General features: G+C 59.9%; 55 protein-coding genes and 4 pseudogenes (1 of these 59 cut by a window edge). 34 read left to right on the forward strand and 25 right to left on the reverse strand.

Annotated features, from left to right (window positions below):
- The 3 genes and pseudogenes from FAA86_RS21030 to FAA86_RS25020 form a co-directional block, all read left to right on the forward strand.
- Positions 1–1175, forward strand: a 1175-nt coding sequence (locus FAA86_RS21030) for an ABC transporter substrate-binding protein (RefSeq protein ID WP_205910050.1), incomplete at its 5' end; no start/stop codon positions are given.
- A 137-nt stretch (positions 1176–1312) separates the two neighbouring features.
- Positions 1313–2238 (forward strand): annotated as a pseudogene (locus tag FAA86_RS25015) (FecCD family ABC transporter permease).
- A pseudogene (locus FAA86_RS25020) lies at positions 2235–3023 on the forward strand (ABC transporter ATP-binding protein). Before FAA86_RS25015 ends, FAA86_RS25020 begins: the two co-directional pseudogenes overlap by 4 nt.
- Here FAA86_RS25020 and FAA86_RS21045 read toward each other — a convergent pair.
- Complete coding sequence (locus FAA86_RS21045; protein WP_136542966.1) at positions 3013–3936, reverse strand: DMT family transporter; 924 nt, start codon at positions 3934–3936, stop codon at positions 3013–3015. The pseudogene FAA86_RS25020 and the gene FAA86_RS21045 sit on opposite strands and share 11 nt — an antisense overlap.
- Positions 3937–4201: 265 nt before the next feature.
- Between FAA86_RS21045 and FAA86_RS21050 the strand changes: the two genes are divergently transcribed.
- From FAA86_RS21050 to FAA86_RS21080, 7 genes are read left to right on the forward strand one after another with little or no spacing between them, the layout of a single operon-like run.
- Positions 4202–6358: a NosR/NirI family protein gene (locus tag FAA86_RS21050; protein ID WP_136542967.1), complete on the forward strand. Its 2157-nt coding sequence runs from the start codon at positions 4202–4204 to the stop codon at positions 6356–6358.
- Between the two features lie 19 nt (positions 6359–6377).
- Positions 6378–8306, forward strand: coding sequence for a TAT-dependent nitrous-oxide reductase (gene nosZ / locus FAA86_RS21055; protein WP_136542968.1), 1929 nt, complete (start codon positions 6378–6380; stop codon positions 8304–8306).
- 3 nt (positions 8307–8309) lie between these two features.
- The gene (locus tag FAA86_RS21060) at positions 8310–9638 is read left to right on the forward strand and encodes a nitrous oxide reductase family maturation protein NosD (protein ID WP_097143045.1); all 1329 of its coding nucleotides are present in this window, start codon (positions 8310–8312) and stop codon (positions 9636–9638) included.
- Positions 9604–10503 (forward strand): ABC transporter ATP-binding protein, encoded by a 900-nt coding sequence (locus tag FAA86_RS21065; protein WP_136542969.1) that lies wholly within the window; start codon positions 9604–9606, stop codon positions 10501–10503. Before FAA86_RS21060 ends, FAA86_RS21065 begins: the two co-directional genes overlap by 35 nt.
- Positions 10500–11321, forward strand: coding sequence for an ABC transporter permease (locus tag FAA86_RS21070; protein ID WP_054149282.1), 822 nt, complete (start codon positions 10500–10502; stop codon positions 11319–11321). Before FAA86_RS21065 ends, FAA86_RS21070 begins: the two co-directional genes overlap by 4 nt.
- Positions 11318–11917 carry a nitrous oxide reductase accessory protein NosL gene (locus tag FAA86_RS21075; protein WP_205910055.1) on the forward strand — a complete coding sequence of 200 codons (600 nt, stop codon included), beginning with the start codon at positions 11318–11320 and terminating at the stop codon, positions 11915–11917. The genes FAA86_RS21070 and FAA86_RS21075 overlap by 4 nt, the downstream gene beginning before the upstream one ends.
- Before the next feature lie 3 nt (positions 11918–11920).
- Positions 11921–12832 carry an FAD:protein FMN transferase gene (locus tag FAA86_RS21080; protein ID WP_136542970.1) on the forward strand — a complete coding sequence of 304 codons (912 nt, stop codon included), beginning with the start codon at positions 11921–11923 and terminating at the stop codon, positions 12830–12832.
- A gap of 143 nt (positions 12833–12975) precedes the next feature.
- Here the strand turns inward: FAA86_RS21080 and FAA86_RS24695 are convergent, their stop codons facing one another.
- A complete protein-coding gene (locus tag FAA86_RS24695; RefSeq protein WP_153763728.1) occupies positions 12976–13365 on the reverse strand; it encodes a hypothetical protein in 390 nt (129 codons plus the stop codon).
- Between the two features lie 146 nt (positions 13366–13511).
- Here FAA86_RS24695 and FAA86_RS24700 point away from each other — a divergent pair, with 146 nt between their 5' ends.
- From FAA86_RS24700 to FAA86_RS21105, 4 genes are all read left to right on the forward strand, one after another.
- Complete coding sequence (locus FAA86_RS24700) at positions 13512–13688, forward strand: hypothetical protein (protein ID WP_167495054.1); 177 nt, start codon at positions 13512–13514, stop codon at positions 13686–13688.
- 197 nt (positions 13689–13885) lie between these two features.
- A complete protein-coding gene (locus FAA86_RS21095; RefSeq protein ID WP_246035155.1) occupies positions 13886–14899 on the forward strand; it encodes a DUF3991 and toprim domain-containing protein in 1014 nt (337 codons plus the stop codon).
- Positions 14900–14972: 73 nt separating this feature from the next.
- Positions 14973–15578, forward strand: a complete 606-nt coding sequence (locus FAA86_RS21100; RefSeq protein ID WP_136543009.1) for a DUF1419 domain-containing protein — start codon at positions 14973–14975, stop codon at positions 15576–15578.
- Positions 15579–15668: 90 nt separating this feature from the next.
- Positions 15669–20759, forward strand: coding sequence for a DEAD/DEAH box helicase family protein (locus FAA86_RS21105; RefSeq protein WP_136542973.1), 5091 nt, complete (start codon positions 15669–15671; stop codon positions 20757–20759).
- Between the two features lie 165 nt (positions 20760–20924).
- Here FAA86_RS21105 and FAA86_RS21110 read toward each other — a convergent pair whose 3' ends face one another.
- The gene (locus tag FAA86_RS21110; RefSeq protein WP_136542974.1) at positions 20925–21185 is read right to left on the reverse strand and encodes a hypothetical protein; all 261 of its coding nucleotides are present in this window, start codon (positions 21183–21185) and stop codon (positions 20925–20927) included.
- A gap of 292 nt (positions 21186–21477) precedes the next feature.
- Between FAA86_RS21110 and FAA86_RS21115 the strand changes: the two genes are divergently transcribed.
- From FAA86_RS21115 to FAA86_RS21140, 6 genes are all read left to right on the forward strand, one after another.
- Complete coding sequence (locus tag FAA86_RS21115) at positions 21478–21795, forward strand: hypothetical protein (protein ID WP_136542975.1); 318 nt, start codon at positions 21478–21480, stop codon at positions 21793–21795.
- A 330-nt stretch (positions 21796–22125) separates the two neighbouring features.
- Complete coding sequence (locus tag FAA86_RS21120) at positions 22126–23877, forward strand: ParB N-terminal domain-containing protein (RefSeq protein WP_136542976.1); 1752 nt, start codon at positions 22126–22128, stop codon at positions 23875–23877.
- A complete protein-coding gene (locus tag FAA86_RS21125) occupies positions 23874–24782 on the forward strand; it encodes a DUF7007 domain-containing protein (RefSeq protein ID WP_136542977.1) in 909 nt (302 codons plus the stop codon). Before FAA86_RS21120 ends, FAA86_RS21125 begins: the two co-directional genes overlap by 4 nt.
- Positions 24779–25090, forward strand: coding sequence for a hypothetical protein (locus FAA86_RS21130; RefSeq protein ID WP_136542978.1), 312 nt, complete (start codon positions 24779–24781; stop codon positions 25088–25090). Before FAA86_RS21125 ends, FAA86_RS21130 begins: the two co-directional genes overlap by 4 nt.
- Before the next feature lie 393 nt (positions 25091–25483).
- On the forward strand, positions 25484–26071 hold the full coding sequence (locus tag FAA86_RS21135) for a hypothetical protein (protein ID WP_136542979.1): 588 nt from the start codon (positions 25484–25486) through the stop codon (positions 26069–26071).
- 275 nt (positions 26072–26346) lie between these two features.
- Complete coding sequence (locus tag FAA86_RS21140; protein ID WP_136542980.1) at positions 26347–27270, forward strand: ArdC family protein; 924 nt, start codon at positions 26347–26349, stop codon at positions 27268–27270.
- 3 nt (positions 27271–27273) lie between these two features.
- Here FAA86_RS21140 and FAA86_RS24705 read toward each other — a convergent pair whose 3' ends face one another.
- Complete coding sequence (locus tag FAA86_RS24705) at positions 27274–27447, reverse strand: hypothetical protein (RefSeq protein WP_167495055.1); 174 nt, start codon at positions 27445–27447, stop codon at positions 27274–27276.
- Between the two features lie 454 nt (positions 27448–27901).
- On the opposite strand from FAA86_RS24705, the gene FAA86_RS21145 reads away from it, so the two are divergent.
- From FAA86_RS21145 to FAA86_RS21155, 4 genes are all read left to right on the forward strand, one after another.
- The gene (locus FAA86_RS21145) at positions 27902–28210 is read left to right on the forward strand and encodes a DUF736 domain-containing protein (RefSeq protein ID WP_136542981.1); all 309 of its coding nucleotides are present in this window, start codon (positions 27902–27904) and stop codon (positions 28208–28210) included.
- Between the two features lie 322 nt (positions 28211–28532).
- Positions 28533–28703: a hypothetical protein gene (locus FAA86_RS24710; RefSeq protein ID WP_167495056.1), complete on the forward strand. Its 171-nt coding sequence runs from the start codon at positions 28533–28535 to the stop codon at positions 28701–28703.
- Between the two features lie 123 nt (positions 28704–28826).
- A complete protein-coding gene (locus FAA86_RS21150; RefSeq protein WP_136542982.1) occupies positions 28827–29093 on the forward strand; it encodes a type II toxin-antitoxin system prevent-host-death family antitoxin in 267 nt (88 codons plus the stop codon).
- On the forward strand, positions 29090–29506 hold the full coding sequence (locus tag FAA86_RS21155; RefSeq protein ID WP_027488996.1) for a hypothetical protein: 417 nt from the start codon (positions 29090–29092) through the stop codon (positions 29504–29506). Before FAA86_RS21150 ends, FAA86_RS21155 begins: the two co-directional genes overlap by 4 nt.
- Positions 29507–29592: 86 nt before the next feature.
- On the opposite strand, the gene FAA86_RS21160 is transcribed toward FAA86_RS21155, so the two are convergent.
- The 3 genes from FAA86_RS21160 to FAA86_RS21170 form a co-directional block, all read right to left on the reverse strand.
- Complete coding sequence (locus FAA86_RS21160) at positions 29593–29925, reverse strand: WGR domain-containing protein (RefSeq protein WP_167495057.1); 333 nt, start codon at positions 29923–29925, stop codon at positions 29593–29595.
- Positions 29926–30144: 219 nt separating this feature from the next.
- Positions 30145–31548 carry a chromate efflux transporter gene (gene chrA / locus FAA86_RS21165; protein ID WP_136542983.1) on the reverse strand — a complete coding sequence of 468 codons (1404 nt, stop codon included), beginning with the start codon at positions 31546–31548 and terminating at the stop codon, positions 30145–30147.
- 1 nt (position 31549) lies between these two features.
- A complete protein-coding gene (locus FAA86_RS21170) occupies positions 31550–32368 on the reverse strand; it encodes a chromate resistance protein ChrB domain-containing protein (protein WP_136542984.1) in 819 nt (272 codons plus the stop codon).
- 438 nt (positions 32369–32806) lie between these two features.
- Here FAA86_RS21170 and FAA86_RS25025 point away from each other — a divergent pair.
- A pseudogene (locus tag FAA86_RS25025) lies at positions 32807–33091 on the forward strand (hypothetical protein).
- A 15-nt stretch (positions 33092–33106) separates the two neighbouring features.
- On the opposite strand, the gene traG reads toward FAA86_RS25025, so the two are convergent.
- Genes traG through traC form a run of 3 tightly spaced genes read right to left on the reverse strand, consistent with a single transcriptional unit; the run spans position 33107 to position 35547 of the window.
- Positions 33107–35041 carry a Ti-type conjugative transfer system protein TraG gene (gene traG / locus FAA86_RS21180; protein WP_136542985.1) on the reverse strand — a complete coding sequence of 645 codons (1935 nt, stop codon included), beginning with the start codon at positions 35039–35041 and terminating at the stop codon, positions 33107–33109.
- Positions 35028–35243 carry a type IV conjugative transfer system coupling protein TraD gene (gene traD, locus FAA86_RS21185; protein ID WP_136542986.1) on the reverse strand — a complete coding sequence of 72 codons (216 nt, stop codon included), beginning with the start codon at positions 35241–35243 and terminating at the stop codon, positions 35028–35030. The genes traG and traD overlap by 14 nt, the downstream gene beginning before the upstream one ends.
- Before the next feature lie 4 nt (positions 35244–35247).
- Positions 35248–35547: a conjugal transfer protein TraC gene (traC, locus tag FAA86_RS21190; protein WP_136542987.1), complete on the reverse strand. Its 300-nt coding sequence runs from the start codon at positions 35545–35547 to the stop codon at positions 35248–35250.
- A gap of 255 nt (positions 35548–35802) precedes the next feature.
- Here traC and traA point away from each other — a divergent pair, with 255 nt between their 5' ends.
- The 6 genes from traA (at position 35803) to FAA86_RS21215 (ending at position 42788) form a co-directional block, all read left to right on the forward strand.
- The gene (gene traA / locus FAA86_RS21195; RefSeq protein ID WP_136542988.1) at positions 35803–39111 is read left to right on the forward strand and encodes a Ti-type conjugative transfer relaxase TraA; all 3309 of its coding nucleotides are present in this window, start codon (positions 35803–35805) and stop codon (positions 39109–39111) included.
- Between the two features lie 32 nt (positions 39112–39143).
- Positions 39144–39401 carry a S24/S26 family peptidase gene (locus FAA86_RS25215; RefSeq protein WP_377344667.1) on the forward strand — a complete coding sequence of 86 codons (258 nt, stop codon included), beginning with the start codon at positions 39144–39146 and terminating at the stop codon, positions 39399–39401.
- A gap of 38 nt (positions 39402–39439) precedes the next feature.
- Entirely contained in the window at positions 39440–39676 is a 237-nt protein-coding gene (locus FAA86_RS25220) for a S26 family signal peptidase (RefSeq protein ID WP_377344665.1), read from the forward strand.
- Complete coding sequence (locus FAA86_RS21205; protein ID WP_136542989.1) at positions 39666–40826, forward strand: conjugal transfer protein TraB; 1161 nt, start codon at positions 39666–39668, stop codon at positions 40824–40826. The genes FAA86_RS25220 and FAA86_RS21205 overlap by 11 nt, the downstream gene beginning before the upstream one ends.
- Positions 40827–40840: 14 nt before the next feature.
- The gene (locus FAA86_RS21210; protein ID WP_136542990.1) at positions 40841–41449 is read left to right on the forward strand and encodes a TraH family protein; all 609 of its coding nucleotides are present in this window, start codon (positions 40841–40843) and stop codon (positions 41447–41449) included.
- A gap of 85 nt (positions 41450–41534) precedes the next feature.
- Positions 41535–42788: an ATP-binding protein gene (locus FAA86_RS21215; protein ID WP_136542991.1), complete on the forward strand. Its 1254-nt coding sequence runs from the start codon at positions 41535–41537 to the stop codon at positions 42786–42788.
- Positions 42789–42803: 15 nt separating this feature from the next.
- On the opposite strand, the pseudogene FAA86_RS21220 reads toward FAA86_RS21215, so the two are convergent.
- Both FAA86_RS21220 and FAA86_RS21225 read right to left on the reverse strand, forming a co-directional pair.
- Positions 42804–43103, reverse strand: a pseudogene (locus tag FAA86_RS21220) (DUF433 domain-containing protein); the annotation flags it as partial.
- Positions 43093–43332: a helix-turn-helix domain-containing protein gene (locus tag FAA86_RS21225; RefSeq protein ID WP_136542993.1), complete on the reverse strand. Its 240-nt coding sequence runs from the start codon at positions 43330–43332 to the stop codon at positions 43093–43095. The gene FAA86_RS21225 and the pseudogene FAA86_RS21220, both read right to left, overlap by 11 nt.
- A gap of 139 nt (positions 43333–43471) precedes the next feature.
- Between FAA86_RS21225 and FAA86_RS21230 the strand changes: the two genes are divergently transcribed.
- A complete protein-coding gene (locus tag FAA86_RS21230; RefSeq protein ID WP_136542994.1) occupies positions 43472–43792 on the forward strand; it encodes a transcriptional repressor TraM in 321 nt (106 codons plus the stop codon).
- Position 43793: 1 nt separating this feature from the next.
- Here the strand turns inward: FAA86_RS21230 and FAA86_RS21235 are convergent, their stop codons facing one another.
- The 13 genes from FAA86_RS21235 to traI all read right to left on the reverse strand — a co-directional run bounded on the left by FAA86_RS21235 (position 43794) and on the right by traI (position 54836).
- Entirely contained in the window at positions 43794–44495 is a 702-nt protein-coding gene (locus FAA86_RS21235) for an autoinducer binding domain-containing protein (RefSeq protein ID WP_246035156.1), read from the reverse strand.
- 216 nt (positions 44496–44711) lie between these two features.
- Positions 44712–46010: an IncP-type conjugal transfer protein TrbI gene (gene trbI / locus FAA86_RS21240; RefSeq protein ID WP_136542995.1), complete on the reverse strand. Its 1299-nt coding sequence runs from the start codon at positions 46008–46010 to the stop codon at positions 44712–44714.
- Positions 46011–46024: 14 nt separating this feature from the next.
- Positions 46025–46462 (reverse strand): conjugal transfer protein TrbH, encoded by a 438-nt coding sequence (gene trbH, locus FAA86_RS21245; protein WP_136542996.1) that lies wholly within the window; start codon positions 46460–46462, stop codon positions 46025–46027.
- Positions 46463–46465: 3 nt separating this feature from the next.
- A complete protein-coding gene (gene trbG / locus FAA86_RS21250; RefSeq protein ID WP_136542997.1) occupies positions 46466–47278 on the reverse strand; it encodes a P-type conjugative transfer protein TrbG in 813 nt (270 codons plus the stop codon).
- 16 nt (positions 47279–47294) lie between these two features.
- Entirely contained in the window at positions 47295–47957 is a 663-nt protein-coding gene (locus FAA86_RS21255) for a conjugal transfer protein TrbF (protein WP_097143207.1), read from the reverse strand.
- 20 nt (positions 47958–47977) lie between these two features.
- Positions 47978–49156 carry a P-type conjugative transfer protein TrbL gene (gene trbL, locus FAA86_RS21260; protein ID WP_136542998.1) on the reverse strand — a complete coding sequence of 393 codons (1179 nt, stop codon included), beginning with the start codon at positions 49154–49156 and terminating at the stop codon, positions 47978–47980.
- Entirely contained in the window at positions 49150–49329 is a 180-nt protein-coding gene (trbK, locus tag FAA86_RS21265; protein WP_210309990.1) for an entry exclusion protein TrbK, read from the reverse strand. Before trbK ends, trbL begins: the two co-directional genes overlap by 7 nt.
- Before the next feature lie 17 nt (positions 49330–49346).
- The gene (trbJ, locus tag FAA86_RS21270; RefSeq protein ID WP_136542999.1) at positions 49347–50150 is read right to left on the reverse strand and encodes a P-type conjugative transfer protein TrbJ; all 804 of its coding nucleotides are present in this window, start codon (positions 50148–50150) and stop codon (positions 49347–49349) included.
- The gene (locus FAA86_RS21275) at positions 50122–52578 is read right to left on the reverse strand and encodes a conjugal transfer protein TrbE (RefSeq protein ID WP_136543000.1); all 2457 of its coding nucleotides are present in this window, start codon (positions 52576–52578) and stop codon (positions 50122–50124) included. Before FAA86_RS21275 ends, trbJ begins: the two co-directional genes overlap by 29 nt.
- Positions 52579–52587: 9 nt before the next feature.
- Entirely contained in the window at positions 52588–52872 is a 285-nt protein-coding gene (locus tag FAA86_RS21280) for a conjugal transfer protein TrbD (RefSeq protein WP_113426515.1), read from the reverse strand.
- The gene (locus FAA86_RS21285) at positions 52869–53246 is read right to left on the reverse strand and encodes a TrbC/VirB2 family protein (RefSeq protein WP_097143212.1); all 378 of its coding nucleotides are present in this window, start codon (positions 53244–53246) and stop codon (positions 52869–52871) included. Before FAA86_RS21285 ends, FAA86_RS21280 begins: the two co-directional genes overlap by 4 nt.
- The gene (gene trbB, locus FAA86_RS21290; RefSeq protein ID WP_136543001.1) at positions 53236–54207 is read right to left on the reverse strand and encodes a P-type conjugative transfer ATPase TrbB; all 972 of its coding nucleotides are present in this window, start codon (positions 54205–54207) and stop codon (positions 53236–53238) included. Before trbB ends, FAA86_RS21285 begins: the two co-directional genes overlap by 11 nt.
- A 2-nt stretch (positions 54208–54209) precedes the next feature.
- Positions 54210–54836 (reverse strand): acyl-homoserine-lactone synthase, encoded by a 627-nt coding sequence (gene traI, locus FAA86_RS21295; protein ID WP_136543002.1) that lies wholly within the window; start codon positions 54834–54836, stop codon positions 54210–54212.
- 372 nt (positions 54837–55208) lie between these two features.
- Between traI and repA the strand changes: the two genes are divergently transcribed.
- Positions 55209–56417 (forward strand): plasmid partitioning protein RepA, encoded by a 1209-nt coding sequence (repA, locus tag FAA86_RS21300; RefSeq protein ID WP_064334277.1) that lies wholly within the window; start codon positions 55209–55211, stop codon positions 56415–56417.
- A 93-nt stretch (positions 56418–56510) separates the two neighbouring features.
- A protein-coding gene (gene repB, locus FAA86_RS21305; protein WP_136543003.1) for a plasmid partitioning protein RepB crosses the window boundary here: on the forward strand, positions 56511–56731 show its 5' portion. Its footprint extends 802 nt past the window's final position; the window shows 221 of its 1023 coding nt (coding positions 1–221); it begins with the start codon at positions 56511–56513; its stop codon lies beyond the right edge, outside the window.

Genomic DNA, 56731 nt, shown 5'->3' on the forward strand with positions numbered 1-56731 from the left:
ATGTCATCGCTCCAATCTTTTCATTCCCCACGGGTCAAAAGTGTCAACCCGTTACAAATCTAAAGGAAAGTCTCATGAAAAATCTATTGCTTTGCACATGCGCCCTGATCGCTCTTGCGGGGCAGGCTATGGCCGATATCACCGTGACCGACGTGAAGGGGCGAACCGTCACTATTCCAAAGACACCTGAACGGGTCGTTCTCGGCTTCTATTACGAAGACTATCTTGCAATCGTCGGTCCTAACGCCATCGACAAGGTGGTCGCCCTGTCGCTGTCGACCTGGAAGGATTGGAGGCCGAGCCAGTTTGCGGCCTATGAAAAGGCACTTCCGAAGCTCTCTTCCATTCCGGATGTTGGAAACACGGAAGACAACACCTTCTCGATTGAAAGGGTGATCGCGGCGAAGCCTGATCTCGTCATCCTTGCAGCTTGGTCTTATGACGCGCTCGGCGAAAGCGTCAAACAGTTCGATGACGCGGGAATCCCGGTTGTAACCCTCGACTACAATGCGCAGTCCGTGGAGAAGCACGTTGCCTCGACGCTGGCACTCGGCACGCTGATGGGCACACAAGACACGGCGCAGGAGCTAGCGGACAACTACCAAGATGCCATGGCCGATATCGCGGCCCGGGTCGAGGCTGCAGGTCCTTCAAACAAGAAGGTCTATGTGGAACTCGCCCAAAAGGGACCCTCGGAGGTTGGAAACTCCTACGGTGACACCATGTGGGGAGCGCTGGTCGACAGGCTTGGTGGCGCCAACATCGCCAAGGGGCAGGTTGGCAATTGGGGCCCACTGAGCCCGGAATATGTTATCGCGCAGAAGCCGGATCTGATCTTTCTGGCCGGTTCGGAGTGGTTGAACAAGCCACAGTCGGTGTCAGTCGGATTTGGTGCCTCCAACGAACTCGCCCGCGAACGGATGAAAGCCTATCTGGGACGCCCCGGCTGGTCAGAGCTTCCCGCGGTGAAGAATGGTCACGTTCATGCCATCTATCATGGTGGCGCGCGCACCTTGTCCGACTATGTCTTTGCGCAATACATTGCCAAGCAGTTGCACCCCGACGCCTTCAAGGATGTCAATCCGGAGCAGAACCTCAAGGACTACTACAAGGCCTGGCTGCCTATCGAAGCTGATGGCACCTTCGTATTGCCGTATCAGGCCGTAGGCCAATGACCATTGCTCTCAGCAAGGTTGACTTCGTGCGCGGCGACTATCGCCGCGCCTCCCGGTATCGTCAGTTGGGCCTGGCCCTGTCCGTCTTGGCTTTGACAGGTCTGATGCTGCTGGATCTAACGACGGGTCCATCCGGGATGCCTCTCAACGATGTGCTGAAGGGCCTCATTGCGGGGCCAGCCGGTGAGGATAGGATGACGGCAACCATTCTATGGCAGCTGAGAATGCCGCAGACGGTGATGGGGCTCGTGGTTGGAGCGTGTCTGGGGCTTGCTGGCCTTCAGATGCAGACAATCCTCGACAATCCGTTGGCTAGCCCGTTCACGCTCGGCTTTTCGGCCGCAGCAGGGTTTGGTGCCGCGCTTGCCATCATGTTCGGCGGGGCTCTCGCCATCCCGGACTATTTCGTCGTTCCAATCTCAGCCTTTGCCATGACGCTTGTGGCCTGCGGCTTGGTTTACCTCATTGCTACCTTGCGCGGCGCATCGCCTGAAATCCTTGTGCTGGGCGGGATTGCCGTTTCCTTTTTTTTCAATCGATCCAGTCGCTGTTGCAGTTTCTCTCCTCGGCTGAGGTGCTGCAGCAGATCGTCTTTTGGCTCTTTGGCAGTCTGTTGAAGGCGACATGGACGAGCGTATCGGTCAGTGGTGCAATCCTGCTGTTCTGCCTGCCGTTTGTCGCCCGCAACTGCTGGGCACTGACCGTGCTGAAACTTGGCGACGGCAATGCTCGCAGTCTTGGCCTATCTGTCGAAAAAGTGAGGCGGGAAACTTTTCTCCTCGTGGCGCTGCTCACAGCAGCGGCTGTTTCCTTTGTTGGCACCATCGGATTCGTCGGTCTGATTGCGCCGCATGTCTGCCGACTCATCGCCGGTGAAGATCATCGTTTTGCCCTGCCATTGTCTGCAGTTATCGGTGCAGTGATCCTCGTGGGTGCATCCGTGTTTGGAAAATTCATTTCACCGGCCGCGGTCATCCCGGTCGGTATCGTCACTGCGATCGCAGGCATTCCTATGCTGTTTGCCGTGATCCTGTCTCGCGGCGCTGAGGGAGGTGTCAAGTGAGTGAAGGTCTTATCTTTGATCGGGTCGGTGTCCAGTTCGGAAGCCGCATCGTCTTGAGCGATGTTGAAGCCCAGTTTGCTCCCGGTCAGATCATCGGTCTTGTTGGACCCAATGGCTGTGGCAAATCCAGCCTGCTCGGTGCGGTCGCGGGACTATTGTCTCATCGCGGCGAGATTACTTTCAACGGCCGTGGTGTCGATGCTCAAAATCTTGGTTACATGCCGCAACACAGCCAGATCCGCGCCAGCCTTTCGGTGCTTGAGGTTGTGTTGCTCGGGCGACATGAGTAGCTCGGATGGAGAGTGAGCGCCGATGTGCTGGAGGCGGCTTATGGTATTCTCGGCTCCTTTGGTATCGAGGATCTGGCATCGCGTCCTATCCACGCGCTTTCGGGTGGACAGCAGCAACTGGTGCTACTGGCGCAACGACTGCTGCGTGCGCCGAGATTGCTGTTGCTAGACGAAGCGACGAGTGCGCTTGATCTGGCGCATCAATTGCGGGTCTTCGAAATACTCAGAGCCTATGTCGAGCGCACGGGTGCTCTGGTGATGATTGCAATTCATGATCTCAACCTGGCTGCCCGTCACGCCGATGGCATCATGTTGCTGCGCAATGGCGGACTGGCTGGCTCAGGCCGATTTGATGACGTGGTAACGCCCCAAGTGCTTCGTTCAGTCTACGGTGTCGAAGCGGAGGTGCTAACCTCCTGCAGGACCGGCTCGGTCATCGTCCCGCTGGCGCGGGTGCGCGAAGGGTCAGTGGCTCCAATTCGGCTTAGTCCTTGAGGCTCGAGGCGCGCCGACTTGCCTCGAGCGCCGCAACGACGGCACCTGCCAGAACCAGTGGCAGGGCAAGGAGAAAGGGATGTGTCAGTGGCTCACCAAACAGGATGAGATCGGCCAGAATCGGCCACAGGATTGCCAGATACTCGAAAGGGGCAAGACGCGAGGCTTCAGTATAGCGAAAGGCTAGCGTCATGCAGATATGTGCAAAGCCCCCGAAAATGCCGGCACCTACCAGGTAGAGAAATTGAGATAGGCTCGGCGCCGCCCAGCCGAATGGCAGCGTCGCGATGCCGCCGATCATGGAGGCCACGACAAAATAGAATGCGATGGCGCCTGGACTTTCTGTCCGACTTAGGCTGCGAACCATGATCAAAGCGAATGCGGTGAGCAGACCCATTAGCAGACCAAAGCCGAAACCGATCAGGCGGGTTTCGTCCGCCGTTGATTGACCAAGTTCGGGCCATACAAGTGCCACCACGCCAAGAGTTCCCAGTATCACCCCTGCTGCCCGCCAGGCCGTGGCCCGTTCTGAAAGGATGACTACGCCCGCAATCGCTGTGAAAATCGGAGAGAGGTACCCAAGCAAGGTTGCCTCCGCGAGTGGCAGGCGGGCAATCGAGGCGAAGGATGCAAACATGGCCGCTGCGCCGAGTGCCGATCGCAGCAGGTGATCGAGCGGCCGCCTTGTCGCTAGCCCGCCAGGAAACTCACCTCTCATCCAGAGGAAAACGACGAGCGGAATGAGCGCAAACGCTGACCGAAAGAACACGATCTGTCCTACCGGGACATCGGCAGACACCGCTTTGACAAATATAGCCATAGCCGCAAACAGCGCACCTGAGAGAATGCGCAGAATGATGCCGATGGCAGGGCGGTCTAACTGCTCCTGGTTCACGCTGCTCTCATCCTTCATGTGCCACCGCCACTGACTGTCTAAACCTTAGATGAGACCCGGCTCTGGTCGTCGCCAAAGCGTGCAATGTCACTGTTCGCCGGGGAAGTCGAGAGGTTGAGCGGCGGTCCGGCAGTAGCAGTCTGCCGCGGTCTCGTTGCGCACTTGACCGACGTTTGTCAGTCGCATGCAATCATTCGCGAATTGCCTGGATGCTTGATCTAGCGCAAGGATCCTGCGCCCGGAAGACGCCAATGCTCCTGCAACGATTTGCGGGAAATCTGGAATGAAACTCTTCCGTCTGGTCATGCTGCTCTGCGCCTCCCTATGCCTGGCTTACTCAGCCAGCGCGGCATCGGTGCTGCAACAGTATCTGCCTGCGGCCAAGGTCTCTGATCTCGTGCCGGACGCAGACGGTTTCGGTCCCATCCGCGCGGACCTGGCGGCCGCGCCCGTGTTGAAGGGCGGCGAGACTGTGGGCTGGGTGTTTGCCACCTCTGATTTCGTCGGCACCACGGGCTATTCAGGCAAGCCGATCCACACACTGGTGGCAGTAGGTCTGGACGCGAAGATCATCGGTGTGCAGCTAGTCAAGCACTCCGAGCCGATCGTCCTGATCGGGATACCGGAAGCCAAGGTTAAGGCGCTGGTCTCAGGCTATACCGGGCTTGACCTTGTTGCTGAAGCGAAATCCGGTGGTACCGCACATGAGGTGGATATCATCTCCGGAGCCACTGTCACCGTCATGGTTATCGACGACTCAATTGTCCGCTCCGGCTTAAAGGTGGCGCGGGCGCTTGGGCTTGGCGGACTGACCCCCGAAAGCGAACAGGCGGGCACGCGTTTTACGCTGGATGCGCAGGCCATCGCGCCGGCCGATTGGATGGAAGCAGAAGGGGACGGCACAATCCGGCGACTGTCGCTCGATGTCGCTCAAGTCAATGCGGCCTTTGCCGAACATGCCGATGCGCGTGCCCGCGAGCGTGCGCTGACCGAGCCGCCGGAAACGACCTTCATCGACATGCATGCGGCGCTGGTCTCGGTGCCGGCCATTGGCAAGGCCCTGCTGGGGCCGGCCGAGGAGGCCAATCTGACGGCTTGGCTGAAGGACGGCGAAAGCGCCATCGCCATCGTCGGCAGGGGGCTCTATTCGTTCAAGGGTTCCGGCTATGTGCGCGGCGGCATTTTCGACCGCATCGTGCTGATCCAGGACGACGTGTCGGTACGTTTCCGCGACCGCGATCATCGCCGACTTGGGGACATCGCGCTCTCCGGCGCGCCCGATTTCACCGAGATGGACCTTTTTCGCATACCCGCCAATGTCGGCTTCGATCCGGCCAAGCCGTTCCGCATCCAGCTTCTGGCGCATCGCGAGGTCGGGCCGATCGAGAAGGTGTTCCATACCTTCGACCTCGGCTACCAACTGCCGCAGAAATACCTGAAGCCCGTCGCCGCTCCTCCCGTCGAGGTCGCCGCCGTCGCCGATCGCGACGAGGGTTCCGCCCAGGCGGATCTATGGAAGCGCATCTGGCGCGAAAAGACGCTGGAGATCGCGGTTCTTGGCACCATGCTGTTCGTGCTGACGGCGGCATTCTTCTTCCAGACCTATGTGGTCCGAAACGCCCGGAACTTCTACATCTTCCGCATCGTCTTCCTCACAGTGACCCTGGTTTTCCTCGGCTGGTATGCCAATGCCCAGCTCTCCGTGGTCAACCTGATGGCCTTGTTCGGCAGCCTGGTCACCGGCTTTTCCTGGCAGGCCTTCCTGCTCGACCCGCTGACCTTCATCCTCTGGTTCTCGGTGGCTGCGGCGCTGTTGTTCTGGGGGCGGGGCGCCTATTGCGGCTGGCTCTGCCCATTCGGGGCGCTGCAGGAACTGACCAACCAGATCGCCCGCAAGTTGCATATCCCGCAGTGGACCCTGCCTTGGGGGCTGCATGAGCGCCTCTGGCCGCTCAAGTACATGATCTTCCTCGGCCTATTCGGGGTCTCCCTGATGAGCGTCGAGCAGGCCGAGCATCTGGCCGAGATCGAGCCGTTCAAGACGGCGATCATCCTCAAGTTCATCCGCGCCTGGCCGTTCGTCGCCTATGCCGTCGCCCTTCTTGTCGCCGGGCTGTTCGTCGAGCGCTTCTATTGCCGCTATCTCTGCCCGCTTGGTGCGGCACTCGCGATCCCGGCCCGCATGCGCATGTTCGACTGGCTGAAGCGCTATCATGAGTGCGGAAACCCCTGCCAGACCTGCTCGAACCAATGCCCGGTGCAGGCCATCCACAAGACCGGCGAGATCAATCCGAACGAGTGCATCAACTGCCTGCACTGTCAGGTGCTCTACCAGTCCGAAACCGTCTGTCCGGTCGTGATCAAGAAGATGAAGTCGCGGGCCAAGCTTGCGGCAAGCCCGGGCGGAGCGCCGATCCACCAATCCGCAGCCAAAGTCTAACCGAAGAAGGACATCGACGATGGAAACCAAAGAAAAGAAGGGCCTGAGCCGGCGAGAGCTGTTTAGCGCCACGGCCGGCACTGCTGTACTGGCCGGAAGCATGGGGCCCGGCGCGCTTGGCCTCGGCGCCGCCGTCATAGCGACGCCGGCGCTCGCTGCCGCCGAAGGCGACGGCTCCGTAGCACCAGGCAAGCTTGATGATTATTACGGTTTCTGGTCCTCGGGCCAGACCGGTGAAATGCGCATTCTCGGTATCCCGTCGATGCGTGAACTGATGCGCGTGCCCGTGTTCAACCGTTGCTCGGCTACCGGCTGGGGCCAGACCAATGAATCGATCCGCATCCATCAGCGGACGATGTCCGAGAAGACCAAGAAGCAGCTCGCCGCCAACGGCAAGAAGATCCATGACAATGGCGACCTGCACCACGTCCACATGTCCTTCACCGAAGGAAAATATGACGGCCGCTTCCTGTTCATGAACGACAAGGCCAATACCCGTGTTGCCCGCGTTCGTTGCGATGTCATGAAGACCGATGCCATCCTGGAAATCCCGAATGCCAAGGGCATCCATGGCATGCGTCCGCAGAAGTGGCCCAAGACCAATTACGTCTTCTGCAACGGCGAGGACGAAGCGCCGCTTGTCAATGACGGCTCGACGATGACGGATGTGTCGACCTATGTGAACATCTTCACTGCCGTCGATGCCGAGAAGTGGGATGTCGCCTGGCAGGTCAAGGTGTCGGGCAATCTCGACAATTGCGATGCCGACTACGAAGGCAAATGGGCCTTCTCGACCAGCTACAATTCCGAAATGGGCATGAACCTGGAGGAGATGACCAAGTCCGAGATGGACCACGTTGTTGTCTTTAACCTGGCCGAAATCGAAAAGGCGATCGCCGCTGGTCAGTATGAGGAAGTCAACGGCGTTAAAGTTGTCGACGGCCGCAAGGAAGCCAAGTCGCTCTTCACGCGATACATCCCGATCGCCAACAATCCACATGGCTGCAACATGGCGCCGGACAAGAAGCACCTGTGCATCGCCGGCAAGCTTTCGCCCACCGTCACTGTGCTTGACGTGACCAAGTTCGACGCGCTGTTCTATGACAACGCCGAGCCGCGTAGCGCCGTCGTCGCCGAACCGGAACTGGGCCTTGGGCCCTTGCACACCGCCTTCGATGGTCGCGGTAATGCCTACACTTCACTATTCCTCGACAGCCAGGTGGCCAAGTGGAACATCGAGGACGCCATCAAGGCCTATGCCGGCGAGAAGATCGACCCGATCAAGGACAAGATCGACGTCCAGTACCAGCCGGGTCACTTGAAGACGGTCATGGGTGAAACGCTCGACGCTTCAAATGACTGGATGGTTTGCCTGTGCAAGTTCTCCAAGGACCGTTTCCTGAACGTCGGGCCGCTTAAGCCGGAAAACGATCAGCTGATCGATATCTCTGGCGACAAGATGAAGCTTGTACATGACGGCCCGACATTCGCAGAGCCGCATGATGCGATCGCGGTCGCGCCCTCGATCCTGCCGAACATTCGCTCCACCTGGGACCGTAACGATCCGATGTGGGCGGACACCCGAAAGCAGGCCGAGGCCGATGGCGTCAACATCGACGAGTGGACAGATGCCGTCATCCGCGATGGCAACAAGGTGCGCGTCTATATGACCTCCGTGGCTCCAGCGTTCAGCCAGGAAAGCTTCACGGTCAAGGAAGGTGACGAGGTCACGGTCATCGTCACCAATCTCGACGATATCGATGATCTGACGCATGGCTTCACCATGGGCAATCACGGTGTCGCCATCGAGATTGGGCCGCAGCAGACGAGCTCAGTCACCTTCGTTGCCGCCAATGCCGGCGTCTACTGGTATTACTGCCAATGGTTCTGCCATGCCCTGCACATGGAAATGCGCGGGCGCATGTTCGTCGAACCGAAGGAGGCCTGATCCATGCGGCTGGCCGTTGTCCTTCTCATCCTTGCTCTCCACTCGCCGCTTTCGGCTGCGGAGCGCATGGTTGCGCCGGGCACCGGCAGTCTTGCTACAGCCATCGCCGAGGCATCACCTGGCGATGTCCTGACACTGAGCGACGGGGCCTATCTCGGCCCCGTCGTCGTCGACCGCCCCTTGGTCATCACTGGCCCGCGCAGCGCGATTATCGATGGCCAGGGCTCAGGCAGCGTTTTGACGATTACCGCACCCGATGTCCGACTTACAGGTTTTACGGTGACCGGTTCCGGCCGGGTCAACCAGGAGCTCGATTCTGGGGTCAAGATCGAAAAAGGAGCCGACCGCGCCCGTGTCGAACAGCTGCTCGTCACCGGCAATATGCACGGTATCGACGTGCATGGCGGTCGGGATGTCGTGGTTGCTGACAATGAGATCATCGGGACCGACAGCCCGCGTATGAACGAGCGCGGTAATGGTATCTATGTCTGGAACAGCCCCGGCACCTTGTTGGAGAACAACAGTATTCGCTTTGGTCGTGACGGCATCTTTTCCAACGCCAGCTCCAACAGCGTCTATCGCGGCAATGTCATGCGCGACCTGCGTTTTGCCGTGCATTTTATGTACACCCGCAACACCGAGATTTCCGGCAATGTCTCGATCGGCAATCATCTTGGATTTGCCATCATGTTCTCGAACCAGGCCAGGATCCTGAACAATTTGAGCCTGGGCGATCGTGAACACGGATTGATGCTGAATTATGCCAACAATGCCGATGTCACTGGCAATCTGGTGCGTGGCGGCACAAAAAAATGTCTGTTCATCTACAACGCCCACAAAAACCTGATCTGGGACAACCGCTTTGATGGCTGCGGCATTGGCATCCACTTCACGGCCGGTTCGGAAAAGAATGTGCTGACCGGCAATGCCTTCATCGCCAACCGCGAGCAGGTGAAATATGTGGGCACCCGAAACATGGAATGGAGCCATGAGGGCAGGGGCAATTTCTGGTCAGACCATCCGGCCTTCGATCTCAATGGTGACGGCATCGCCGACAGCTTCTATCGCCCCAATGACGTGATGGACCAGATCCTTTGGTCGCAGCCTGCTGCGAGCCTGCTGATAGGCTCACCGGCGGTCCAGCTTGTGCGCTGGAGCCAGCGCGATTTTCCAGCCACCTTCCCCGGCGGTGTGCGCGACAGTGCCCCATTGATGCGCCCGCTGACGATCGCCGTGCCCGACGACGTTCTCCGCTTCGAAGCCGAGGCCGCCGGCCGCTGGGCAACAGGAAACTATGATGACACCGACCCTGACAATCTCTCAGCTCACTAAGCGCTTCCAGTCCGTAGAGGCACTGAAACAGGTCTCGCTGACCTTGGCGCCTGGAAAGCGTGCTGCGCTGCTCGGCCACAACGGCGCTGGGAAGTCGACAATGATGAAGATCATTCTTGGCCTTATTCCCTTCGACAGTGGCGAAGTCTTAGTCTGCGGTGAAGCGCCGGGTTCGGCTGCCGCGCGCATGCAGGTGGCCTATCTGCCGGAAAACGTCGCCTTTCATCCGGCACTGACCGGCGAAGAGCAGATCCGCCACTATCTTTCACTACGTGGAGAGAATCCCCGCCTCGCGACCGAGCTTCTGGCCCGCGTCGGTCTTGCGCATGCGGCGCGACGGCGGATCGGCACCTATTCCAAGGGCATGCGCCAGCGCGTGGGACTCGCCCAGTCCCTGATCGGCCGCCCGCGTCTTCTGGTGCTCGATGAGCCGACCTCGGGCCTTGATCCGGTCTCGCGGCGGGATTTCTACGACCTGCTCGATGGCCTCTCGGCCGATGGCACGGCGATCCTGCTCTCCTCGCATGTCTTGACCGAGGTCGAGGCGCGCACCGACAGCATTCTCATCCTGTCGGGAGGGCAATTGGTGGCGGAAGGTACGCTTGCCGATTTGCGTGCACAGGCTGCCCTGCCGATCACGCTCCTCGTTCGTCCGGCGGAAGGGCGTGCCATTTCGCTCGCTGCGGTATTTCCGGAAGCCACTATCGGCTCTGACGGCATGCTGCGCTTCTCCTGCCCGCAGGCGGACAAGCTGCCGCTTCTCGCCAGCATCACCGCGCTCGGCCCGGAAGTTGCGGACCTTGATGTGATCCCACCCAGCCTGGAGGACATTTATAGCCATTTCAGCCGGAGGGACGGGCAATGAGCTGTATCCTCGCCACCGCGGCAAGCGAGTTCCGCATCGCGTTTCGCAATCGTTGGGTGCTGATCGCGACCGGCATGATGGTGCTTTTCGCGCTCGTACTGGCGGCTGCGGGGTCAGCGCCCACGGGTGATGTCGACGTTGACCGGCTCTCGGTGACGGTCGCCTCGCTGACTTCGCTTGCCGTCTACCTTGTTCCGCTTCTGGCGCTGCTAATGAGCTTCGATGCGGTGGCTGGCGAGGTGGAGCGCGGTACTTTGCCACTGCTGCTCACCTATCCGGTCTCGCGCCTTCAGATCCTGCTTGGCAAACTTTTGGCGCACCTGGCGATCCTCGCGCTCGCGGTAACGCTCGGCTATGGCGCAGCGCTGGTGATGGCGGTCTGGTCCGATCCGGGTGCGATTCAGGGCATCGGCTCCATGGTCCGACTGATCTGGTCTTCGGTTTTGCTGGGCGCGACCTTCCTTGGCGCGGGGTATGCGCTGTCTGCCCTAGCACAGCGCCCCTCTGGGGCAGCGGGTCTTGCGGTCGCACTCTGGCTGGTCGCCGTTGTGCTTTATGATCTCGCGCTTTTGGCTCTGATTGTCACCGATGGCGGTGGCGTCTTTACCACGCGGGCTTTGCCAGTTGCTCTGCTTGCCAATCCGGCGGATGCCTTTCGCGTCTTCAACCTGTCGGCTGGGCAGGCGGTCGCGGTTGCAGGCGGTATAGGCGGCGCTGCAGGGGCTATCCCACTCTGGCAATCCGCAGCTTCACTATTTGTCTGGCCACTGCTGGCTATCACACTGGCGCTTGCCGCTTTCAGAAAGGTGACGCCATGAGTTTGCGCATGCGATCTTTGCTACGTTCCATCATTATCCTTGGCTCGCTCTCGCTGCTGGTGGCCTGTCAGGAAAAAACTGCTCAGGATACGACACCGCAGGATATGACCGTCGAGACTCTAGGTCATTACTGCCAGATGAATCTGCTGGAGCATCCCGGCCCAAAGGGCCAGGTGTTTCTTGAGGGCATGCCTGCCCCCTTATTCTTCAGCCAGGTGCGTGATGCCATCGCCTATATGCGGGGGCCAGAGCAGATGGCGCCAATCGTTGCCGTCTACGTCAACGATATGGGAGCCACAGGCGCGACCTGGGATAATCCAGGTGACGGCAACTGGATCGCCGTCGAGAAGGCCGTCTATGTGATCGGTTCGGTCCGGCAAGGCGGCATGGGAGCGCCGGAGGCCGTGCCGTTTTCGAGCCGCGAGAAGGCCTTGCTGTTTGCTCGTGCCGAAGGCGGCAAAGTACTCTCCTTTGACGAGATTACCGACGACATGGTGCTGACCCCGGTCGACATCGAACCCAATTCGAACTCGGGGGACGGTGATGCCGAACTCCAGAACCGCTTGCGTGCCCTGCCCAACAATGCTGGAGGCTGAGCTATGCTGACAACACGTCGCCGACTAATTGCGATTTCCGCCGCGCTTGCGCTTTTGCCGACCGCCGCACGTGCAAGACAGCACAATTCGAAACGTTGGACCGGACAAGCGCTTGGCGCCCGCGCATCGCTCCGGATCGACCATCCAGACGGGGAAGCGATTGCCGCTCGCGTCATGGCCGAAATCGATCGGCTGGAGGACATTCTCAGCCTTTATCGTGCAGATAGTGCGCTAGCTCGCCTGAACAGGCAGGGCCAGCTCGACAATCCGCCCTTCGAACTTCTTGAATGCCTGTCGCTTGCCAGCGCCGTGAACCGTGCCAGCGGCAGAAGGTTTGATCCGACTGTGCAGCCGCTTTGGGCAGTCTGGGCCGAAGCGGCGGCTCGAGGCACGCAACCGGACGCGCGAGCGATCGCTGCGGCGAAAGAGTTTGTTGGCTGGGAGAAGGTCGAGATGGTTTCAGCGAGGATCAGGCTTCGGCCGGGAATGGCACTAACCTTAAACGGTATTGGCCAAGGCTACGTCGCCGACCGTGTGGCTTCGTTGCTGGAAGCCGAAGGGCTGTCGGACATACTGATCGACACTGGCGAATTGCGCGCCCTTGGCGGCAGGCCGATTGGTGACGACTGGCCGGTTCGTCTAGAAGGCGGTGAGTTTGTCGGCTTACGACAACGCGCTCTCGCCACATCTTCTCCTCTTGGTACAACATTCGATGGTGCCGGACGGCAGAGCCACATTCTCGATCCCGTCAGCGGAACACCGGCACCGGCGATTTGGCGCGCTGTGTCGATTTCAGCACCCAACGCGGCAGTTGCAGATGCGCTGTCAACGACTGCTTGCCTTCTCAACGACGTAAGTCAAATTGAGCTTCTTGTACAAGGCTTCCCAGGTTCTCGATTGGAATTGGCAGTATGAGCGTCTAGAGTTCCATAATTATGCTTATGCAATTTTTGATAAAATATTGAATTTATTTATATAATATCGCATCTCTATCATCCGGGTCTTGTGGTAATTTGCCTCTGTCGCCACCGGTCTCGAGCTATTGATGATCCGCTTTCTCACACGATGGCTCGCACATCGCCGGGCAATACGGCGGCGATGGCAGGCTGATGCAAGGCTTCTCGCAATTTCGGATCCAGCCGGTAGCTACTACGAAGCACAGCGCCGTGCGTTTCATAGCCGGCCCACTGGTGAACTCGACGAGTTCTGGCACTGGTCGAAAGTCGCCAGCGAGATAGCCCGGATAGAGCCACGCCCTGAGATGGACTTTTCTGTTGTCGAAGCCTTGTCCGATCAGGAGAAAGCACGTCGTCGCTGACTGGCGGGCTGGTCAGACAGGTTCTCGGCAACAAATGCTGAGCTGGCTTCCGTGACCGATCTGTGCCGAATACCTCAATTCCCGCCGAAGCAAACCAATCCCGCTCTTTATGGATGGCGTCCTGGACCATGTCCGGATCTCCGTCGATCAACCCGTTCAGGGTCGGCTAGCAAGCTGCCGCCGCTCCGCCTTCGTCTTCGCGGTGATCGCGACCGTCCCCGGTCCTTTGAGGAGCCATCGAGCGGGATCGGCCCGCTCCGGACGGAGGTTTCTCACATGGCACAGGATCTTGCACTCGCTCAAAGCCACGCATTTTCGCTTTCCCGCATCCTCATGGTTCCAGTGACACTGTTCAAATCCGGCGGCGAATTCGGCGTCCTTCCGTCCGACGAACTCGATGACGAAGACGATCTTGAGATCGTACACGAATATTTCCCGCGCGGGTCTCATTGAGACCCGCTTGTTCCTGCCGCTGGCGATCTGTCGGCCGCAAGGGAAGCTTTGCCGCAGCACGTCGCTGCAACTTTTGTCAGTTGCCTGCTGCGCCCTTGCCCCCTTCGCTCTTCGCGGCGGGTGGAAGGTGACCCGCAAGTTGCGGGAAGAAGAAGGGACGGCCGCTAGGCGGCTGAAAAAATATGAAACGAGAAGAATTGGAGGCGCTGCGCGCCAAGGTGAGTTGCGAGGCCGTACTGGAGCAGGCCGGTTACGAAATCGATCTGAAGGAAAGCACCCGCCGCGCCGTAAAATACCGGCGCGGCGGCAACATCGTCATTGTCACGCATGACGGGCGCGGCTGGTTCGATCCCCTCAGTGACGAAAAGGGCGATGTCTTCGGCCTTGCCATGTTCCTGGAGGGAATTCCATTCCCGTCCGCAGCGGGGGCGGTTGCGTCAATTGTCGGGTATCAACTTTCCCGGCCGGAATGGAGGTCTTCGCGGTCTTCCGTGCCGCTGGAAGATATTGCCGACCGCTGGCGCAGCCGGCGCAAGCCTTCGCCCGGATCCGGTGCCTGGCGCTATCTGTGCTGGGGGCGCTGGATCCCGACGGCCATCGCCCAGCAGGCTATTCAAGAGGGTGTCCTGCGGGAAGGACCCTTCGGCAGTCTGTGGGCAGCCCATGTCGATGGCCAGGGTCGCGTCGTCGGCTGGGAGGAGCGCGGTCCCGACTGGCGTGGCTTTGCCAGCGGGGGGTCGAAGGTTCTCTTCCGCTTTGGACCAGGCGATGCGTCCCGACTCTGTGTCACAGAAGCTGCGATCGACGCGATGAGTCTCGCGGCGCTCGAAGGTCCGCGGGAGCAAACTCTTTATCTCAGCACTGGCGGTGGGTGGTCTCCGGCGACAGATGCGGCGCTTGCAGAACTTGCTGCGCGGCCGGGACTAACACTGGTCGCGGCGACGGATGCCAATTCCCAAGGGGAGGTCTACGCAGAACGATTGCGGGCGCTCGCTGAAGCGTCCGGCTGCGACTGGCAGCGGCTATGTCCGCCGGCGGAGGATTGGAACGAGGTTCTGAAAGCCAGGGAGAAGGAGAAACGAGAAAGGAACATGGAGAAAAAGGTGGGGCCTGCCGCATGCGCGCCGGCCGCATCAAGGGAGGCTCCGCCCGGCATGCGCCGGCCCTTGACCCGGCCGGACACGGACGCAGCAACGCGGGAGGGGTCATGAAGGACTGAAGAGATTGGCGATGTCGAAACGACTTGTGCTGCCTTCGGTCCAAAACCCCGAAAGGATCAAGCTGATGACCTCGATAGCCCTTCCCCGCAAAATTTTTCAAGGTGTGGCCAAGCGCACCGACTTATTCCGGATGTTCGACAGGCACGCGAGGCGTCCCGACCGCTTTGGTGGTGACCAGTCTGCGGTCTATGCGGGCGAATGGTTCGAGATCGACGAGACCTCCTATTCCTACATGCCCGACATTCTGCCGCCGCTGTGGATGCGCGGGCCGATCTTTGCGATGCGGGAGTTCATAACCGGTTCGGTGACATCGGTGTTTTATGCGATCCGGATTGATGAAGCGGTCCGCTACTTTCATACCTATTGCGATCTCGCGGACCCGAACTCTGTGGAGGCGATGCGGGTCGCGATCGTCGACCGCGAAACCCGACCGGTCCGGGCCATGAGCCGCGAAGAACGGCTGGAGCACATCTGGAGCACGACCACCGACGACTATCGTGGCTATGCTGATGAGGGTTGGCCGACGGCGATGCAGGGTCGTCGGACGGTGATGCTCTCTGGCGGCAAGGAAGGCACCGTCTTGAAGCTGCTCGAAACACTGAGCGACGAGGAGATCGCCGCCAAGCTGCCGGTGCATCTGCGCCACCTGCCCACGGTCCTGGCGGCCTAAGCCAGAACCAGTCCCTACAATTCGAGCGCTGCAACTCGTCGGACTCTCGACCGGTCGATTTCGCACGCCCGCTTTCCAAAGGAGCGTTTCATGAGCAATGACCCCTTTACCTTCGACATGTTCGGCGGCTCTGCCCTGTCCTCCGGGCTCGGGCTTGGTGTGACCGCGTTTGGAGGTTTCTCTCCCGATCCCGCCAATGACGACGACCCGGATCCCACTCCGCCCGCATCGGCCCCTGCCCTCCCCGTCACTGCTGCACCTGCTCGGCGAGCAGGGTCTCGGGCAAACTTCTATCTTGATGGTGACCGCGCGTTGGGTGCCACCTGGAAGGATCGCGCCCGCGCCAATGTCGCAGCGATCCTCGTCGCCGACGGCGTTACCAAGCGGGGCCGGCCCGCGACGGCAAAGGAACAGGCGCAGTTGATCCGCTTCACCGGCTTTGGCGCCAGCGAACTGGCCAATAGTATGTTCCGTCGGCCGGGCGAGGTCGATTTCCGAAAGGGTTGGGACGATATTGGTTCTTCGCTCGAGACCGCGGTTTGCGAGAGCGACTACGCGTCGCTTGCCCGCTGCACCCAATATGCACATTTCACGCCGGAGTTCATCATCCGGGCGGTCTGGGCCGGGATAGAAAAGCTCGGCTGGCGCGGTGGTCGGGTGCTGGAGCCGGGAATCGGCACGGGGTTGTTCCCTGCCCTGATGCCGGAGCCGTATCGCGACGTCGCCTATGTGACCGGGATTGAACTCGATCCGGTCACGGCCCGCATCGCCCGCCTGCTTCAGCCGAAGGCGCGGATCCTCAATGGCGACTTTGCCCGTACCGATCTGGCTCCGATCTACGATCTCGCCATCGGCAATCCACCTTTCTCCGATCGCATTGTCCGCTCGGACCGCGCTTACCGGTCGCTTGGCCTTCGCCTGCACGACTATTTCATCGCCCGGTCGATTGACCTGCTGAAGCCCGGCGCGGTCGCCGCCTTCGTCACCTCGCATGGCACCATGGACAAGGCCGATACCACAGCACGGGAGCATATCGCCAAATCCGCAGAGCTGATCGCAGCAATCCGCCTGCCCGAGGGCAGCTTCCGTCGCGACGCCGGCACGGATGTCGTCGTCGACATCCTCTTCTTCCGCAAGAGGAAGCCCGGAGAGCCGGAGGGAAATCAGCTGTGGCTCGATCTCGATGAGGTCAGGGCGGCCACCAACGACGAAGGCGCCATCCGCGTGAACCGCTGGTTTGCCCGGCACCCCGATTTCGTGCTCGGCACCCATGCGCTGACCTCGGGGCCGTTCGGCGAGACCTACACGTGCCGGCCCCGTGATGGCGAAGATCTCGAAGCCGTGCTTTCCGCTGCCATCGAGCTTCTGCCGGCCGATCTCTATGACGGAGAGCCGACACCTATCGATATTGATCTCGAGGAAGAACTCGGCGAGATCGTCGATCTACAGCCTAAGGGCGGGACTGTTCGCGAGGGCAGTTTTTTCCTTGACCGGTCGAAGGGCCTGATGCAGATGCTCGACGGATCGGCCGTGCCAGTCACCGTCCGCAAGGGTCGCACCGGTGAGGGGGTCCCGGAAAAGCATGTCCGGATCATCTCGAAACTGATCCCGATCCGAGACGCGGTCCGTGAGGTGTTGAAAGCTCAGGAAACCGACCGGCCTTGGCGCGACGGCCAAGTGCGTCTGCGGATCGCCTGGTCGAGCTTTGTGCGCGACTTCGGTCCGATCAACCATACCACCGTCTCGATTCAGGAGGATTCGGAAACCGGTGAGGTCAAGGAAACCCATCGCCAGCCGAACTTGGCGCCATTCCGCGACGACCCCGATTGCTGGCTGGTGGCGTCCATCGAAGATTATGATCTGGAAACAGATACGGCAAAGCCCGGTCCGATTTTTTCTGAACGCGTGATATCGCCGCCCGCGGCGCCGACAATCACATCTCCCGCAGATGCGCTAGCCGTCGTTTTAAACGAACGCGGCCACGTCGATATCGACCATATCGCCGAGCTGCTGCACAGCGATCCGGCGGCGGTGATCGACGAACTGAGTGAGGCCATCTTCCGTGATCCGGCCGATGGATCGTGGAAGACGGCAGACGGATATCTCTCAGGGGCCGTCCGAACGAAGCTCACCGCCGCGCAGGCGGCGGCCGAGCTCGATCCGGCTTATCAGCGCAATGTCCGCGCCTTGGTTGATGTCCAGCCTGCAGACCTTCGTCCCTCCGACATCACGGCTCGTCTCGGTGCGCCGTGGATCCCGGCTGCTGACGTCGTGGCGTTCGTGAAGGAGAAAATGGAAGCCGATATCCGCATCCATCATATGCCGGAGCTCGGCTCCTGGACAGTGGAGGCCCGCGAGCTCGGCTATAGCGCTGCCGGCACGTCCGAATGGGGAACCAGTCGCCGCCATGCAGGCGATCTACTCGCCGATGCGCTGAACAGCCGGGTGCCTCAAATCTTCGACGTCTTCAGGGACGCCGACGGCGAGCGGCGTGTGCTCAACGTCGTCGATACCGAGGCCGCGCGCGACAAGCTGCAGAGGATCAAGCAGGCTTTTCAGGACTGGGTCTGGACCGATCCGGATCGCACCGATCGACTGGCCCGCGATTACAACGATCGCTTCAACAACATCGCGCCGCGCAAATTCGACGGGTCCCATCTCAAACTTCCAGGCGCTTGCTGCGCGCTTGTTCTTTATGGGCACCAGAAACGTGGCATCTGGCGGATCATCGCCGATGGCTCGACTTATCTTGCCCACGCCGTCGGCGCCGGCAAGACGATGACGATGGCGGCTGCGATCATGGAGCAGCGCCGGCTTGGACTGATCGCCAAAGCCATGCTGGTCGTGCCAGGCCATTGCCTGGCGCAGGCCGCCCGCGAGTTTTTGGCGCTCTATCCGAATGCGCGGATCCTGGTCGCCGACGAGACGAACTTCACCAAGGACAAGCGTGCTCGCTTCCTGTCACGGGCTGCGACCGCCACCTGGGACGCGATCATCATTACGCATTCTGCCTTTCGCTTTATCGCGGTCCCATCAGCCTTCGAACAGCAGATGATCCACGACGAATTGCAGCTCTACGAGGACCTTCTGACCAAAGTCGACAGCGAGGACCGCGTCTCGCGCAAGCGGCTCGAGCGGCTGAAGGAAGGGTTGCAGGAGCGACTCGAAGGCTTGGTGACGCGCAAGGACGACCTTATGACCATCTCCGAGATCGGCTTAGACCAGATCGTCGTCGACGAGGCGCAGGAATTCCGCAAGCTCTCCTTCGCCACCAATATGTCGACGCTGAAGGGCATCGATCCGAACGGATCGCAACGCGCCTGGGATCTCTATGTGAAGTCCCGCTACATCGAAACTAGGAACCCCGGCCGGGCGCTGGTGCTTGCCTCCGGCACGCCGATCACCAACACGCTCGGCGAAATGTTCTCGATCCAGCGCCTGCTCGGCCATGCCGCGCTTGCGGAACGCGGGCTGCACGAATTCGATGCCTGGGCATCCTGCTTCGGCGATACGACCACCGAACTCGAGATCCAGCCATCGGGAAAATACAAGCCGGTCAGCCGCTTCGCGTCCTTCGTCAACGTGCCGGAGCTGATCGCCATGTTCCGCTCGTTTGCCGATGTGGTGATGCCGGATGACCTGCGGAAATACGTGAAGGTGCCCAACATCTCGACCGGCCGGCGGCAGATCATGACTGCCAAGCCGACGGCACTGTTCAAGACCTATCAGCAGACCCTCGGCAGCAGGATCAAGGCGATCGAGGAGCGCGAGGGTCCCGCCAAGCCCGGCGACGACATCCTGCTGTCCGTCATTACTGATGGGCGTCATGCGGCGATCGACCTGCGCTTCGTCATGCCGGCGGCCGACAACGAGGAGAATAACAAGCTCAATCTGCTCGTCCGCAATGCCTACGGGATCTGGAAGGATACCAGCGAGGCGATCTATCGACGCGCCGACGGCAAGGAGTTTGATCTGCCAGGCGCCGCCCAGATGATCTTCTCGGATCTCGGCACGATTAATGTGGAAAAGACCCGTGGCTTCTCGGCCTATCGCTTTATCCGCGACGAACTGGTCCGGCTCGGCGTGCCGGCATCACAGATCGCCTTCATGCAGGACTACAAGAAGACCGAAGCCAAGCAACGGTTGTTCGGCGATGTCCGCGCCGGCAAGGTCCGTTTCCTGATCGGTTCTTCCGAGACCATGGGCACGGGGGTCAACGCCCAGCTTCGCCTGAAGGCTCTCCACCATCTCGACGTGCCATGGCTGCCGTCGCAGATCGAGCAGCGTGAGGGCCGGATCGTGCGTCAGGGCAACCAGCATGAGGAGGTCGATATCTTCGCCTATGCCACCGAGGGCTCGCTCGACGCCTCCATGTGGCAGAACAACGAGCGTAAAGCCCGCTTTATCGCCGCCGCGCTCTCCGGCGACACCTCAATCCGGCGGCTGGAGGACGTCGGTGAAGGCGCGGCAAACCAGTTTGCGATGGCCAAGGCCATTGCGTCAGGCGACGAACGGCTGATGCAGAAGGCGGGGTTGGAGGCCGATATTGCCAGGCTTGAACGATTGAGGGCCGCCCACGAGGACGACCAATATGCTGTCCGTCGGCAGATGCGGGATGCAGAGCGTGAGATGGAGGTCTCAACCCGGCGTATCGCCGAGATCGGCCAGGATATCGAGCGTCTCAGGCCGACGAATGGCGATGCCTTCACCATGACGGTGCTCGGTCAGGATCATACCGAGCGCAAGGAGGCCGGCCGCGCTTTGATGAAGGAGATCCTGACGCTTCTGCAGCTCCAGCAGGAGGGCGAGGTGCATCTGGCGACGATCGGTGGCTTCGATCTGGTTTATGAGGGCGAGCGCTTTGGCAAAGGGGATGGCTATCGCTTCGAGACCCTGCTCCAGCGCACCGGCGCCGACTATGAGATCGATTTGGCAATTACGGTCACGCCGCTTGGCGCTATTTCTCGTCTGGAGCATGCACTGGATGGCTTTGACGACGAGCAGCGTCAGTATCGGCGGCGGCTGGAGGAAGCCGAACGCCGTCTGGCCTCTTACCGGTCGCGTGACGGCGGTGTTTTCGCGTTTGCCAATGATCTGAAGGAAAAGCGACTAAAGCTTAGGGCAATCGAGGCCCGGCTGGCGGAGGATCTGGACGACGAGACCAACGCAGCCGCCGCATAGCTGCATTGCACAATAAATGTTTTCCGTCTGGTCAAAATTCGGGCATAGTGCCTTCAGCTGATGCACATGACGGTCACCTCCCAGTTCCGTCGCAGCAGCTGTTCCCCTCTGGAGGTTTCAGATCTCCACACTTCATGGGCCGCAGTTTTCTGCAGGCCCATTTTTTTATTCTTCGGTCACCTCGTACGATGATTCCGAAGGGTTTATGCGGGAGAGGCTATTGCGCGAGCCCCGCCGCTCGGCAGCTCGTAGAGCGGTCATTTCAAGGTATCGTAAGCGCATGGCCTTCATGTCGATTTCTCCCCCGATCCATTCCTCCAGTAAGGCAAGGAAGGCAGGATCCGTGTCGATCGGCGTCCCACGCGCTTGCGCGCGATCAATGGCGCGTTGCGCGATCGCTCTCCGGGCCTCGGGATCTGTGCTCATGTCGTTTCACCTGGCATTCTGATAGGCTTAGAGATCTATCAGGCGGTAAGTCGAATCACGACTTGAAAGTGCCTTTCGTCAACAAGATCTGAGCATCACTCCCCGATAAGCCGATGTCCTGCTCGCTGCAATCGCGGCGGCGTTTGATCTTGTCCCGGGATACAAAGAAGAAGGCGCTCCCCTCACGGGGTGAGCGCCTTTTTTGTGTCGGAGGCGGCGCTGAGGAGGTGCTGCATCTTGACCGCAACCGCTAAGCGGATGAGATCTGTGGTAGAACACATCGCAGGGACACATGCCATTTTTTCTGGTGACGCAGACATCGCTGGTCGAAGCTCGAGACGAGCAGGAGGCCGCTCAAACGGGCGTCGACCGCCTTCGCTCCGGCGGACAGGTCACCGTTTCGGTGAAATCGGATGAGACGACAATTACGCATGTCGTTGTCGCCGCCGTCGTCGAGGAGCCCTTTCCGCCTTCACGTTCCGAGGCCGCCGGTCCACCGCCTGCTGCTGTTCGTGGCGCCGAAGCCGCCCCTGCTGAACCGGTAAGCAGAAAGCCGAGCCTGAAGCGCATGCTCGCCGATGGTCTGGCCCTGCTCAGGCGCCGAACCTAGTCCCTTCGTCGAGGTATGGCCGCCGCTAGCAGTCTCATCTTCGAGCGTTAGCTCGAACTGGAAGGTGGGATTGAGGAAGAAAAGCAGGAAGTTGAACCTGTCGCCGATCGGTCATTCTGCCGTCGCTATCGCTCAATCGCCGCCTGCGCTATCCCGGCCACTCGTCCTTCGCTGGGCTTTAAGCCCAGCTTGTCCAGCGTAGCAGGGATGCTCGGCCGCAGTTGCAGCAGTCCGGCCGCTCGGCGGTCCGGGAGGTGTCTTCCAGAAGAATGAAGACAGGAAGGGCTGGCAAGGCGCCGGTCCGGAACCCTCCAGACAAGGACAAATCCCATGCAGATCATGAAGGTTGACCCGCGCGCGCTCAAGGAAAATCCTGACCGGATGCGCCAGACGAAGTCGTCGCCGCAGGCTGATGCGCTGATGCTCGCCACAATTAAGGCCGTCGGTATCGTCCAGCCGCCTGTCGTTGCGCCCGAAGCCGATGGTGGTAACGGCTATATCATCGACGCTGGCCATCGCCGCGTCCGGCTCGCCATTGCCGCGGGCCTCGAAGAAATCGAGATCCTCGTTGCCGATGCTGCCAACGACAATGGAGCCATGCGCTCGATGGTCGAAAACTCAGTTCGCGAGGCTCTCAACCCCGTCGACCAATGGCGCGGTATCGAACGGCTCGTGGCACTCGGCTGGACGGAGGAGGCGATCGCCATCGCACTCGCCCTTCCTGTCCGCCAGATTCGCAAGCTCAGGCTCCTCGCCAATGTCCTGCCGGCAATGCTTGAACAGATGGCGCTGGGCGATATGCCGAATGAGCAACAGCTGCGCATCATCGCGGCCGCCGGCCAGGTCGACCAGAAGGAGGTCTGGAAAGCCCATAAGCCGAAGAAGGGTGACACCGCGCCCTGGTGGCAGATCGCAAACGCGCTGACCAAGAAGCGGATGTATGCCAAAGATGCGAGTTTCGGCGATGATCTCGCTCAGGCCTACGGCATCGAATGGGTCGAGGACCTGTTCGCGCCGGCCGACCAGGATGGCCGCTATACCACCAATGTAGAGGGATTTCTCGGTGCCCAGCATGAGTGGATGACCGGCAATCTGCCGAAGCGCGGCGCGATCGTCGAGGTCAACAGCTGGGGCCAGCCGGAACTGCCGAAGAAGGCTGCCCAAGTCTACGGCAAGCCGTCCAAGTCCGACCACGCGGCGCTCTATCTCGATCGTGACGGCAAGGTGCAGACGGTCCACTACCGCATGCCAGAGGCGGCGAAGCAGAAGGGAGGCGGTGGCGACGGCTTTACCCGCGGCACTGATGATAGCGACGCGATCGCAGCGCCGAAGGCTCGGCCAGATGTCACGCAGAAGGGCCACGACATGATCGGCGATTTCCGCACGGACGCGCTGCATGACGCGCTCGGTCGCGCGCCGATCGAGGATGACATGTTGATGGCACTGATGGTCCTGGCCTTCGCTGGCCAGAATGTTCGCATCGACTCCGGTGCTGACGGGACCTTCTACGGCGGCAAGCGCCTCTCGCGTCATGCCGTCGGACTGTTTGGCGAGCATGGCAAGCTCGCCTTCGATCAGGATACGCTTCGAGTTGCCGTTCGCTCGGTGCTGGTCGATGTACTTTCATGCCGCAGGGGCATGTCCAATAGCGGCATGGTGGCGCGCATTGCCGGTGATGCGATCGGAGCCGATAAATACCTGCCGAACATGGGATCGGAAGATTTCCTCTTGTGCCTGTCGCGCCAGGCGCTGGAAGCGTCTTGCGCCGAGGCATCGATTCAGCCACGGCAGAAGGTGCGCGAAACCCGCGCAGCGCTCGTGGAGCATTTTGCCACCGAGCACTTCGTCCATCCGTCCGGCCGCTTCGCACCGCCGGCCGACGAGTTGCTCGCGTGGATCCGGGCAAGCTCCACTACGGATGTCATCGGTGCGGGCGAGGGTGACGGCGGCCAAGCTGACGACCCTGCTGATGAACAGGAGGGTCAGGTCGAAGGAGATGCAGATCACGATGCTCTGCAGGACACAGACGTCGCAACCGATGACGACGACGATCAGGACTTCAATCAGAGGGCAGCAGCATGACCGCCGCCCTAACCTTGAACATCGTCGCACCCACCCCCGATTTTTCGGGGGTGGAGTTTGCCACCAGTGCCGATGGCATGCCCGTCGCTCGCATTGATGACTTGGTCCTTGCCATGGTCACATCACACAGCGGCTTCGCGTTCCTTGCGAGTGCCGTCGCCGTTCGTCGGCCGCTGGCAGAGCTGACGCGCGCCGACTTCTTCGGTCATGATGGCCGGGTGGCCAATGAGGCCGAGTTTCGAATGCGCGTCGCCGAGACGGCCGGTCATAAACACGATCTGGCCAAGCTCAACCGCGTGCAGACCCGCATGTCGGCGAGCACGCCCTGGGGCGGTTCACAGATGGCGGTCGTCTACGCCGAAGGCGTTGTCGCCCACAGTACGGCCGGCCACGGCGGCTTTCACCTCTCTTCCGATCGCAATGCTAAAGTCCATCCGCTGCTGCGGAAGGACACGCTCTGGTACGAGGAAGACTGCGAATGGGCGATCGTGGCGATCAGTTTTCCGGACCTGTTCACCGACTGCGAGCGGTCAATGGCAGAAAAGACCATCCGCAATACCTGGCCCGACGTCTGGGAGAAGATCCACGGTTGCTCGCTCGCCGAGGGTGAGAGCTGGGCGAAGGATCGCCGGGCGTTCGATCAACGTCATGCGTCAGACTATGTCGTCACCTCGGCAATCTTCTCCGATAAGAACCCCGGAATGACTGAGGTCGTGGCGGTCGTCGCCGGTGATAGAGGGGCGGGTGACCGAAAGGCCTGGGATAATGAACGTCGCTTCCTTGTGCCGAGCGACGAATATGCCAGGCGCGGTAGGTTCGGATTTGTGATCGATCCCGACCGTCATGCCGAATATCATGGGCCATCCTCATTTCTCGGCTGGCGAAGCCGGGGGATCGGGTCATGATTGATGTCCTCGCATCGAGATCGCTGGCGACGGCAGTCAGTGCCCGGCGTGAGACCCTGCGGCATCTGGATTGTCTGACCCGCCAGATTGCGGCGCGGGCCGGACGTAAGGCGATCACGGTGAAGACCAGGAGCCGGGCGCGCCGGCGATCCGGTCGCCGTCTCTATCATCAGGAGCTTGTCGAGCGCCTGGCCTTCGAGCGGTGGAGCGAACTCGACACGCTCACATGCAGGCTGGTGGTGCAAGAGCAGATCATCGACGCGCTCGAGCTTCACGGTCACGCGCCTGTTTTGCCTCTCGCGGGATAGGTGGATCTGACGCGGAGTAGCGGGGCGGCTTGGTCACCATCATACGGTCTTGGCGTCTATTTCGGTGGCGGGCTTGGCCATGCCGTCCCTCTCGGGCTTGCATTTGATATCGGACCCGAGCCGGACTGCCCTTCTTTGTTGCTGCGGTCTGAACCGGCGGCCGATCGTTTCAAGGCCGCTGTCGCGCCGCGTGGCGGCCGATCCAGCCTCTCTGCGCGAGGGCAGGCTCGCGGTCTGCTCAGGTCAAGACCTGCTGGCTCGCAACCCTGCCCCGCTGGCTCAGCCGGATCGGACCTTTGAAGCCGCCCGCCCTTTGCCGGTTCCTGGTCGCCCGCATCGAAGGGCAGACCGGCACGGGCCGGAACCGCTTCGGCAGCCACGGAAGGAACAGACATGGCCAAGCCCGCCACCTCCAATCGCTCCACCGCCCGATCGACGCAATCCCGGCGAGGGACCACCCTCGAGATGGTCCGCCTCTCCTGCCCGGACACCATCCAGGCGCTAAAAATCGCCGAAAGCTTCGGCACGGCCATCGTCGACAGCGACGGCATCCGCAGCCTGCATGAGCGGCTGATCGTCGAAACCGCCGAGAGCCTCTCCGATGGCATCGGCGAGAAGGCCATGCAGATCCATCTGCAGCGTATCGTCGGAGCCTTCGTCGGATCCGCGCATGGCGCCGGGCAGTTTTACTCCCGCGCCGTCACCGAGGCGCGCGACGCGACCGCCAAGGCGTCGAACGACGCCCGCGATGAGGACCTAGACGGTCCGGTCGGCTATGACAGCGCGGCCCAGCGCAAGCGCGAGTTCGCAGCCGACATGGGCGTCCAGTCCCACGCGCTCCGAATGGCAGCCGAAGGCGCGGTTGCTGCCTACGAGCATGTGGTCGGCGAGACCTGGAAGCCCTTCGACCGGCCGGTCGAGAACCCCGGCGCCTCTCTTGATCGCAAGGCTGCCGAAGCGCAGATGGCGGCTCTCGGATAACACCACCGGCGGTGATGACCCCGCCCCTTTCTCCTCCCCGGGGCCGGCGCCAGACAGCGCCGGCCTTTTCCTTGTCGAAAAGTAAAGCTGGAGACGTACCTGTCGCGGCCTGTCCCGCTCGGCGGTCCTGCAGGAGCCGGGCACCCAAGCAACGGCTTCGCCGTCCTCCACGCTGTTGCGGCCGTTCCGGTGCATGGGCGCACCATCGGCCCCTGACTTCAGACCTCCGTGACGGACCGCGAAAGACGCGGTTCTGAGAAATGGAGAAGGAAGTCATGGGCAGGAAAACGGATAACGATCGCATCGACATCTATACGAGGATCACCGAACGGATCGTAGAGGATCTCGAACAGGGCGTGCGCCCCTGGATGAAACCATGGAGCGCCGCCAACACGCATAGTCGCATCAGCCGGCCGGTGCGCCACAATGGCCTCCCCTATTCCGGCATGAATGTGCTGCTCCTGTGGTCAGAGCAGGTATCGCGCGGTTTCTCCTCCTCGATGTGGATGACCTTCAAACAGGCCCTCGAACTGGGCGGGGCCGTGCGGAAAGGCGAAACGGGCTCGACGGTTGTCTTCGCCAGCCGGTTCACCAAGTCGGTGGCCGACGGAAACGGCAATGATGTCGATCGGGAAATCCCGTTCCTGAAGGCGTATTCTGTGTTCAATATCGAGCAAATCGATGGTTTGCCCGACACCTATCATGCCCCGCCGGCCAAGGTCCGGGATCCTGTCGAGCGAATAGCGCGCGCCGATCTCTTCTTCCGCAACACCGGCGCCGTGATCCGGCACGGCGGCAACCAGGCCTATTATTCGCCGATCAAGGACGTTATCCAGATGCCGCCCTTCGAAGCGTTTCGCGATGCTGCTGGGCACGCGGCCGTCCTCAGCCATGAGCTGACCCATTGGACAGCGGCGGCGCATCGCGTCGGACGTGATCTCTCGCGCTATACCAAGGACCGGACGGACCGTGCCCGCGAAGAGCTCATTGCCGAGCTTGGAAGTTGCTTCCTTTGCGCCGATCTCGGCATTGCGCCAGAGCTCGAGCCGCGGCCCGATCACGCGTCCTACCTGCAGTCCTGGCTATCGGTGCTGGCCAACGACAAGCGAGTGATCTTCCAGGCGGCAGCCCATGCGCAGCGCGCGGTGAGTTTCCTGCATTCCCTACAGCCGGAATCGGAGGTGAAGGCTGCGGCCTGACGCTCAGGCGCGGTCGTCACCGCCTGTGGCGACCGCGTGCTCCTCATCACGTTCGTCCTTGAGACCTTGTGCGATGTCACCGCCCAGCCTTCCCCAGATTGACGGTTTTTGAGCGTCGAGTTTGGGTTTGCGGGATGGCTTGCGCTCAATGATGAACGGCTTTGTCTGCTGGCGCATTGATCCTCCAGGCTGCGATTCGCGAGTGCAACGATATCGCACAGTGTAAGCTGGGCAAGCGGGTCTACCATGTGAGGGCTTCCAGTCCCCGACTGAAACAAGCAACGACGGCAGAAGTGGGGGATGGCGCAAGAACATTAGTGCCCGGGCGAGTGCGTCGGAACACCATTGCCATATCCCTCACGTCAGAGTTTTCAGGCAGCCCATCTGCGGGCTCGATGAGGCATGTCTGACCGGAGTCCGGCTGCGCCTCGATCGTCTTCCCGCAACGACAAGGCTCAGATTTCTTACCCCGGAAGGCTGCGCCTTCCTCCTCTCCCGCTAACAAATCTGCGACTTGCCGCCCTCCATTTCACTACGGCCCTATTGGGTGCGGTCCGATCGTCTCCGGTCTTGTCGACTGCCATCGAGGCCGCGATGGGCGCGGCCCGAACACCAGAAAAGGAATACGACAATGGCTACCATCGGCACTTTCACCTCCACCGAGAATGGCTTCACGGGCTCGATCCGTACACTCGCCCTCAACGTCAAGGCCCGCATCGCCCGGGTCGAAAACCCTTCCGAAAAGGGCCCGCAGTTCCGCGTCTATGCGGGTACCGTTGAGCTCGGCGCCGCTTGGCAGAAGACCTCCGGTGAGGGCCGCGACTACCTCTCGGTCAAGCTCGACGATCCGAGCTTCCCGGCTCCGATCTACGCGACGCTCGCAGAGGTCGAGGGCGAGGATGGCCTCCAGCTCATCTGGTCCCGCCCGAACCGAGACTGATCAGGATCACGAGGCTCCGCCATCGGCGGAGCCCACTCTCCTGCCGGAGAAGTCAAAGCCGGATCTGGCATCGAGCCAGGCCCGGCTTTTTTGGTGGCATACTGTGAACGGAGAAGCTGCTCAGAATGCATGATTGTGCCAAGCGGCGACACCGGCCTCGAGGATGAGCGGTTCCCCCAATTTGCTCCACCTGCCCTCAAGGGCAGCTTCCGCAAATCGGCTCCCCCACTCACCGGCTCTGCCGGTCGCGCATGCGATCCTTGACCCCGCCATCCCCTCTCGGACCCGCCTGTCATCTTTCACAAACGTCAAGGAGACGAAGATGACCTACGAACTCGAAATCCAGATCGAAGAACTGCGGGTCGAGCTGCGCAACGCTGTTGATGGCGCCGAGCGTCGCCAGATCGAGGCCGAACTGGAATGCGCTCTGGCGGAGCTGATCGTCGCGGCTGCCGAGATGGAGGGCCTGGCTGAGGCAGAGCCGCCTTTCTGACGGCGGTGATCTCTACCAACCCCTCCACCGTGCGACCACGAATACATTATTTACACCAATGCTGTATATGCTGTATAAACAGCACTGAGACCCTTTGACCCTAATCGTATTGAGGCTGGCCACATGACAAGCAGGAACGGCTCCTACACGACAAGCGACCTTTCTCGGAAATCCGGAGATATCATCGCCGAGGCACTTCGACACCCTGTCACCATCACCCAACGCAACAAGCCGAGATTGGTGTTGCTGAACATAGACGATTACGAACGTCTTATGCGCCAGTCGGATCGTCGCTCTGTAGGCAGACTGGAGACAATGTCCGACGAGCTGTTTGCTGAATTTGAAGAGGCCGTCGATGGCTACGCCCAGTCTGATGAGACGAGTCGATGAGCGTATATGACAAGGTCCAGACGGCTGCGGTAGTTCGATATCCATATCTGTGGAGCCATGAGGCAAACGAGGGAGAAACGGAAGGGCGCAAGAACCGTCCTGTGGCTGTCGGCGTGCGGATCGCGAGGTCGGGTGGCGATCTTGTCCTGTTTTTTCCGATCACGACAAAGATGCCCGACCGAAATCGTTTTGCCGTCGAGATCCCGACCATCGAAAAGCGACGCGCGGGTCTTGATGCAGATCTTCCACTGTGGCTCATCCTGGATGAGTTCAACAGCGATATCATAGGCCGGTCATTCTATCTGGAGCCTGAGCCTCCGCTTGGTCACTTCAGCAAGGCATTCTTTTTGCCGCTTCTGCGCGAATTTATTGCCCGTCGAAAGTCCTTTGCGGAAGTTAGCCGATCGAGATAGCGGAGTGTGGACAGCAGGGTCTCCGTTCGAGAAGACCAAGGTCCGCCCTCACACTTTCTTTTGCCAGCGGCAGTATCGTCGAGAGTTTATTGCGAGCTGACACAGCCTATTGCCCGATATCCCCGGCGGCGTTTTTGCCTCAGGAGTTCAAGGAAGAGGTCAACAGCGGCCTGTTCCTTTTCGAACTGATGAGTTTTCATCTGACCGTTCGTCCCAATCCGTCCCCATCGCCGCGTCAGGCATGCCTCCCCAAACAGGTTCGGCTCGATCGACATCGCGTAAAAGCGGGCCATTTTTTTCTTGGCGTCCGTCCTCTCTACATAGAGCTTATATGGCTGACTGATCATGCCGGCATGATCGTGTTTGTTCAAATCGAGGTCCAACGAGAGTTTTGAATCGCTCGGGCGTGATCGATTCATTTTCGTGATCTGGCGATGCAGTCGTGTTTGGGTTGTCCGCCTTCGGCATGCGGCTTTGGGGCCGGCACCAGACGGTCCGGTTCTGAATACCAAACCGAATCAAGCTGCAGTTCGAGTCCGATAGTGCCTGCAGCCACATCGAGCGGGCCACTCACTTCTCAAGGCTGGCGTGCTCACCTGCGCCAGCCCGTTTTAGCACTTGTTGAAGCAGCACCACATTCACTGCACGCCTGCAAGGGTCCCGGCCATCCCGAGCACCGCGGTGCCGAGGAGGACCGTCATGACCGACATTTTGAGGCGGAAGATCGCGATGATTGCCAGAAGTGTCAGTACGACTGAGGCCCAGTCGACTGAAGACAGCACGGGCACTTGTATTGAGAGCAGCTCAGCTTGGAATGTCGCCACCTCCGAAAACAGGACATGCAGGCCGAACCAGATCGCAAGGTTGAGGATCACACCAACGACAGCGGCCGTTATGGCTGCCATGCCGCCGGAGATAGCCACATTGCCGCGCAGCCGCTCAATGAACGGCGCGCCGAGAAATATCCAGAGAAAGCACGGAACAAAGGTCACCCAGGTCGCAAGGATAGCGCCCAACGTTGCTGCCTGTAACGGATCAAGCCCGCCTGCATCGCGATAAGCGCCAAGGAAACCGACGAACTGTAGCACCATGATCAGCGGTCCCGGCGTCGTTTCCGCCATGCCGAGCCCGTCCAGCATCTCGCCGGGCCGTAGCCATTGGTAACTCTGCACCGCCTCCTGGGCCACATAGGCGAGGACCGCATAGGCACCGCCAAAGGTGACGACCGCCATCTTGCTGAAGAAGACGCCGATCTGCGTAAAGACGTTGTCGGGGCCGAGTGTGACATAAAGTAAGGCCACGGGCGCAAGCCAGAGCAGCAGAAGCACCACAGACACCCTCAGCGACCATTGGAGGTTGGGCCTCGCATGCGCGGGCATAGCCTCGCCGAGAGCAGAATCCGCGTCAGACAGGATTTTGCCTGCCGCCGCCTTGTGTCCGCCTGCAATCGAAAACCAACCGTGCCCGGTCTTTGCTCCGAGATAGCCAAGAATGCCCGCCGCAAGGATGATCACGGGAAACGGGACTTGGAATGCGAAGATTGCCAGGAAGGCCAGAGCGGCGATCAGCACCATGGCCGGGCTTTTCAATGCCCTTCCACCAATCCGGAAAACAGCCTGAAGAACGATCGCGAGGACGGCAGCCTTCAAGCCGAAGAACAGCCCCTCAACCACAGACACGTCGCCATAGAGGACATAGACGTAGCTGAGCGCAAGGATGGACAGAAAGCCGGGCAGGATGAAGAGTATCCCCGCCATAAGTCCGCCTGCCGTGCGGTGCATCAGCCAGCCGAGATAGACGGCAAGCTGCTGCGCTTCAGGACCCGGAAGCAGCATGCAATAGTTCAAGGCATGCAGGAACCGGTTCTCGCCGACCCATTTCTTCTCGTCGACGACAATCCGGTGCATGACCGCGATCTGGCCGGCGGGGCCACCAAAGCTCAAGGCTGCAACGCGCAGCCAGACCTTGAATGCCTCAATGAACGGAACACCGTGTTCTGCCGGCCTGCGCGATGGTTCTGCAGAAACAATCGTGTCCGACATCTCAGTTGCCTTTCTTTCCAGCAGGCCAGTCGTGTGTTTCGCCGGTTGCATCGCGGCACCAGCGATAGAATGCGTCGTAGAGCGTCATTCCGGCCTCGAGTTGTTGAAGGTCGTCGTTAAACATGCGCGACAGTCCGAGTGATGCGGCGAGCAGGCCCGCCACCTCGGGCGCAAGATCCGGCCGCGCCGTATCGGCACCACGGACGATCGTCGCCAGGTGGAGGAGCGGTGCCATCGCAAGTGCGAACTCCTCGATCATCACGTCGAAAGTGCAGAGCTCACCCCGGTGGCTCCAGAACACATCGTCGACATCGAATGGCGTTGCGCCAAACCGCTCTGCGACGGCGACCACCTCGCCGGGCGCGACAAACAGAAAGACTGCACCGGGATCGATAAAGCGCCGGATCAGCCAGGGGCAGGCAATGCGATCGATCTTCGGCCGCGAGCGCGTCACCCAGACCGTCCGGCCCTGAGCATCGCGCTTCGGCATCTGACTCGTCGGCATTAAAGGCAGAGCCGTGGCCTTCCAGGCCTCGAAACCGCCTTCAAGGACTTCCGCAGCAGTTCCTCCCGTTCGCAAATAGGCGGCAACACCGTGGCTAAGCTTCTTGCCCTTCTGGCAGATGATCACAACCGGACCATTGATCTTCTCTCCCGCCCATGAGTCGACGTCTTCATGAGAACGGCGACGAGAGCCTGGAAGCAGCCGCGGATCGGCCTCAAAATCCTCGTCGGTGCGCACGTCAATAAGCACCGGGGCGCTCGGCGTACCGATGAGGCGGCTTAATTTTTCAGGTGAAATTTCAAGAAATGACGGCATGGCGCGTCCTCCGTTAGCCGGTTTGATGGACGCGATTCTTTGGCATGGCGCCTCGTGGGGCGATCGCGACCCCATAGCGACTGTTTAACGTGGTTTTGCAGACTGTCAATTCTCAGGCTGCCAACCGGAGGGGGCATTTCGCGCCTTTTTTGCATCTGGCACAGGTGGGAGTAACGTCGGCATTTGGGGCTGGGGCAGTCGCCGTGTACGTCTACTATAAAGGCGCAAAGCTGCCCCTTATCTTCCGCCAGCAATGTCCACTTAGGGCCGACAGTGGATCGCCGCAATCGGTGATGAGCACTATCGTCGGGCTTGGCGTACATGAGCACGGTCGTTGATCCCTTAAAGTCGGCCGTTGCCTCCCTAGATCGGTGTCTCACGCTTGTCGTTGCGCAACGCCCATGAAAAGAAGACGACGAACCATCACGGGAGACGCAGATGGAAGGCGCTATCCAGATTGATAACCGCGGGGACTTCGGTCTCTGGGCAATCGAGGTGGCCAAGTAGATTGTCGCAGATCAGGGGTATGAACTTGCGCGTGCTGCTCGCGATGGCTCCGAGAACGACGTTCGCGTCGCTGGCAACGCTCTTGACCAATCAATCACTAACGCGATGATGGAGGTTTTCGACGAACTGACCGAAGGGGTCGCCGACGAGTGGACGGCTTTTCGAAGCATGACGAGAATTCCCGAAATCACGCCCTGGCGGTCGTCGCTACGCTGATTTCTCCGATGCTCTTCATTGTTCATGTGCGGGCGCTTCGCGACGCTGGAACCTGCTCTGCTCAACGCAAGCCTTCATATCGTTTCGCCGGAACCAGATGGCGCGGCCGCATCTCAGCGGCGGGTTCCCAGCCGTGAAGACGATCTGCTCGTCCGCCCTCATGCGCAGCACTTCGTGCGGTTGGATGAGTGGCCGAGCGGCAAGCTGCTTTGACCGGGTCCGCGAAGAGCCACGCGACTGAAAGCTGCGGCTGACCTGGTCGATCTCGACCGTCGTCATGCCGCAGCGGCGAGAGATGTAGTCTGCTGTTTCCGGATCGTTGATGGCCGCGAAACTGATCCAGCTTGCGCTCTCGAACCACTTGCTCGAGGCGTCGCGCCCGCCGTAGGTTTCGCGCAGCTGGCCGATCGACTGATAGATCATCGTCAGCGTAATGCTGTACTTGCGGCCGGCGTCTCGGGCGGTCTCCAAAATACGCATGTAACCGAGACGGGCGACCTCATCGAGGAGGAACAGGGCGCGGCCGTCCATTGCGCCGTCGCGGTTATAGATCGCGTTCAGAAACGAGCCGATCACGACACGCGCCAGTCCGCTATGGGTCTCCAGTGTCTTGAGATCGATGTTGATGAACACGTCCGTTTTGCCAGACGCGATATCCTCGGTCCGAAACGTCGAACCCGAGACCAGCGCCGCGTAGTTCTGGTATGAGAGCCAGTGCGTCTCCTTGATCGCATTGGCGTAGACGCCGGAAAAGGTTTCCGGTGTCATGTTGACGAAGGCGGCGACGTTCTCTTTCACGAAGGCCGAGCCGGAGTTGTCGTATATTTCCTGCAAGCGCTTGCGCAACTGTGGCTCAGGCTCTGCAAGATTGGCTCGGACCTGACGCAGCGTTTGCTTCTCCGTCGGTGTGTGACCGGACAGGCAGACATCGGCGATGATTGCAGTGAGGAGTTGCAGGCCTGAGGCACGGAAAAAGTCGTCGCGGACGCCACTCGCGCGACCGCTATCGCTCATGATCCACGAGGCGACAGAGGCGATATCCTCCTCTTTCGTGCCGCCATGCTGGCCGACCCAGTCGAGTGCGTTGAAGCCAGTCGCGGGTTTCCGCGGATCGAGGATCCTGACACGCCTGCCCGCCTCTTCCCGATGTTTCGACACCATCGGCGCGACCTCGTTCGACGGATCGAGCACGATGAGCGATCCGCCCCACTTCAACGCTGTCGGGATCGTCACCGAGGTCGTTTTGAAACCGCCCGATCCCGCAAAGACGATGCCGTGCGATGAGCCGAATGAGCCGTCGAAGCAGAGCAGCGGGGACTTGCCTCCGGCACCCCATGTGTCCTTGGTGTCGGCACGAAACGACACGCTGGCAACGCTGTCGCGGTCGACGCGATACCGCTCGCCGACTACAATGCCGCCAGTTGTCGGGAACAGCTTGTCGGCTTCGACAAGTGTCATCCAGTCGGCCTCGCCGTGCAGTGCACGTTTACCAGTGATGCGTTTTGGCGCAGCCCGCGCGAAAGCGGCGTTGCCAACGATCGCCACGCGCACTGCGAAGCAGCCCGACATCAGTGCTGCAGCAGCGCCGATCATGGTCGATGGATCCATATAGGACAGCGCGGATTTGTCCGCTGGTACCTGGGAGGAAAGCGCTGCAAGTCGCACGCCTTCCCGCACGCACGCCGTCAGGATAACTGCGGCGTTTCCTACAGTAGCACCGAGGCTCGCGGCGCGAATGCTGGCTGACCCGGCCGCTGCGAACAGGAAAATCAGGCCGAGGGCGGCAGCCGCCACGTATGGCGCAGCGACCCCTGCCCGTCCCAGGGCAAGCTTTGCAGCCTCGGTCTTTCCGAAGCCGGCAAGCCAGGTCTCGATGCCGGTGAGAGCGAACAGAGCCGCGCCCATGACGGCCACAGGCAGAAGAACGAGAACGATCTTATTCGCCTTCATTGCCGAACACCTCCGCCCCGATCGCCGTCAATCGTGATCGCTCATGGCCGTCGGAGTTCAGCCGGCGCTGCAGGTCTATCAATGCGCCGAGCAGAAGCGCCCGCTTCTCGAAGCGCAGACCCGCTTTGACGATAAGGCCCCCGAGCTCGATCTTCTCGCGCGTGTCCTTCTTGCGGGCGTCCGATGTCGTGGTCCTCGCCATGCGCTCAAGCCTCGCCAAGGCTGCCCGGAGCCTCGCCAGCCGGGTTCGCCGAAGCCTGCCCGGCGCCCGTGCTTCCTCTCCCCTTCCCGTTCTGTCCGGAGCTTTGTGCTGTCGGCCCGCTGCGAAACCGTTTCGCCAGTTCCTCAAGCGCCGCCTGAAGTTCGCTCTCGTCAATCTCGAATTCGCCAAGACCAGCGCGCAGTGCGATGCGGCCGATCCGTTCGGCCTCCCTGGTTTCTGCTGCCTTGAGCTGATCCTGGAGCTTGGCAATTTCTTCGCGGATCTTGGAGGATGGTTTCTTCATCTTTGGATTGTCCCTGTTGCCTGCTTGTTGTGGTTCACGCTGCGAGAGTCGTTCAGATCGGCGTGCCAATCTACTAACAGAAATGCGAGTAGGCGGAGCCTACGCTTTTGAGCATCATCCCGTCCGTTCGCAAGGACGGATCCGAAGGGCGCAATTATACGTCGCTGATGCGACGCTTTGCTTTTGGACCCTCGCGGGGCCTTCCGATCCTCACGAACACGTTGATTTTGTTCGAATGAAGGAGCTAGCCTGGTCATGGCCGTCCCGCATTTTTCAGTCAGCATCGTCGCCCGCGGCTCCGGCCGCAGCGCCGTGCTGTCGGCGGCCTACCGGCATTGCGCCAAGATGGACTATGAGCGGGAAGCAAGGACGATCGATTACACCCGCAAGCAGGGCCTGCTTCATGAGGAGTTTGTCATCCCGGCCGATGCGCCGGAATGGTTGCAATCGATGATTGCCGATCGGTCTGTCTCGGGAGCGTCGGAAGCGTTCTGGAACAAGGTTGAGGAGTTTGAGAAACGGTCTGATGCGCAGCTTGCAAAGGATGTCACCATCGCCTTGCCGATAGAGCTGTCGGTCGAGCAGAACATCGAGCTCGTGCGGGATTTCGTGGCAAGACACATAACGTCCGAGGGCATGGTGGCCGACTGGGTCTTTCATGATGCACCAGGCAATCCGCACATCCATCTGATGACAACCTTGCGGCCGCTTACCGTAGACGGTTTCGGTGCGAAGAAGGTGGCCGTCGTGGGACCGGACGGCAAAGCGCTGCGCAATGACAACGGCAAAATCGTCTATGAGCTCTGGGCGGGTGGGCTCGATGACTTCAACGCGTTTCGCGATGGCTGGTTTGCCTGCCAGAACCAGCATCTGGCACTTGCGGGCTTCGATGTCAGGATCGATGGCCGGTCCTTTGAGAAGCAGGGAATTGAGCTGACGCCCACCATCCATCTTGGTGTTGGCACGAAGGCGATCGAGCGGAAGGCGGTCGGTGCGGAGGAGAAAGCTGCGCTCGAACGGCTGGAGCTGCAGGAAGAGCGGCGAGTAGAGAACGCCCAACGGATCCAGCGCAATCCAGCGATCGTTCTCGACCTGATCACGCGGGAGAAGAGTGTCTTCGACGAACGCGATGTCGCCAAGGTCCTACATCGCTATATCGACGATGCGGGCCTCTTCCGAAGCTTGATGGCGCGCATCCTGCAATCTCCTGAGACCCTTCGGCTTGATCGCGAGCGAGTGGACTTTGCAACCGGAGTTCGGGCGCCGGCGAAATACACGACGCGCGAGCTGATCCGTCTTGAAGCCGAGATGGCGAACCGCGCGATCTGGCTCTCGCAGCGGTCTTCGCATGGCGTCCGGCAACCGGTGCTCGAGGCGATCTTCGCGCACCATGAACGGCTCTCCGATGAGCAGAAAGTCGCCATCGAACATGTCGTTGGTGTTGAGCGGGTTGCCGCCGTGATCGGCCGCGCAGGTGCTGGCAAGACTACGATGATGAAGGCGGCGCGTGACGCCTGGGAAGCGGCCGGCTATCGCGTCGTCGGTGGTGCGCTTGCCGGCAAGGCGGCTGAAGGTCTGGAGAAGGAAGCGGGCATCGTATCCCGTACCCTGTCGTCCTGGGAACTCCGCTGGGATCAGGGTCGCGGGCAACTCGACCACAAGACGGTTTTCGTTCTGGACGAGGCTGGCATGGTGTCGTCGCGGCAAATGGCGACGTTCGTCGAAGCTGTCACCAAAGCTGGCGCCAAGCTCGTGCTAGTCGGCGATCCGGAGCAGCTTCAACCGATCGAAGCGGGTGCTGCCTTCCGCGCTATTGCCGATCGCATCGGCTATGCCGAACTCGAAACAATCTATCGCCAGCGTGAGCAATGGATGCGAGACGCATCGCTCGATCTCGCGCGCGGCCATGTCGGCAAAGCGATTGCAGCCTATCAGTCGAATGGCAAGATGATTGGCTCAGAGCTGAAGACGGATGCGGTCACCAACCTCATCGCCGACTGGAACCGCGACTACGATCCTGCCAAGTCCACATTGATCCTTGCGCACCTGCGCCGTGACGTCCGCATGCTGAACGAGCTGGCGCGCACAAAGCTGATCGAGCGCGGCATTATCGAGCACGGTTCGCCGTTCAAGACAGCCGACGGTGTTAGAAGCTTTGCAGCCGGCGACCAGATCGTCTTCCTGAAGAACGAAGGCGCGCTTGACGTCAAGAACGGCATGCTGGGCAAGGTGCTGGAAGCCACACCGGGTCGGATCGTGGCGGTGATCGGCGAGGGTGATCATCAGCGGCAGGTCACGGTCGAACAGCGCTTCTACAACAACGTCGATCTCGGCTACGCGACCACGGTGCACAAGAGCCAGGGTGCAACGGTAGACCGGGTCAAGGTGCTGGCCTCCCTCTCGCTGGATCGTCACCTCACCTATGTGGCGATGACCCGTCACCGTGAGGATCTCGGCGTCTATTACGGCCGCCGATCCTTCGCCAAGGCTGGCGGTCTGGTCGAGATCCTGTCGCGCAGGAATTCCAAGGAAACGACGCTCGATTACGCCGGCGGCAGCATCTACGGCCAAGCCCTGCGCTTTGCCGAGGCGCGCGGCCTTCACATCGTCAACGTTGCCAGAACCGTCGCGCTTGACCGTCTCGAGTGGACGATCCGGCAGAAGCAAAAGCTGTTCGATCTCGCCGGCAAGCTTGCGGCCATCGGCGCCAAACTCGGCCTCGCAGCATCGACGGCCAATACCGTTCCCACTGCAGCAAAGGAGACGAAGCCCATGGTGGCCGGTATCACCACCTTCCCAAAAACGATCGATCAGGCCGTCGAGGACAAGCTCGCCGCAGACCCAGCGCTTAAGAAGCAATGGGAAGAAGTCTCGATGCGCTTCATCCAAGTCTACGCCCAGCCGGAAAGCGCCTTCAAAGCCGTCAATGTCGATGCGATGTTGCGCGACCAGGCAGTTGCGGAAAATACCATCGCCAGAATTGCCAGCGAGCCTGAAACCTTCGGTGCCCTTAAGGGCAAGACGGGTCTACTCGTCAGCCGCAGCGACAAGGTCGACCGGGACCGGGCGCTGAAGAATGTGACACCGCTCGCGGACAGCATCAGCGACTATCTCCGCCAGCGTGGCGATGCCGAACGGCGAAATCACGCCGAGGAGCTGGCAGTCCGCAGGCAGGTCGCGCTGGAGATCCCTGCCCTCTCATCCAATGCGAAGACCGTGCTGGAACGCGTCCGTGATGCCATCGACCGCAACGACCTGCCTTCGGGTCTTGAATACGCGCTCGCCGACAAAATGGTGAAGGCTGAACTGGAAGGTTTCGCGAAGGCGGTTACCGAACGTTTCGGAGAGAGAACCTTCCTGCCCCTGGCTGCGAAGGATGCCAGCGGCGAGGCATTCCGGCGCGTGACTTCAGGCATGAATGCTGCCCAAAAGAGTGAAGTGCAACAGGTCTGGAATACGATGCGGACGGTGCAGCAGCTGTCCGCCCATGAGCGCAGCGTGACGGCGCTCAAGCAGGCGGAAGCATTGCGCCAGACGAGATCCCAGGGGCTCTCTCTCAAATGAAGATGCGCCATCGACATAAAGAGCTCTTGCGCATGAAGCGGCTCGTTTGGTTCTATCGGATCAGCAGCGTCGGCCTGTTCACACTTGGCCTCATTGTGCTGCTCGGAGGTCAGGGCTTCAGGTTCAATCTGACGCCGAGCGAACCGCTGGGCCTGTGGCGGATCGTCGAGCCTGATCGTCCGGTCCTTGTTGGCGATCTCATCTTTATCTGCCCACCCGCCACCGGCGAGATGCGTGAAGCGCGCGCGCGCGTGGATATCTGCGTGTCGGCCTCTGCGCCGGCCGCGTAGCGCCTCTGATCAAGACGGTCGTAGCGACATCTGGACATGTGATCGAGATCCATGACGATGTCCGCATCGATGGTCGGCCACTTTCTCACTCGCGTGTTGCACGGACCGATGGCCAGAGGCGTGAGATGGTGCACTACGATGGCGGTGTCGTTCCGCCTGGCGCGGTCTTTCTCCATTCCGAGTTTCCGGGATCCTTCGACAGCCGGTACTTCGGCCCTCTGCCGATGGATGGAATACTCGGCCTGGCGCAGGAGGTCTGGACCTATGCGCCCTGATCTCTTGCGGAATGTTGCCCTCGTCGCACTGTCCACCAGCGCGGGATGGATCGGTTGGAGTGGTAATGTGCTTCTCTTGCCCGTCGCAGCTGCTTTTCCCGTGTTCTGGTCCCTGACACGCACGCGTCTGCAGGCAACGGCGATCTCTGCTGCCTACTTCCTCGCGGCATCGAGGGGTTTGCCGCAGGGTGTGGCGAACTTCTACTCATCGGATATCTGGCCGGGTTTCCTGCTCTGGCTTATCGCCTCTTCCGCGTTCGTCACGATCCATTCTGTGCTATGGACGGATCGAAAGGGGTGGCAGAAGTCGTTCCGATACATGGCCGCATGCGGCGCAATGGCGGTCCCACCATTCGGTATCCTGGGATGGGCACATCCGATCACAGCTGCTGGCGTTCTTTTTCCTGGCTGGGGATGGTGGGGTCTTTCGGCGATGGCAGCCGGCCTGGGCGTCATGACGACGCGGTATCGGCCGGCTGCAGCCACGGCCATGATTGGCTTCTGGCTCTGGTCCGCCGCTGAGTGGACTACGCCGATTCCACCTTCGCCGTGGATGGGTGTCAATCTGGAAATGGGTGCATCCCTCGGCCGCGAAGTGGGCCTCCAGCGGCAACAGGAACTGATCGACATCGCTCGCGCCCAACCGGCGGGCACAACGGTCGTGCTGCCAGAAAGCGCTCTCGGCTTCTGGACGCCGACGGTTAGCCGCGTCTGGCAGCGATCTCTCACTGGAACGGGCATCACTGTCATCGCGGGAGCGGCAATCGTCGACAGCCAAGGCTACGACAATGTGCTCGTAAAACTGTCGGCTGATGGGAGCCAGGTTCTCTATCGGGAGCGGATGCCTGTCCCCGGATCGATGTGGCAACCCTGGCGGGGCTTGACCGGCGAACAAGGCGGCGCACGGGCGCATTTCTTCGCAAACCCGGTCGTTGAGGTCGGCACTGCAAAAGTCGCGCCACTGATCTGCTACGAGCAGCTCCTCGTTTGGCCGCTGTTACAATCGGCGTTCCACCGGCCCGAGGCCATCGTCGCAGTCGGGAACGGCTGGTGGACTGCGGGGACGTCGATCATCGACATTCAGCAGGCGAGCAGCGAGGCCTGGGCACGCCTGTTCGATCTTCCTCTCGTCATCTCATTCAACATCTGAAATATGGAGCTCGCATGCTGGATGCTGCGCTGATCAAGGAATGTGCCGACCCATCGTTGAAGCCGGTGATCGTCGAGCAGTTCGTCCAGGCCGTCGGCTCGGAGGACCCGCTTGCGATCTCAGTGAGGTCCAGCGGCCGACTGATCCTTGTTCCCAAACCAAAAACGCCCGAGGAGGCGATCGAGATCGTTCACCAGAACATCGGTCACTCCATCGTTCGGGTCGGCCTCACTCAGATCCCCGCGGGCATCGGGTTAAAGGACGCGTCGGAGCTCAAGGTCGATCTCGTCGATCCCTGCAACAATTTGCGGACGGGTACGGCAATGTTCGCCAAGATCCTTCGTATCGTTGCGAAGTGGTATGGAAATCCAACCAGCGAGGAGGTGTTCCCGCAGCTGTTCGACGATGCGATCCACGCCTGGCGAACCGGCAAGTTCGAGGGTGAGAGCGTGTTTCAGGCTGAGGATCCGGGTGGAGCGGTCGTGCAGCGAGCGGCGGTGGAGAGTGACGATGCTGCTGAAGGTGAGGAAGACAACACCATATTGAAACCGGAGGAAAATCTGATCGAACCGGACGACGCTGGTATCCGAATCGACCTGACGAGGATCGGCGGTCAGAAGTGACGGGCTTAAGTTTGGTCGCTCTTTAAATTAAAAATGGACGGCGCTACACTTTAAATTAGACGGGGCATGAGTTAAGAATGGCCGCATGGCCGATGACCCGAGTTCAAAGTCACTGATTGATCGTAAAGCACTCCCTCTCGTGGAGACAGCTCTGGCCGATACCCGTGTCGTTTTGATATCCGGGCCTCGGCAGGCTGGCAAGACGACGCTCGCGCGCATGTACTCGGGCAGGGATCGACCATATATCACATTGGATGATGCGGGCACCTTAAACGCCGCCAAAGCCGACCCCACAGGTTTTATACGCGGGATCAAGCGAGCGGTTATCGACGAGGTCCAACGAGTCCCCGATCTGATGCTCGCAATTAAGGCAAGCGTGGATGACGTTCAGGAGCCGGGACGGTTTCTGCTGACGGGCTCCGCTAATCTTGCGACCATTCCGGCCATTGCCGACTCGCTCGCCGGCCGAATGGCAGTCATTCCGCTTCTTCCCTTTGCGCAGGCTGAAATCCGTTCAAGTCCGGGCCTCATGCTCGATCGATTGTTTGCGGGGGAAGAACCAGTCATCGATGGCGAGGTTCTTCTGGGCAAGGACCTGATGAGCATGGTTCTGGCTGGCGGCTACCCTGAAGCATTGAGGCGAACCACGTCGGCCCGGCGCGTCTCGTGGCTCGAAGACTATGTCAGTCTGATCCTGGATCGCGACGTGCGCGACATTGCCAACATCGATCAGCTCGATCGTTTGCCACGCCTCTTGAATGTCCTTGCGGAACATGCCGGCCAATTGATCAACAATAGCAGCTTCGGTTCGGCGCTGGGATTGTCCGGGGTCACCGCTCAGAAATACATAGCCATCCTGGAGCGGTTATTCCTTGTCAAAACTTTGGTGCCATGGTCGAACAACCGGCTCAGTCGGCTTGTCAAAACGCCAAAGCTCCATTTCATCGACACAGGACTTCTAGCGGCGTTGCGCGAAGACGAGTTGGCGAGGCTATCCGACGACAAGACCCGATTTGGCGCCCTGCTAGAGAGTTTTGTCGTCTCCGAACTGATGAAACTTGCATCCTGGTCGGAGAGACGCGTATCGTTTTCGCACTATAGAACGAAGGATCTGGATGAGGTCGATATCGTGATTGAGGATCGGCGGGGCCGGATCATCGGTATTGAAGTGAAGGCGTCTGCGACCATCAAGGCCGATGATTTTCGCGGGTTACGTCAATTGCAGGCAGCGGTCGGGGATCGTTTCGTGCGAGGCCTCGTCCTGCACGATCATGACCGCATAACGCCATTCGCCGAACGCCTTCAGGCGGCACCCCTCTCAATCCTCTGGTCGATGTGAGGCCAATTACGAGGCTTATGAGATTTTGCCCGGTGGCAGCGGCAGCGAGAAGCGCTTTGCGTTGATCACCGTAGCACCAAGTTCCGAAAGTCTGGGCGGTCGGCCGAGTGCCGGGTGTGCCGCCGTCCAAATCTCTGCAAGCTCGACCATGCGAACTGTGACCGACGGATAACCTGCAACGATCTCCTCTGTGGTCGCGCCTTGGGCTTTCATGGCTGCAACCATTCTAACAGGAACGCGGGTCTTCTTGAATACGGGTTCGCCGCCACCGACGCCCCTGACACGCTCAACAGCATTTTCGGCCTCACGAAGGGACAATTCGATCTCCAGCCTCTTTGTCGGGGGTGACCAGTTCGACATGACTCACTCCGAGCGCCTGGGCGATTTCATAAAGCGTGACGATGGACGGGTTTCGCTTCCCCCGTTCGAGACCGCTCAGATATTGCTGGCTGAAGCCCGAGCGCGCTTCGACATCCTCCTGCGTCAGGCCTTTTTCCCGACGAAGGCGGGCGAAGTTTCGACCGACCAGCTTGCGCATATCCATGCGCTGAAGATCACCGTTTACATACTTTAAGTTTATCAACTATAGTATATAAACGGTTGCTATATCGGCTTGCCCCGCCGCACGTCGGATTTTCAAGACGGTTTACATAGACCGCATATGGGCAGTAACTGGATCGATCATGTCAAAAACAACTGCAGCTGGGCCTGTGTCTGCCAATAAACTCATATTGCGTCCACTTATCGGTTTGATGAGTGATCAACCGCCTGAGGAGATCGAACGCCATGTTGTGCGGGAGATTGAGAAGCATCGCCGCTTGCGCAACGACGCAGTGATGCTCGAAGCGAAAGTCGATGCCGCAACAGACTCAGACACGGCGCGCGAGGCAAGCCAAGACTACATACAGGCGATGATTGCCGTGCATGCCCAGCAGACGGTCGTGTCCACGCTTCTCGACATTCTGGGCTATATTCCAGACATGCCGAGATCAAAGGGACACTAATTCAGATAAGGCCGAACTTTGTGGCCATGGCTGTCGCCTGCGGCAAGGTCGTCGCGCCCAATGCCGCCTTGGCATTGCGAACGAAGAACGCGACATTGGCATAGGTGGTGTTCTCGATGATCGCGATCGCACGCATCGATTTGCCCTCGGCCGACCATCGCAGGCAGGTTAATTCATCCGCCTTCAATCGAATTGGCGTTCGAAAGGTTGGCTTCGCTCCCAGGCCTTCGAGCCTCGTATGCAGTTGCGCGACTGCCGAAGCCGCAAGGACCGGGTTTAGCTGTTGTCCTTGGGCGAAGTCCGCATCTGCTGAGGCAAGTGTAAGCATCGCCATACGTCCAAAGCCCGCCCTGATCGGAATGGTAATCCCTGACCGGATTCCGAACTCCCCGGCCTCTCCGTAGAAGGCCCTGCGCTCCTTGCTCATTCGCATTGATGCTTCATTGGACCACGCGAAGGCCTCAAGCTTATCGCGCGCGTTTCGCACGACCGGATCAATCAAGGCATATGCTCTTTCGAGATATCGCTGCTGCCATTCGATGTCATAGTTTGAGATTGCCGTGTGGGTTTCTGCCTGAAGGCTCAGATACGCATAGGCGCCAAAACCTGCCTCCTGACTGAGTTTTTCCAGGGTGGCCCTCACTGCAGCTTCGTCGTGAGCCAGGGCGACCTGCTCGGTCAAACGGTCAAACCATTGATTCAATTCACAGCCTCCTTCGACTGAGGGTATGACTGCACCACAGTTGCAGTCATCTAGGGATGCCCTTGGCTGAGGGCGCGATAGCTCCGAGTCAAGTCGCCGCACACGAGCATGCGGCTTTGAAGTTGACCATTAGATGATAGTTTTTAGCCATGCAAGATTGCATTAGGTCATAACGATTCAATCTGTCTGTGGCATTTGCAGGGCAGGCCTGTTCGGCTAGTCGCGATACGCGGCTGGAAAGACGATGTCCTGATCTACCAATACGTTGAATTTGTAGCCCGGCCGTATCCTGACCGTCGGCTGGACATTCAGATTTTTCGAGATGCTTTGCTCGGCCACTCGGCCGAAGCTCTCGGCAAAATTCCGACGGGCCGCGTCGGACGCGGTATCCTGCGTTGCGAGTGTCGAGCTTTCAGGCATCGACACATCTATGCCTGTGCCGATGATGGCAACGAGCGCGGCAGAGCCAAACGTACGCCAGAGGTGGCGATCGACCTTGTCCTTGAAGCCGCCATAGCCCTCCATGTCCGTGCCGGCCATGCCACCGAGCTGAAGTGTCGATCCATTCGGGAATATGAGGTCCGTCCAGACGACCAATACGCGCTCCTGCCCGAAAGATAACTTGGAATCGTAACGACCAAAGAGTTTTGTCCCCTGCGGAATGAGCAGCCGGTAGCCCGTGGCGCTGTCATAGACATTCTGGCTGACCTGTGCCGAAATCCTGCCCGGAAGGTCGGAGTTCAGGCCCGTGATCATAGTCGCAGGGATGACAGACCCACGCTTCAGCTCGTAGGGCGAGAGCTGCGGGACCACCTGGTTTGGCAGGTAGCCAAGATCCTTGATGTCCTGGTTGAAGAAGTCTTCCTTTGAGGTCTGGCCGTTTTGATCGACGTTCTGTCCGAGTAATCCGGACTTCATCGCGGCGCTGTAAAGATCGGATGCGCTGTTCGTCATGGAATTGAGCGGTTGACGGGCATCGATTGCGGTTTCCGACGAGCTTCTCTGCACTTCGGACACATCTACCTTGAGCGGGGAGTCTAGCGCTGTTGCGCGAGCCTGCATGCTTGCCATTCGCTGGCGCTGTGCCTCACGCAGAATCTGCTCATCTTGTTCGCGCTTAAGCCGCGCTCGCCACTCAGCCTCTGGCTCGAGTTGCGTTCTGCGTTCCGTTCGGGTGACTTCTTGACGTTCCACCACCGGCTCTCTCACGCGCTCACGCTCGTTAACGACAGGTGTCGGCTGGAATACTGTCCGTTGGTCCGGCTCACCGATGATTCCATCGGATACGCCACGCTTCAGCTGATCGCCAAATGAAGTGGCAGGCGCAGTGGTACCGGTGTCGAGCTCGTTTCCCCGGTTGAGGGAAAGGCCACGCCACGAAAGGCCGATGATGACCACGCCGAAAAACAGAACAATGATGACTATAGCGACGATGATTGGCAGGCGATTGAGGCGTCGCATGCTCTGTTGATCGTCAGAACTACCCCCCGTGCCGAGCTGGAGCGATTGAACCATTGTCTCGCCTTCCCTCAGTTTCGCTGCATGACCGAAAGCGGACTGGCAGGTGTCGCGCCTGATGACGTCGCCGTATAGACCCGACCAAGCGCAACGGCTGGTGTGCTGACTTGCGCCAGTACTTGACCGTCGAAACTGTCGATTGACCACGTAAACTCGACAGGCTTCTGATCCTTACCGACTTTCTCATCGGTAGCGACCGTGTACCCCCATCCCTTTAGCGCGGCCTCAAGAGCGGCGGCGTATTCGGAGGTATCTTTTTCCATTTTGAGCGTAGTGGCGCCAGCCCGGCCGACCTGTTCGGCGAGGCGGCTCGCCATATCGCCGGCGATTGCGCTTGCGGTGGCCCCTGTAACAGAAATCGGAGTGGCGCTTGTGGTCTGCATTTCATCCGCAGTCTGGCAACCGGAAAGGATGGCAGTGATGATGATGGCGGCAAGAGACTTGTTCATCGGTCAACCTCCGCGCCGGATGGTGATCTTTTGCTGGCGCCAACCAACCCCGGAGACAAGCACGGCTTTGTCGACGGCGTAGTCGACGATCATCATGTCGTTCTTCATGCGGTAGTTGACGATGCGGTTCTGGCCGCCGCTGACGACGAATAGCACCGGAGCGTCCTGCCCAGAGATGGACCGTGGAAACTGGATGTAGGTTTTGACGCCATCGGAATAGACGCGCTTCGGCCGCCATGAGGCTCCGCCGCTAACCGAATAGGCGAAGTCCAGCTTATCTGGAGCAGTTCCGGGAGTGCCGCCAGTCTCGAGCCGGGCATTGATGTCAGCCAGCTTGGTCGACACATCTTCCGGATACTCGAAGCCGATCCGCGCCATATACTGGCTGGGATGGGATTTAAGCTGGATATGGTAGGTTCGTCGAGAGGTCGTGACGACCATTGACGTGACGAGGCCGGCCTCGGACGGCTTGACGATCAGGTGGATCGCCTGTCCACCGGTTGCCCCAGACGTCGCCGGTTCTACCTTCCAGCGGACCGTGTCACCGACAAGCACGTCTCGGACGATCTCGCCACCCTGCAGCTCGATGTCACAAACCTGAAGCGGCGAGCACACAACCGAGGGCTGGGTTTCGCCGAACAGAAAGATCACTTTGCCATCAGGTCCCGTCGTGACTAGACCCGGCGTCCCCCGCCACTTCCGCGAGAGGTTGGTCCCCTTCACCTCGTTCGACGTCATGCTCTGTGCGGCCGCGCAATCCGCGAGGACGAGTCCCACCATGCAGCCGACGGCAGCGATCAATCCTGTTCTGTGCATGTCAATTCCCCTGCCCTTAAAGCTGTGCAGTCCAGTCGAAGTCCTGGACATAAAGACCGATCGGGTTGAGGCGGATGATCGCCTCGTCCTGTGGAGCGGTGAGCGCGACCGTCGCGATGCCGCGGAACCGCCTCGTGCCGGTCTCCTTGCCCTTGCGATCGCGCTCATATTCGGTCCAGTCGATCTGATAGGTCTGGTTGGACAGCGCTACGATGTTGTTGACCTCGATGGCGACGGTCGATGTCTTCGCCTTTTCGAACGGCGAGTTGCCGCGGAACCAGGCATTGATCTTCTGGGTGGAAGGATCGGATGTCCTGAGCAGCGCGTAGGTCCGGTCGATGTATTGCTTCTGCACCACGGCATCCGGCGTGATCGATTTCAGGCTTGTGATGAAGTTGCCGAGCGTTGCGCGAACGACCCGGGCATCGGCGTACTCGATCTGCTGCGGGAAGCCTGCTGTCACCGACGTGCCGAGTTTATCGACTTCGACGATGTAGGGCACCAGCTTGACCTGCGTGCTGAGATACATGGCATAGGTGAAGCCAATCACGGCCATCGATAGCCCAAGAATGCCGACGATCCTCCATGCGCGTGCGGCCTGGACATAGGATCCATATCGTTCCGTCCATTCCTGCCGGGCGGCAAGGTAAGGGCTGTCGGGCGGCTGATTTGCTGCCATCGCTTTTGCCTTCCTGATAATTAGGTGTTGTGTCGTTCGGGAGGTGGTGTCGGGCTGCTATGCCCTGTGCGAGCCTGATCGAGCTTGGCGTTGGCGAGCCCCATGATCGAACCGGCATAGGCGCCGGGCGAACCGATCGCCTTTTCTTTCACGGCGGAGCTTGCGGCCCTTCCTGCCGATCCGATGCCAGCACTCATGCCGCGAAGTGTGGCACCTGCCACAGATGATCCCGCAGCCCGCGCGGATTGGGCTGCTGCAGCGCCTGCGCCCACTGCACCTGCGGCAAGCGATGCTGTGCCGAGAGCAAATGATGTCGTCTGGCCGCCGTGACGAATGGTTTCCATGCCGCCCGTGACGGATGCACCTTGAACGACGCCCTGGATGATGTTGGGAACGTACATTGCGATTATGAAGATCACGACAGAGATGCCCGCGATCGCCAAGGTGGTGATAAACTGATCTGTTTCCGCCGTCGGTCCTTGTGCCAGTCCGAGGAGCACTTCCGAGCCAATTTTAGCGATCATGACCAAGGCCATGAGCTTCATACCGACGCCGAAGGCATAGACCAGATAACGGACGGCAAAATCCTTGGTGAAGGACGAGCCGCCCAAGCCGAGCATGATCATGCCGGCGAGTAGTCCGACATACATCTCGACCATCACCGCGACGAAGATTGCGGCCACGAGCGAGAAGCAAATCACCACAACCCCCATCGCCAGGACGGCGGCGATCGCAAGCGCATTGTCCTCGAACACCCCGAACTTCGCCTGCTCGGACATCTGCGAAGCCACCCGTATACCGGCATCGAACACTTCGGCCGGCGAAGCCGATCCGCCGCCAGCGCCGATCTGATAGAGGCTGTTGACGACGTCCCTCGCAAGCGTTGGTCCCTGGGTTAGAACGAACGCGAAGAAGCCGATAAACATGATCCGTCTGACGAGTTCAGCGCACCAGCTATCAAGCGACGCGGCTTGTATGGCGAGCCAGACGGCGGCGATGCCGACCTCGATCCCCGCAAGGATCCAGAATAGCGACCTTGCCGCGTCCATTATGGTGGTCTCCCACCCCTTCGCGGCAGCAGAGACCTGGTTTTCAAGCTCTGTCAGGACCTGTCCTTGCTGCGCGAACGCTGGGGTGGCGAGGACCAGGCAGGCTATGCCGCCGAGCACGAAGGCTCGCTCAAGATTTCGCTTTACCATCGCGGCCGCATCTCCTGACTTTTTTCGATCGGGGGCAGCTCCTTGGATGTGCCGAAAAATTTCTCACGGGTGATCCGTTGCTCTTCGCTCATCTCGGGTGATGCCGGGGCGTTTGCCTGGACGAAATAAAAAGTGGTGGCGGAAGCCGCCGCAGCGACCATGACCAGCACCATGACGAGGACCGGGCGGCTCACCAGCGTGGCTCCATCTTCTGGCCACTCGGGATCGTGGTAACGTCGGCATTGAAGAATTTCTCACGCCGGGCCTGTGCGAGGTCCTTGTCCGTCTGCTCGGTCTGGAGCCATGTCCCCATCATCGTCATTTGCTGCGAGACAAGACCACGCAGCTTCTGCATTTGGGAAACCTGCTGGGCGGCAATCTGGTGTCCGACCTGGAGGGCCTTCATTTGGCCGTCGGCCGACTCCGACATCGATCGCAGCGAACTCATCGTGCCCTCCTCGGTATCGAACTGATCCGCTGTCAGACTGGCTGCTTTCAGAGTGCTGCCGATCGTGTCCCTGTTCGTGTCCGACCAGGATTGGTAGGTGTTCGAGAAAGACTCGGCGTTCGGCAGGTTGGTTTTCAGATCCGCATAGCTATTGAACCGCTGCTGAAGGACGTCGTCGGCATTGCCCATCGAGAAAGAGATGCTATGCCCTTGATCAACAATGCTGCGCAGACGGTTGAGATCGCTTTCGACCTGGCCCCAGATATGATCAGGGAGCTGCGCCGTGTTCTGCAGCATGTTCTCATAGATCTTCAGCTGGTTCTGGATTTGCTCGGCGAGTTGCGTGATCTGGGTCAACTGATTGTCGACCTGCAGGCCGGAGCTTTTCAGAAGGTCGATGAGCTGCGCATTGTTGGCGAGCTGCGTCCATTCGGTGGCAGCGCCCGTTGCTGACCCTGCATGGGCGGAAACAATCGGCGACAGCGCGATTGCCGCAGTCATCGTTGCGACGATCCAGTTACCGGACGTTGAGGTGCGACGTGGCATCGTGAACTCCTCTCGATTCAAGCCAATGGGTCGGCCATTCCTGGCCGTGTTCCGCCTTCAGCGCTCTGATGCGCTTGAGGTCTTCCTTTCCCGATGCGCCCACAAAGCTCAGCGCCACTGGCCCGAGCGACATGTCGAAGAGCCGCCGTCCGTCTGGCGTGGCGACGTAGTATTCGCGCTTGGGGATGGCACCCGAAACGATCTCGATCTGACGCTCGTTGAAGCCAATCCGTTCGTAGAATTCCCGCGTGCCCGGCTCGCGCGCAGCGCCATTCGGCAAGCAGATCTTGGTCGGGCAGGATTCCTTCAGCACGTCGATGATGCCGGAGCGCTCAGCGTCGGAGATGGATTGCGTCGCCAGAACGACCGCGCAATTGGCTTTGCGGAGAACCTTCAGCCATTCCCGGATCTTGTCGCGAAACACGGGATGGCCGAGCATCAGCCAAGCCTCGTCGAGGAGAATAAGACTAGGTGAGCCGTCGAGCCGCTTCTCGATCCGGTGGAAGAGATAGGTGAGGACGGGCACCAGATTACGCTCGCCCAAGTTCATGAGCTGCTCGATCTCGAAGCACTGAAACGCTCGAAGCGTCAGGCCATCCTCTTCAGCGTCTAGAAGCTGACCCATCGGGCCATCGACCGTATAGTGATAGAGTGCATCCTTGATTTCGCGCATCTGCACGCCGCTGACGAAGTCCGATAGCGACTTTCCGGGTGCTGTCGCCATCAGCCCGATCTGGCGAGAGATTGCATTACGGTGGTCCGGCGTGATGGAAACGCCCTGCAGGGCGACAAGCGTTTCCATCCACTCGGTCGCCCATGCTCGATCGCCATCTGTCGAAAGATCGAAGAGCGGGCAGAATGCCAGCGCTCTCCCCTCCCCCTTTTGGTCGTTGCCAATCTCGTAGTGATCGCCGCCGGCAGCAAGCGTCAGGGGCAGGAGCGAGTTGCCCTTGTCGAAGGCAAAAATCTGGGCACAATCATAGCGGCGGAACTGCGCAGCGATTAAGGCGAGCAGGGTCGATTTACCCGAACCTGTAGGTCCGAAGATCAGGGTGTGGCCGACATCGTCGACATGCAGGTTCAGTCGGAACGGGGTTGAGCCCGAAGCCACCTGCATCAGCGGCGGCGAGTTCGGTGGGAAGAACGGGCACGGCGCCACCGGATTTCCCGACCATACCGAGTTCAATGGAATGAGATCCGCTAGGTTGCTCGTGTTGATCAGCGGCTCACGGATATTGGCGTACCAGTTCCCCGGCAGGCTCCCGAGAAACGCATCTGTCGCGTTCAAGGTCTCGACACGTGCTCCGAACCCCTCGGCCTGGACCAGCCGGCGGATAGCCTCCGCCTTTTCCTGCAGGGCGTCGCGGTCTTCATCGAACAGGATCACGACCGGTGTATAGTAGCCGTATGCAACCAGCTGGGACGAAGCCTGAGCGATGGCGTCTTCGGTCTCGGCGACCATGGTCATGGCATCCTGATCGGCCGATCTGCTCTGCGTCTGGAAAAGCTGATCGAAGAATGGGCGAACCTTCTGCTGCCATTTCTTCCGCGTGCGTTCGAGCTTCTGGCGTGCCTCTTCCGCATCAAGGAAGATGAAGCGCGACGACCAGCGGTAGGTAAGCGGCATCAAGTCGAGATTGTTGAGGATGCCGGGCCAGCTCTCGGCAGGCAGGCCATCTATGGCGACAACCGCGAGGAACCGGTTCTCTACCTTTGGCGTCAGGCCGTGCTCCAGCTCAGCCGTTGCCAGCCAGTCGAGATACATCGGGACTTCCGGCAGCCGGACCGGATGGCTCTCCCCCGTGATACAAAAACGAACGAACTGCAGGAGGTCGTCATAGCGCGCGACCCGCTCCCCTCCCCTCTCGCGAACTTCGCGGGTCTGCATGCGGGCGATCGACAGGGTGTTGGCCAGATACTGTTCGATTTCCCGGATCGCGTTTCGAAACACTGATAGCACTGTGTCTGCATAGGATTTCTTCCGGCTCTCCTCGTCCGAGTAGATGTATTTGGCTAACGCGGTCTTCTTCGACTCGAGCGGCCGGTAGGTGAGAATGATCGCATGCTTGCTCTCGAAATGCCCCTGCTCACGCCTGAAGTGGGCTCTCCGCTCCAAATCGATCGCGCGAGTGACAGGATCGGGAAAATGGCACTGGTCAGGCGTGGGGTAGTCGACCGTTGGCACTCGGATGGCCTCGACCTGGATCATCCACCCGGTCCCGAGACGCGACAGGATCGCATTGATCTGCCGAGAAAGCTCGTTGCGTTCGAGGTCGGTGGCGCTTTCGGAGTCCGGACCCGCGAAGTACCAGCCAGCCATCAGGCTGCCGTCCTTCAGAAGCAGGACGCCGTTGTCGACTAGGCCGGCATAGGGAACCAGATCAGCGAACGAGGGACCTGTTGCGCGGAAATGTTTGAGGGCAGCCATTGGACAGCTCTAGTACTTGCGCCACGGCGCGGCCGTCGGCCGGTAGTGGGATTTGTAGGAAATGTGACGGGCATAGACCTGCCGCATCAGCGGGTCAGACTTGGCCATCATTCGAAGTAGTCCGACGATGACGATCCAGACGGCCACGCCAAAGAGCGCCGAATAGACCGTCAGCACCACGAAGATTAGGATCACGGCCGCAAGCCCGGTGATCAGCACCAGCTCACGGTCGGCACCCATCAGGAGGTTTGGTCGAGACAGTGCGCGATGAATGCGATTGCGGCGGAGGCTCACGTAGCCCCCTCCCCCGCTCTGTCCAAAATGACCTGCGTGACCTGCTCTTTCGGTAGGCCGATTGACGCACCGGTGGCGCCGAAGAGGCCGACGATCGTCGTGGCACCAAGCAAGATTCCGGCGACCAGGACGACATAGACCAGTCTGCGAGCGAAGTCGTTGAGCTCGCCACCGAAAATCAGCATACCTCCGGCGATAGCGACTGCGGCGAGTGCGATATACCCCGCAACCGGACCAGTGATGGACTCCTGGATCTGCTCAAGCGGTCCTTCCCAGGGAAGGCTTCCGCCTGAACTGGCGAAAGTCGGTGATGCAACGGCGATCGCTGCGATAGCGATAGCCGCAATGGTTGGGGCTGACTTCTCAAGCTGCATCGCGGCTGTCCTCGGCATAAGCTTCAGTTAGGTACTGCCCTCCGGCAAAGCGGGTCACATGAAGGATCTCATTGACCCGGCGTCCTTTGGCCGTTCGTTCGATCGAAACGATAAGATCGACCGCATCTCCGATGACTGCCTGCATCGGTTGATGACTGGCCTCGGCCGTCAGCTGCTCAAGGCGTTGCAGCGCTGATCGTGCGCTGTTTGCATGGATTGTTGCGACCCCGCCGGGGTGTCCCGTGTTCCAGGCCTTGAGCATAGTCAGTGCTGCGCCGTCGCGAACCTCGCCGACGATGATCCGATCTGGTCTCAAGCGCATCGTGCTTTTCAAGAGACGCGACATATCGACGGCGTCGCTGGTGTGCAGGCTGACTGCGTTGTGCGCGGCACATTGAATCTCAGCGGTGTCTTCCAAAATGACCAAGCGGTCATCGGGGGAACTTGCAACGATCTCGGCGATGATCGCGTTTGTCAGCGTGGTCTTGCCGGAACCCGTGCCGCCGGCAACCAGGATGTTGAGCTTCGAAGCAATTGCGCTTCGAATGACGTCGGCATGCTTCGCGGTCATCACCTGGACGGACACATAGTCGTCGAGCGGTATGAGACGCGACGCACGACGGCGGATGGTGAACGACGGGCCTGAAACGACGGGAGGCAGTAGTCCTTCAAAGCGATGCCCGCCGATTGGCAGTTCGCCTGAAACGATCGGGCGATCATCATCGACCTCGGAGTTGAGAACATGAGCGACGCTGCCGATGACGGTTTCTGCCGCAGACCGTGTCATCTCTCCTGCTGCGGCGATCCCGTGACCAAGCCTTTCGATGAACAGCCGACCGTCAGGATTCAGCATGATCTCAACGACACCAGGGTCTTCGAGAGCTATGCAAAGATGGTCTCCCAGCGCGTTCTGCAGTTTGCTGACGAGGCGGGGAAGTGAGCGGTTTTGTGTGCCGAGCATAATCAGGCCGCTTCCTTTTTGAGGGTTGAGAAGTTTGATGAATAGGTGCCGGGGCGAAGGCGATCGAAGCTCACCCAATCTGCTGGAAGCCTTCCGGCGATACTTCGCGTCTCATTGATTTGAATGGGTGAGCCTAGGCGCTTGAGCGGCCGGCCGACGCGACGAAGGATACGCTCCAACCGGACGTCCGTTGCGGTGAGGATCTCGGAGTAACCACTAAGTATGCTCCACTCGACGATCCCGGCGAACATTGTGAGCGTCGCAGCGTGAAGGCCCGACTGCTGTTGCCTTCCAGCGGCTTCCGTATCGACACAAAATCGAGAACTTTCGATCATGCGGGCATGAACTCGCAGATGAGCTGATTCTAGAAGCTGCGGAAATACCCTCTCCAACATCGTGCCGCTCGTGGCGGGCAGGAGCCGCGCACAGCCAATCACAGCATCGGAACGGTCAATGCATAGGATGTACGTCGGCTTTAGCTCATCGAAGTTGTCTATCTCGAGGCCGGATGTGCAACGGACGTTCCAGGCCAGTCTGCCGCGGAAGATGCGGGCGCGAAGACGGTGCATGTCGTGAATGAGGCGGTGTTCTGCTTCGGTCTCTGGATTACTGATCCCAACGATGCGCATCGGGCAAATCTCCCCTGCTCTGACGGTGCGAGGAGCTTTGCCGGGCCATCCAGCTTTGATCTACTGCCAAAAGTGTCAGCTGCTGATTCTAGCTCAGTCGGCTGCGAGCCTATCGTTTCGAGTTCGGCGGGATGCCTCAGTGACTAACAATAGTGTTAGTAAGACGCTCTGACCGCGAAGCCGCAGAATCCGCTAAGCTATTGGTCGAAAAGCGGAATGGCTGAGCCGAACGATCTGCGTGTGAGCTCCCTCCTGAGCTGTTAAGGTTTTGTTAACCCTATTTCTCTTGCAGACCAACGGGAATCGTGACTTATCCTAGAGACGGAAATAGCGCGTCTGACGCTAAAAAACCGTCTGAGGATAGAGGCAAAAGTGAACGTGATCGATCGCAACATCGGAAAACCATCAACTTCAGCCAACATTACTCAGCGCGCTGAAGCGCTTTCAGCGAGGCTCCGAGCCGTAGGAGAGCGCGCATTCCCACCAACGGCACAGAAGTCCCTGCGATCATTTACCTCCGGGGAAGTTGCAGAGATTGTTGGCGTGTCTGACGGCTATCTTCGACAGCTGTCGATTGACGGGTTGGGGCCAACACCGGATTTGGGTAACGGCGGGCGCCGATCTTACTCTCTTGAACAGATCAACGAACTCAGGCGCTATCTCGCCACTGCCCGGCCCAAGGAAGCTGTAAGATTCTTCCCGCAGCGGCGCAGCGGTGAAAAGTTGCAGGTGATCACGGTCGCAAACTTCAAGGGTGGGTCAGCCAAAACGACTACTTCTGTCTACCTCGCACAGGGGCTCGCTCTTCAGGGTTACCGGGTTCTCGCGATCGACTTGGATCCGCAGGCATCCCTCTCAGCGATGTTTGGTTATCAGCCAGAGTTTGACGTCGCCGAGAACACCACCTTGTACGGTGCCATCCGGTACGATGAAGAACGAGTACTGATGAAGGACGTGGTCCGTCCGACCTATTTCACAGGGATTAGCATTGTGCCCGGCAACCTGGAACTGATGGAGTTCGAGCATCAGACTCCAAGATTCATGCTGCAGAATAGGGGGAAAGCGGAGGATCTCTTCTTCCGTCGCGTGGCAGGAGCGATCGCTCAGGTGGAGGACGACTTTGACGTTGTCGTCGTCGATTGCCCACCGCAATTGGGTTTCCTTACCATGGGCGCCTTGAATGCCGCCACTGGCATGATCGTCACCGTGCATCCCCAGATGGTTGATGTCGCCTCCATGAGTCAGTTCTTGTTGATGACCTCCGACCTGGTCTCCGTGATCGAGGAAGCCGGTGGTCGCCTAGATTACGACTTCCTTCGCTTCCTGGTCACGCGGCATGATCCTCGCGACGTTCCAGAGCAAGAGATTGTTGGTTTGATGCGAGACGTATTTGGTGCCGACGTGATGTCTGCAACCGCATGGAAGTCGACGGCCATTGCCAATGCTGGGCTTACAAAGCAGTCGCTCTACGAGCTGACTAGAGGTGCAGTTGGGCGGTCCACTTATGATCGAGCCATGGAGTCAATCAACGCAGTAAACGAAGAAGTCGTTGGGCTCCTGAACCAGGTATGGCAGCGGTGAATTTAGTTTGGGTCATTATTTTTCAATGGCTTAAGCTGTTGTCAGCTGACTACAGATGACGGCGCCCTGCATTGACGGCCCCGAGAGGATAAGATGAGTAAACGCACACAATCGATCCGATCTCTTTTCGCAGCAGATTCCGGCTCCGCGTCTGCAGAGGGTGTCAGGCCTCCGGTTGAGCGGGTCGCATCCGGAGCGGTTCGCTCATTGAAGGATACATTCTCCGAGGTTGAAAGGGACTACGAAGAGCTGAAGCGTCAGGTTTCGAGCGGCGCTGTTCCTGTCGAGCTTGATACCGAATTGCTCGACCCCTC

Origin of the sequence: Rhizobium rosettiformans W3, assembly GCF_004912135.1 — a bacterium.
Classification (GTDB): Bacteria; Pseudomonadota; Alphaproteobacteria; order Rhizobiales; family Rhizobiaceae; genus Allorhizobium; species Allorhizobium rosettiformans.

Coding starts and splice junctions, on each gene's coding strand:
- FAA86_RS21110 (WP_136542974.1), bottom strand. CDS start 21,185: ATGAGCACAGATCCCGAGGCCCGGAGAGCGATCGCGCAACGCGCCATT.
- FAA86_RS21285 (WP_097143212.1), bottom strand. CDS start 53,246: ATGCAGCTTGAGAAGTCAGCCCCAACCATTGCGGCTATCGCTATCGCA.
- chrA (WP_136542983.1), bottom strand. CDS start 31,548: ATGTCGGACACGATTGTTTCTGCAGAACCATCGCGCAGGCCGGCAGAA.
- trbG (WP_136542997.1), bottom strand. CDS start 47,278: ATGCACAGAACAGGATTGATCGCTGCCGTCGGCTGCATGGTGGGACTC.
- FAA86_RS21275 (WP_136543000.1), bottom strand. CDS start 52,578: ATGGCTGCCCTCAAACATTTCCGCGCAACAGGTCCCTCGTTCGCTGAT.
- FAA86_RS21130 (WP_136542978.1), top strand. CDS start 24,779: ATGATTGATGTCCTCGCATCGAGATCGCTGGCGACGGCAGTCAGTGCC.
- FAA86_RS21105 (WP_136542973.1), top strand. CDS start 15,669: ATGAGCAATGACCCCTTTACCTTCGACATGTTCGGCGGCTCTGCCCTG.
- FAA86_RS24700 (WP_167495054.1), top strand. CDS start 13,512: ATGGCACAGGATCTTGCACTCGCTCAAAGCCACGCATTTTCGCTTTCC.
- FAA86_RS21060 (WP_097143045.1), top strand. CDS start 8,310: ATGCGGCTGGCCGTTGTCCTTCTCATCCTTGCTCTCCACTCGCCGCTT.
- FAA86_RS21135 (WP_136542979.1), top strand. CDS start 25,484: ATGGCCAAGCCCGCCACCTCCAATCGCTCCACCGCCCGATCGACGCAA.
- trbH (WP_136542996.1), bottom strand. CDS start 46,462: ATGAACAAGTCTCTTGCCGCCATCATCATCACTGCCATCCTTTCCGGT.
- FAA86_RS21045 (WP_136542966.1), bottom strand. CDS start 3,936: ATGAAGGATGAGAGCAGCGTGAACCAGGAGCAGTTAGACCGCCCTGCC.
- traD (WP_136542986.1), bottom strand. CDS start 35,243: ATGGCGAGGACCACGACATCGGACGCCCGCAAGAAGGACACGCGCGAG.
- trbB (WP_136543001.1), bottom strand. CDS start 54,207: ATGCTCGGCACACAAAACCGCTCACTTCCCCGCCTCGTCAGCAAACTG.
- trbK (WP_210309990.1), bottom strand. CDS start 49,329: ATGGTGCTGGTCATGGTCGCTGCGGCGGCTTCCGCCACCACTTTTTAT.
- FAA86_RS21205 (WP_136542989.1), top strand. CDS start 39,666: ATGCGCCCTGATCTCTTGCGGAATGTTGCCCTCGTCGCACTGTCCACC.
- FAA86_RS21065 (WP_136542969.1), top strand. CDS start 9,604: ATGACACCGACCCTGACAATCTCTCAGCTCACTAAGCGCTTCCAGTCC.
- FAA86_RS21170 (WP_136542984.1), bottom strand. CDS start 32,368: ATGCCGTCATTTCTTGAAATTTCACCTGAAAAATTAAGCCGCCTCATC.
- trbJ (WP_136542999.1), bottom strand. CDS start 50,150: ATGCCACGTCGCACCTCAACGTCCGGTAACTGGATCGTCGCAACGATG.
- FAA86_RS21050 (WP_136542967.1), top strand. CDS start 4,202: ATGAAACTCTTCCGTCTGGTCATGCTGCTCTGCGCCTCCCTATGCCTG.
- FAA86_RS24705 (WP_167495055.1), bottom strand. CDS start 27,447: ATGCGCCAGCAGACAAAGCCGTTCATCATTGAGCGCAAGCCATCCCGC.
- trbI (WP_136542995.1), bottom strand. CDS start 46,010: ATGGTTCAATCGCTCCAGCTCGGCACGGGGGGTAGTTCTGACGATCAA.
- FAA86_RS21255 (WP_097143207.1), bottom strand. CDS start 47,957: ATGGCAGCAAATCAGCCGCCCGACAGCCCTTACCTTGCCGCCCGGCAG.
- FAA86_RS21080 (WP_136542970.1), top strand. CDS start 11,921: ATGCTGACAACACGTCGCCGACTAATTGCGATTTCCGCCGCGCTTGCG.
- traG (WP_136542985.1), bottom strand. CDS start 35,041: ATGAAGGCGAATAAGATCGTTCTCGTTCTTCTGCCTGTGGCCGTCATG.
- FAA86_RS21100 (WP_136543009.1), top strand. CDS start 14,973: ATGACCTCGATAGCCCTTCCCCGCAAAATTTTTCAAGGTGTGGCCAAG.
- FAA86_RS21215 (WP_136542991.1), top strand. CDS start 41,535: ATGGCCGATGACCCGAGTTCAAAGTCACTGATTGATCGTAAAGCACTC.
- FAA86_RS21120 (WP_136542976.1), top strand. CDS start 22,126: ATGCAGATCATGAAGGTTGACCCGCGCGCGCTCAAGGAAAATCCTGAC.
- FAA86_RS21210 (WP_136542990.1), top strand. CDS start 40,841: ATGCTGGATGCTGCGCTGATCAAGGAATGTGCCGACCCATCGTTGAAG.
- FAA86_RS21160 (WP_167495057.1), bottom strand. CDS start 29,925: ATGAATCGATCACGCCCGAGCGATTCAAAACTCTCGTTGGACCTCGAT.
- traA (WP_136542988.1), top strand. CDS start 35,803: ATGGCCGTCCCGCATTTTTCAGTCAGCATCGTCGCCCGCGGCTCCGGC.
- FAA86_RS24695 (WP_153763728.1), bottom strand. CDS start 13,365: ATGGTCCAGGACGCCATCCATAAAGAGCGGGATTGGTTTGCTTCGGCG.
- FAA86_RS21155 (WP_027488996.1), top strand. CDS start 29,090: ATGAGCGTATATGACAAGGTCCAGACGGCTGCGGTAGTTCGATATCCA.
- FAA86_RS21145 (WP_136542981.1), top strand. CDS start 27,902: ATGGCTACCATCGGCACTTTCACCTCCACCGAGAATGGCTTCACGGGC.
- traC (WP_136542987.1), bottom strand. CDS start 35,547: ATGAAGAAACCATCCTCCAAGATCCGCGAAGAAATTGCCAAGCTCCAG.
- traI (WP_136543002.1), bottom strand. CDS start 54,836: ATGCGCATCGTTGGGATCAGTAATCCAGAGACCGAAGCAGAACACCGC.
- FAA86_RS21225 (WP_136542993.1), bottom strand. CDS start 43,332: ATGGATATGCGCAAGCTGGTCGGTCGAAACTTCGCCCGCCTTCGTCGG.
- FAA86_RS21075 (WP_205910055.1), top strand. CDS start 11,318: ATGAGTTTGCGCATGCGATCTTTGCTACGTTCCATCATTATCCTTGGC.
- FAA86_RS24710 (WP_167495056.1), top strand. CDS start 28,533: ATGACCTACGAACTCGAAATCCAGATCGAAGAACTGCGGGTCGAGCTG.
- trbL (WP_136542998.1), bottom strand. CDS start 49,156: ATGGTAAAGCGAAATCTTGAGCGAGCCTTCGTGCTCGGCGGCATAGCC.
- FAA86_RS21140 (WP_136542980.1), top strand. CDS start 26,347: ATGGGCAGGAAAACGGATAACGATCGCATCGACATCTATACGAGGATC.
- nosZ (WP_136542968.1), top strand. CDS start 6,378: ATGGAAACCAAAGAAAAGAAGGGCCTGAGCCGGCGAGAGCTGTTTAGC.
- FAA86_RS21230 (WP_136542994.1), top strand. CDS start 43,472: ATGTCAAAAACAACTGCAGCTGGGCCTGTGTCTGCCAATAAACTCATA.
- FAA86_RS25215 (WP_377344667.1), top strand. CDS start 39,144: ATGAAGCGGCTCGTTTGGTTCTATCGGATCAGCAGCGTCGGCCTGTTC.
- FAA86_RS21125 (WP_136542977.1), top strand. CDS start 23,874: ATGACCGCCGCCCTAACCTTGAACATCGTCGCACCCACCCCCGATTTT.
- FAA86_RS21150 (WP_136542982.1), top strand. CDS start 28,827: ATGACAAGCAGGAACGGCTCCTACACGACAAGCGACCTTTCTCGGAAA.
- FAA86_RS21115 (WP_136542975.1), top strand. CDS start 21,478: ATGCCATTTTTTCTGGTGACGCAGACATCGCTGGTCGAAGCTCGAGAC.
- FAA86_RS21070 (WP_054149282.1), top strand. CDS start 10,500: ATGAGCTGTATCCTCGCCACCGCGGCAAGCGAGTTCCGCATCGCGTTT.